This window comes from Streptomyces sp. NPDC000348 (genome assembly GCF_042898795.1).
Lineage (GTDB): Bacteria > Actinomycetota > Actinomycetes > Streptomycetales > Streptomycetaceae > Streptomyces.
In genome coordinates this window covers 110,261-165,563 of the sequence record NZ_JBIAZD010000014.1, presented here as the reverse complement: position 1 = coordinate 165,563, position 55,303 = coordinate 110,261, and the positions used below count along the sequence as shown (strand labels likewise).

55 protein-coding genes (1 of these 55 only partly in view) are annotated in these 55,303 nt (G+C 72.9%); 20 read left to right on the top strand and 35 right to left on the bottom strand.

The window, feature by feature from the left end:
- The first annotated feature begins 32 nt into the window (after positions 1-32).
- The 4 genes from ACFY3N_RS25980 to ACFY3N_RS25965 all read left to right on the top strand — a co-directional run bounded on the left by ACFY3N_RS25980 (position 33) and on the right by ACFY3N_RS25965 (position 4,794).
- Positions 33-713 (top strand): TetR/AcrR family transcriptional regulator, encoded by a 681-nt coding sequence (locus ACFY3N_RS25980; protein ID WP_390819131.1) that lies wholly within the window; start codon positions 33-35, stop codon positions 711-713.
- Positions 714-886: 173 nt separating this feature from the next.
- A complete protein-coding gene (locus ACFY3N_RS25975) occupies positions 887-2,461 on the top strand; it encodes an MDR family MFS transporter (protein WP_390819170.1) in 1,575 nt (524 codons plus the stop codon).
- Between the two features lie 182 nt (positions 2,462-2,643).
- Positions 2,644-3,711 carry a nitrous oxide reductase family maturation protein NosD gene (locus ACFY3N_RS25970; protein ID WP_390819130.1) on the top strand — a complete coding sequence of 356 codons (1,068 nt, stop codon included), beginning with the start codon at positions 2,644-2,646 and terminating at the stop codon, positions 3,709-3,711.
- A gap of 54 nt (positions 3,712-3,765) precedes the next feature.
- Complete coding sequence (locus tag ACFY3N_RS25965) at positions 3,766-4,794, top strand: methyltransferase (protein ID WP_390819129.1); 1,029 nt, start codon at positions 3,766-3,768, stop codon at positions 4,792-4,794.
- A gap of 83 nt (positions 4,795-4,877) precedes the next feature.
- Here the strand turns inward: ACFY3N_RS25965 and ACFY3N_RS25960 are convergent, their stop codons facing one another.
- The 7 genes from ACFY3N_RS25960 to ACFY3N_RS25930 form a co-directional block, all read right to left on the bottom strand.
- Positions 4,878-5,213: a TcmI family type II polyketide cyclase gene (locus ACFY3N_RS25960; protein ID WP_390819128.1), complete on the bottom strand. Its 336-nt coding sequence runs from the start codon at positions 5,211-5,213 to the stop codon at positions 4,878-4,880.
- Positions 5,214-5,238: 25 nt separating this feature from the next.
- Positions 5,239-5,721 (bottom strand): SRPBCC family protein, encoded by a 483-nt coding sequence (locus ACFY3N_RS25955; protein WP_390819127.1) that lies wholly within the window; start codon positions 5,719-5,721, stop codon positions 5,239-5,241.
- A gap of 2 nt (positions 5,722-5,723) precedes the next feature.
- Complete coding sequence (locus ACFY3N_RS25950; protein ID WP_390819126.1) at positions 5,724-5,984, bottom strand: acyl carrier protein; 261 nt, start codon at positions 5,982-5,984, stop codon at positions 5,724-5,726.
- 27 nt (positions 5,985-6,011) lie between these two features.
- The gene (locus ACFY3N_RS25945) at positions 6,012-7,256 is read right to left on the bottom strand and encodes a ketosynthase chain-length factor (protein ID WP_390819125.1); all 1,245 of its coding nucleotides are present in this window, start codon (positions 7,254-7,256) and stop codon (positions 6,012-6,014) included.
- Positions 7,253-8,521 (bottom strand): beta-ketoacyl-[acyl-carrier-protein] synthase family protein, encoded by a 1,269-nt coding sequence (locus tag ACFY3N_RS25940; RefSeq protein WP_390819124.1) that lies wholly within the window; start codon positions 8,519-8,521, stop codon positions 7,253-7,255. Before ACFY3N_RS25940 ends, ACFY3N_RS25945 begins: the two co-directional genes overlap by 4 nt.
- The gene (locus ACFY3N_RS25935) at positions 8,518-8,985 is read right to left on the bottom strand and encodes a cupin domain-containing protein (RefSeq protein WP_390819123.1); all 468 of its coding nucleotides are present in this window, start codon (positions 8,983-8,985) and stop codon (positions 8,518-8,520) included. Before ACFY3N_RS25935 ends, ACFY3N_RS25940 begins: the two co-directional genes overlap by 4 nt.
- 71 nt (positions 8,986-9,056) lie before the next feature.
- Positions 9,057-10,181, bottom strand: a complete 1,125-nt coding sequence (locus tag ACFY3N_RS25930) for a SchA/CurD-like domain-containing protein (RefSeq protein ID WP_390819122.1) — start codon at positions 10,179-10,181, stop codon at positions 9,057-9,059.
- Between the two features lie 233 nt (positions 10,182-10,414).
- On the opposite strand from ACFY3N_RS25930, the gene ACFY3N_RS25925 reads away from it, so the two are divergent.
- On the top strand, positions 10,415-12,163 hold the full coding sequence (locus ACFY3N_RS25925) for an FAD-dependent oxidoreductase (protein ID WP_390819121.1): 1,749 nt from the start codon (positions 10,415-10,417) through the stop codon (positions 12,161-12,163).
- A gap of 22 nt (positions 12,164-12,185) precedes the next feature.
- On the opposite strand, the gene ACFY3N_RS25920 is transcribed toward ACFY3N_RS25925, so the two are convergent.
- Both ACFY3N_RS25920 and ACFY3N_RS25915 read right to left on the bottom strand, forming a co-directional pair.
- Positions 12,186-13,154 carry a hypothetical protein gene (locus ACFY3N_RS25920; protein ID WP_390819120.1) on the bottom strand — a complete coding sequence of 323 codons (969 nt, stop codon included), beginning with the start codon at positions 13,152-13,154 and terminating at the stop codon, positions 12,186-12,188.
- A gap of 156 nt (positions 13,155-13,310) precedes the next feature.
- A complete protein-coding gene (locus tag ACFY3N_RS25915; protein WP_390819119.1) occupies positions 13,311-14,756 on the bottom strand; it encodes a glyceraldehyde-3-phosphate dehydrogenase in 1,446 nt (481 codons plus the stop codon).
- A 199-nt stretch (positions 14,757-14,955) separates the two neighbouring features.
- Here ACFY3N_RS25915 and ACFY3N_RS25910 point away from each other — a divergent pair, with 199 nt between their 5' ends.
- Positions 14,956-15,360, top strand: coding sequence for an SseB family protein (locus tag ACFY3N_RS25910; RefSeq protein WP_390819118.1), 405 nt, complete (start codon positions 14,956-14,958; stop codon positions 15,358-15,360).
- A gap of 16 nt (positions 15,361-15,376) precedes the next feature.
- Here the strand turns inward: ACFY3N_RS25910 and ACFY3N_RS25905 are convergent, their stop codons facing one another.
- From ACFY3N_RS25905 to ACFY3N_RS25880, 6 genes are all read right to left on the bottom strand, one after another.
- The gene (locus ACFY3N_RS25905; protein WP_390819117.1) at positions 15,377-15,766 is read right to left on the bottom strand and encodes a MarR family winged helix-turn-helix transcriptional regulator; all 390 of its coding nucleotides are present in this window, start codon (positions 15,764-15,766) and stop codon (positions 15,377-15,379) included.
- A 61-nt stretch (positions 15,767-15,827) separates the two neighbouring features.
- Positions 15,828-16,178 carry a VOC family protein gene (locus tag ACFY3N_RS25900; RefSeq protein ID WP_390819116.1) on the bottom strand — a complete coding sequence of 117 codons (351 nt, stop codon included), beginning with the start codon at positions 16,176-16,178 and terminating at the stop codon, positions 15,828-15,830.
- 113 nt (positions 16,179-16,291) lie between these two features.
- A complete protein-coding gene (locus ACFY3N_RS25895; protein WP_390819115.1) occupies positions 16,292-17,323 on the bottom strand; it encodes a LacI family DNA-binding transcriptional regulator in 1,032 nt (343 codons plus the stop codon).
- On the bottom strand, positions 17,320-18,213 hold the full coding sequence (locus ACFY3N_RS25890; protein ID WP_390819114.1) for a carbohydrate ABC transporter permease: 894 nt from the start codon (positions 18,211-18,213) through the stop codon (positions 17,320-17,322). Before ACFY3N_RS25890 ends, ACFY3N_RS25895 begins: the two co-directional genes overlap by 4 nt.
- Positions 18,210-19,187 (bottom strand): carbohydrate ABC transporter permease, encoded by a 978-nt coding sequence (locus ACFY3N_RS25885; RefSeq protein WP_390819113.1) that lies wholly within the window; start codon positions 19,185-19,187, stop codon positions 18,210-18,212. Before ACFY3N_RS25885 ends, ACFY3N_RS25890 begins: the two co-directional genes overlap by 4 nt.
- Positions 19,184-20,503 (bottom strand): ABC transporter substrate-binding protein, encoded by a 1,320-nt coding sequence (locus tag ACFY3N_RS25880; protein ID WP_390819112.1) that lies wholly within the window; start codon positions 20,501-20,503, stop codon positions 19,184-19,186. Before ACFY3N_RS25880 ends, ACFY3N_RS25885 begins: the two co-directional genes overlap by 4 nt.
- Positions 20,504-20,811: 308 nt before the next feature.
- Between ACFY3N_RS25880 and ACFY3N_RS25875 the strand changes: the two genes are divergently transcribed.
- The 8 genes from ACFY3N_RS25875 (at position 20,812) to ACFY3N_RS25840 (ending at position 27,976) form a co-directional block, all read left to right on the top strand.
- Complete coding sequence (locus ACFY3N_RS25875; RefSeq protein ID WP_390819111.1) at positions 20,812-22,833, top strand: beta-galactosidase; 2,022 nt, start codon at positions 20,812-20,814, stop codon at positions 22,831-22,833.
- A gap of 117 nt (positions 22,834-22,950) precedes the next feature.
- Entirely contained in the window at positions 22,951-24,510 is a 1,560-nt protein-coding gene (locus tag ACFY3N_RS25870; RefSeq protein ID WP_390819110.1) for an arabinogalactan endo-beta-1,4-galactanase, read from the top strand.
- A gap of 162 nt (positions 24,511-24,672) precedes the next feature.
- Positions 24,673-24,897 (top strand): ArsR family transcriptional regulator, encoded by a 225-nt coding sequence (locus tag ACFY3N_RS25865; protein ID WP_390819109.1) that lies wholly within the window; start codon positions 24,673-24,675, stop codon positions 24,895-24,897.
- 123 nt (positions 24,898-25,020) lie between these two features.
- Positions 25,021-25,464 (top strand): fluoride efflux transporter CrcB, encoded by a 444-nt coding sequence (gene crcB, locus ACFY3N_RS25860; RefSeq protein WP_390819107.1) that lies wholly within the window; start codon positions 25,021-25,023, stop codon positions 25,462-25,464.
- Positions 25,461-25,808 (top strand): DUF190 domain-containing protein, encoded by a 348-nt coding sequence (locus ACFY3N_RS25855; protein ID WP_390819106.1) that lies wholly within the window; start codon positions 25,461-25,463, stop codon positions 25,806-25,808. The genes crcB (ACFY3N_RS25860) and ACFY3N_RS25855 overlap by 4 nt, the downstream gene beginning before the upstream one ends.
- Positions 25,805-26,179, top strand: a complete 375-nt coding sequence (gene crcB / locus ACFY3N_RS25850) for a fluoride efflux transporter CrcB (protein WP_390819105.1) — start codon at positions 25,805-25,807, stop codon at positions 26,177-26,179. The genes ACFY3N_RS25855 and crcB (ACFY3N_RS25850) overlap by 4 nt, the downstream gene beginning before the upstream one ends.
- Before the next feature lie 52 nt (positions 26,180-26,231).
- A complete protein-coding gene (locus ACFY3N_RS25845) occupies positions 26,232-26,960 on the top strand; it encodes a FadR/GntR family transcriptional regulator (protein ID WP_390819104.1) in 729 nt (242 codons plus the stop codon).
- A complete protein-coding gene (locus ACFY3N_RS25840) occupies positions 26,960-27,976 on the top strand; it encodes an asparaginase (RefSeq protein ID WP_390819103.1) in 1,017 nt (338 codons plus the stop codon). The genes ACFY3N_RS25845 and ACFY3N_RS25840 overlap by 1 nt, the downstream gene beginning before the upstream one ends.
- A 45-nt stretch (positions 27,977-28,021) precedes the next feature.
- Here the strand turns inward: ACFY3N_RS25840 and ACFY3N_RS25835 are convergent, their stop codons facing one another.
- Together ACFY3N_RS25835 and rho are read right to left on the bottom strand one after the other, a co-directional pair.
- Entirely contained in the window at positions 28,022-29,179 is a 1,158-nt protein-coding gene (locus ACFY3N_RS25835) for a D-alanyl-D-alanine carboxypeptidase family protein (protein ID WP_390819102.1), read from the bottom strand.
- A 92-nt stretch (positions 29,180-29,271) separates the two neighbouring features.
- Positions 29,272-30,411 (bottom strand): transcription termination factor Rho, encoded by a 1,140-nt coding sequence (gene rho / locus ACFY3N_RS25830; protein ID WP_390819101.1) that lies wholly within the window; start codon positions 30,409-30,411, stop codon positions 29,272-29,274.
- A 319-nt stretch (positions 30,412-30,730) separates the two neighbouring features.
- On the opposite strand from rho, the gene ACFY3N_RS25825 reads away from it, so the two are divergent.
- Positions 30,731-31,459 (top strand): class I SAM-dependent methyltransferase, encoded by a 729-nt coding sequence (locus tag ACFY3N_RS25825; RefSeq protein WP_390819100.1) that lies wholly within the window; start codon positions 30,731-30,733, stop codon positions 31,457-31,459.
- A gap of 45 nt (positions 31,460-31,504) precedes the next feature.
- Here ACFY3N_RS25825 and ACFY3N_RS25820 read toward each other — a convergent pair whose 3' ends face one another.
- The 4 genes from ACFY3N_RS25820 to ACFY3N_RS25805 all read right to left on the bottom strand — a co-directional run bounded on the left by ACFY3N_RS25820 (position 31,505) and on the right by ACFY3N_RS25805 (position 35,020).
- Positions 31,505-31,930 (bottom strand): FtsX-like permease family protein, encoded by a 426-nt coding sequence (locus ACFY3N_RS25820; RefSeq protein WP_390819099.1) that lies wholly within the window; start codon positions 31,928-31,930, stop codon positions 31,505-31,507.
- 294 nt (positions 31,931-32,224) lie between these two features.
- Complete coding sequence (locus tag ACFY3N_RS25815) at positions 32,225-33,193, bottom strand: acetylxylan esterase (protein ID WP_390819098.1); 969 nt, start codon at positions 33,191-33,193, stop codon at positions 32,225-32,227.
- Positions 33,194-33,609: 416 nt separating this feature from the next.
- A complete protein-coding gene (locus ACFY3N_RS25810; RefSeq protein WP_390819097.1) occupies positions 33,610-34,401 on the bottom strand; it encodes a ferredoxin reductase in 792 nt (263 codons plus the stop codon).
- A 13-nt stretch (positions 34,402-34,414) separates the two neighbouring features.
- Positions 34,415-35,020 carry a sulfite oxidase-like oxidoreductase gene (locus ACFY3N_RS25805; protein ID WP_390819096.1) on the bottom strand — a complete coding sequence of 202 codons (606 nt, stop codon included), beginning with the start codon at positions 35,018-35,020 and terminating at the stop codon, positions 34,415-34,417.
- Positions 35,021-35,470: 450 nt separating this feature from the next.
- Here ACFY3N_RS25805 and ACFY3N_RS25800 point away from each other — a divergent pair, with 450 nt between their 5' ends.
- Positions 35,471-36,280 carry a putative protein N(5)-glutamine methyltransferase gene (locus ACFY3N_RS25800; RefSeq protein WP_390819095.1) on the top strand — a complete coding sequence of 270 codons (810 nt, stop codon included), beginning with the start codon at positions 35,471-35,473 and terminating at the stop codon, positions 36,278-36,280.
- 8 nt (positions 36,281-36,288) lie between these two features.
- On the opposite strand, the gene ACFY3N_RS25795 is transcribed toward ACFY3N_RS25800, so the two are convergent.
- Complete coding sequence (locus ACFY3N_RS25795; RefSeq protein ID WP_390819094.1) at positions 36,289-38,358, bottom strand: SpoIIE family protein phosphatase; 2,070 nt, start codon at positions 38,356-38,358, stop codon at positions 36,289-36,291.
- A 234-nt stretch (positions 38,359-38,592) separates the two neighbouring features.
- Between ACFY3N_RS25795 and ACFY3N_RS25790 the strand changes: the two genes are divergently transcribed.
- From ACFY3N_RS25790 to ACFY3N_RS25780, 3 genes are all read left to right on the top strand, one after another.
- Entirely contained in the window at positions 38,593-38,964 is a 372-nt protein-coding gene (locus tag ACFY3N_RS25790; protein WP_390819093.1) for a hypothetical protein, read from the top strand.
- Between the two features lie 102 nt (positions 38,965-39,066).
- A complete protein-coding gene (locus ACFY3N_RS25785) occupies positions 39,067-41,082 on the top strand; it encodes an FAD-dependent oxidoreductase (protein ID WP_390819092.1) in 2,016 nt (671 codons plus the stop codon).
- Between the two features lie 31 nt (positions 41,083-41,113).
- Positions 41,114-41,689: a PadR family transcriptional regulator gene (locus ACFY3N_RS25780; protein WP_390819091.1), complete on the top strand. Its 576-nt coding sequence runs from the start codon at positions 41,114-41,116 to the stop codon at positions 41,687-41,689.
- Positions 41,690-41,757: 68 nt separating this feature from the next.
- On the opposite strand, the gene ACFY3N_RS25775 is transcribed toward ACFY3N_RS25780, so the two are convergent.
- On the bottom strand, positions 41,758-42,288 hold the full coding sequence (locus tag ACFY3N_RS25775) for a hypothetical protein (RefSeq protein ID WP_390819090.1): 531 nt from the start codon (positions 42,286-42,288) through the stop codon (positions 41,758-41,760).
- 169 nt (positions 42,289-42,457) lie between these two features.
- Positions 42,458-43,456, bottom strand: a complete 999-nt coding sequence (locus tag ACFY3N_RS25770) for a fibronectin type III domain-containing protein (protein WP_390819089.1) — start codon at positions 43,454-43,456, stop codon at positions 42,458-42,460.
- Positions 43,457-43,842: 386 nt separating this feature from the next.
- Here ACFY3N_RS25770 and ACFY3N_RS25765 point away from each other — a divergent pair, with 386 nt between their 5' ends.
- A complete protein-coding gene (locus tag ACFY3N_RS25765; RefSeq protein WP_390819169.1) occupies positions 43,843-44,736 on the top strand; it encodes a glycoside hydrolase family 75 protein in 894 nt (297 codons plus the stop codon).
- Between the two features lie 24 nt (positions 44,737-44,760).
- On the opposite strand, the gene ACFY3N_RS25760 is transcribed toward ACFY3N_RS25765, so the two are convergent.
- The 11 genes from ACFY3N_RS25760 to ACFY3N_RS25710 all read right to left on the bottom strand — a co-directional run.
- Positions 44,761-45,171, bottom strand: coding sequence for a PTS fructose transporter subunit IIA (locus ACFY3N_RS25760; RefSeq protein WP_390819088.1), 411 nt, complete (start codon positions 45,169-45,171; stop codon positions 44,761-44,763).
- Positions 45,164-45,781 (bottom strand): dihydroxyacetone kinase subunit DhaL, encoded by a 618-nt coding sequence (dhaL, locus tag ACFY3N_RS25755; protein WP_390819087.1) that lies wholly within the window; start codon positions 45,779-45,781, stop codon positions 45,164-45,166. The genes ACFY3N_RS25760 and dhaL overlap by 8 nt, the downstream gene beginning before the upstream one ends.
- Before the next feature lie 49 nt (positions 45,782-45,830).
- Entirely contained in the window at positions 45,831-46,823 is a 993-nt protein-coding gene (gene dhaK / locus ACFY3N_RS25750) for a dihydroxyacetone kinase subunit DhaK (RefSeq protein WP_390819086.1), read from the bottom strand.
- Positions 46,824-48,049: 1,226 nt separating this feature from the next.
- A complete protein-coding gene (locus ACFY3N_RS25745) occupies positions 48,050-48,319 on the bottom strand; it encodes a hypothetical protein (RefSeq protein ID WP_390819085.1) in 270 nt (89 codons plus the stop codon).
- A gap of 160 nt (positions 48,320-48,479) precedes the next feature.
- Entirely contained in the window at positions 48,480-50,324 is a 1,845-nt protein-coding gene (locus tag ACFY3N_RS25740) for a thiamine pyrophosphate-requiring protein (protein WP_390819084.1), read from the bottom strand.
- Positions 50,325-50,550: 226 nt separating this feature from the next.
- On the bottom strand, positions 50,551-51,201 hold the full coding sequence (locus ACFY3N_RS25735; RefSeq protein ID WP_390819083.1) for a CoA transferase subunit B: 651 nt from the start codon (positions 51,199-51,201) through the stop codon (positions 50,551-50,553).
- Entirely contained in the window at positions 51,201-51,956 is a 756-nt protein-coding gene (locus ACFY3N_RS25730) for a CoA transferase subunit A (protein ID WP_390819082.1), read from the bottom strand. The genes ACFY3N_RS25735 and ACFY3N_RS25730 overlap by 1 nt, the downstream gene beginning before the upstream one ends.
- Before the next feature lie 115 nt (positions 51,957-52,071).
- Positions 52,072-52,824, bottom strand: a complete 753-nt coding sequence (locus tag ACFY3N_RS25725) for an SDR family NAD(P)-dependent oxidoreductase (protein WP_390819081.1) — start codon at positions 52,822-52,824, stop codon at positions 52,072-52,074.
- Positions 52,821-53,792: a fumarylacetoacetate hydrolase family protein gene (locus ACFY3N_RS25720; RefSeq protein ID WP_390819080.1), complete on the bottom strand. Its 972-nt coding sequence runs from the start codon at positions 53,790-53,792 to the stop codon at positions 52,821-52,823. Before ACFY3N_RS25720 ends, ACFY3N_RS25725 begins: the two co-directional genes overlap by 4 nt.
- Positions 53,793-53,862: 70 nt before the next feature.
- Positions 53,863-54,801, bottom strand: coding sequence for a VOC family protein (locus ACFY3N_RS25715; protein WP_390819079.1), 939 nt, complete (start codon positions 54,799-54,801; stop codon positions 53,863-53,865).
- A 10-nt stretch (positions 54,802-54,811) separates the two neighbouring features.
- Positions 54,812-55,303, bottom strand: the end of a protein-coding gene (locus ACFY3N_RS25710; protein WP_390819078.1) for an amidohydrolase family protein. 513 nt of this gene lie beyond the right edge of the window; only the last 492 of its 1,005 coding nucleotides appear in the window; its start codon lies off the right edge, out of view; it ends in the stop codon at positions 54,812-54,814.

Here is a 55,303-nt window from a genome sequence, read left to right as displayed (position 1 = left end):
ATAATTTTGCATGGCGTGCATCTTTGCATAGCATGCAAGGTATGTCGGAGAAGGGTGCCGCGCAGGGCGGGCTGCGGGAGCGGAAGAAGCGGGCGACGCGCGCCGCTCTCGCCGAGGCCGCCGTGCGGCTGGCCGCCGAACACGGCGCGGAGAAGGTCACCGCCGAGGCGATCAGCGCGGCGGCCGGGGTGTCCGTGCGGACCTTCTTCAACTACTTCGACACCCGCGACGACGCCTTCGTCGTGATCGACGCGGACGCCGGCGCGCGGATGCGGCAGGCCGTACTCGACGCACCGGCCGCGCTCTCCCCGCTGGAGGCACTGCGCGAGGCCATGGCGGCCGAACTCGCCGAGGCGGAACAGCAGCACGAGCTGTGGCGGCTGCACGCCCAGGTGCTGCGCGCCTCGCCGCACCTGCTGGTCCGCACGCTCGGCGCGCACATGGCGGACGAGACCGAACTGGCCGAGGTCCTCGCCGCGCGCATCCGGGCCGGCGGACCGACGGCCCCCGTGCCCCCGCCCGCCTCCGCGACCGACGAGGAACGGCGCGGCGCGCTCGACCTCTACCCGCGGCTGCTGGCCGCGGTGGCGGGCACCGCGGTGCGCATCAGCGTGGAGCACTGGTGCGCCCGGCAGGAGGAAGCCGCCTTCCTCGACGTCTTCCAGGAGGTGTTCGCCCTCCTCGCCGCCGGTCTCCCGGCACCTCCCGCGTAAGCCCTCGCCCGGCCGCCCGGCCTCCCGCCGCGGCCGCCGCCCCCGCTGTCCGTTCCGCGCCCACGGGCGTGCCGGCACCTGCCGGCGCCCACCCCGCGCGTGCCGTTCGACCATCGTCCGAAAGAGATCCCGTGAGTTCACCCCCGGCGCCCGCCGACGCGCCTCCCGCCTCCATGACCCAACGGCAGATACTCCAGGCCATGTCGGGCCTGATGGCCGGCATGTTCGTCGCCATCCTGGCCGGCACCGTCGTCTCCAACGCGCTGCCGACGATCATCGCCGACCTGGGGGCCAGCCAGTCCTCCTACACCTGGGTCGTCACCGCCGAACTGCTGGCCATGACCGCGACGGTGCCCCTGTGGGGCAAGCTGTCCGACCTGTTCAACAAGAAGCTGCTGCTCCAGCTCTCCCTGCTGATGTTCGTGGTCGGCTCGCTGCTGGCGGGCTTCTCCCACGACACCACGCTGCTGATCTTCAGCCGGGTCGTGCAGGGCATCGGCGCGGGCGGTCTGACCGCGCTCGCGCAGGTCGTCATGGCCGCCGTCATCCCGCCCCGGGAACTGGGCAGGTACTCCGGCATCTTCGGCGCCGTGTTCGCCGTCGGCACCGTGGCCGGACCGCTGATCGGCGGTGTGCTGGTGGACACCGACTGGCTGGGCTGGCGCTGGTGCTTCTTCATCGGCGTGCCGTTCGCCCTGCTGGCCATCGTCCTGTTGCAGCGCACGCTGAAGCTGCCCACCGTCAAGCGCCAGGTGAAGATCGACTGGCTCGGCGCCTTCCTGATCGTCGCCGGTGTCTGCGCGCTGCTCGTCTGGGTCTCGCTGGCCGGCAACCAGTTCGACTGGGCGTCCTGGCAGACCGCCGCGCTGGTGATCGGCGGCGTGCTGCTGCTGGCCCTGGCGGTCCTCGTCGAGGCCCGTACCGACGAGCCGGTCATCCCGCTCGACATCTTCAGGAACCGCACGGTCACCCTGACCACGGTGGCCAGCCTCCTGGTCGGTGTCGCCATGTTCGGCGGGACCGTCTTCCTCTCGCAGTACTTCCAGGTGTCCCTGGGCAAGTCGCCGACCGTCGCCGGTCTGATGAGCCTGCCGATGATCCTGGGCCTGCTGGTGTCGTCCACCGTCGCCGGGCAGCTGATCAGCCGGACCGGCAGGTGGAAGAACTACCTGGTGGCGGGCGCGGTCGTCATGACCGTCGGCCTCGCGCTGCTCTCCCTGATCGACGCGGACACGCACTTCGGACTGCTCAGCCTGTACATGGCCGTCCTCGGCGTCGGCGTCGGCATGCTGATGCAGAACCTGGTGCTCGCCGCGCAGAACGACGTCCCCGCGGCCGAACTGGGCGCCGCGACCTCGGTGCTGTCCTTCTTCCGCAGCATGGGCGGCACGATCGGCACCAGCGTCCTCGGCGCGATACTCGCCAACCGGGTCGCCGACGAGACGGCCAAGGGGCTGGAGAAGGCGGGCGTCGCCGCAGGGGCCGAGGGCGGCCCGGGCGGCGGGCACAGCGTCCCGGACATGAGCACGCTGCCCGCCCCGATGCGGGAGATCGTGGAGCACGCCTACGGTGTCGCCACCGCCGAACTGTTCCTCGTCGCCACGCCGTTCGCGCTGCTCGCCCTGGTCGCCGTCGTGTTCCTGAAGGAGAAGCCGCTGAAGACCACCAGCGGCATGGAACGCCTCGCCGAGGAGTCCGCCACCGCGGGCGCCGCGCCGGACAGGGACCCGGCGACCCCGGTCGCCTGAGCCGGAACCCGGCCGACGGGAGGCACGGAAACGGACGGGGCCGCCCACCGCACGACGGTGGGCGGCCCCGTCCGCCGTTCACGGCGGAGGAGCCGGACGGGTGATCACCCGTCGGGCGGGGGCCCGGCCCGCCTGGGTGATCACCGGTGGCGGGGCCCAACCCCCGCTCATAGCTTCGGCTCATGAACAAACGCCACATCGCCCTCCTCGCCTGTACCGCCGCCGCCGTGGCCGCGGGACTGGGCGCCGCTCCGTCGGTCCACCACCCGGCCGTGCACCGGGTACAGCCCGGCCAGTCGATCCAGAAGGCCGTGGACGCCGCGGAGCCGGGGGACGTCGTCCTCCTCGCGCCCGGCACCTACCGGCAGAGCGTCGACATCAAGGTGCCGGACCTGACCCTGCGCGGCCACGGCGCCGGCCGCACCGTACTGGTGCCCGCCGCGGACGCCGGCAAGAGCAAGAACGCCTGTGCCAAGGCCGGCCACGGCATCTGCGTCACCGGCACCGACAAGCGCCCGGTCGAGGACGTCACCGTACGGTCGCTGACGGTGCGGGGATTCGCCAAGAACGGGCTGTGGGCCACCGGCACCGACGGGCTGCAGGTCAAGCACGTGGTGGCGGAGAAGAACGGCCAGTGGGGCATCGCCGAGGAACGCTCCGTGCACAGCGTGCTCAGCGACAACCTCGTCCGGAGGAACGGCGACGCCGGGCTGTTCGTGGCCAACACCGTCGACACCGAGGAAGGCGCCCGGGACGCGGAGCGGACCGTCATCCGCCACAACCGGATGGCCGACAACCGGGTCGGCGTCACCGTGCGCCGGCTGCGGAACCTGACCGTCGACGGCAACGAGGCCACCGGCAACTGCGCCGCCGTGTTCGTGGTGGGCGACGAGTCCAGGCCGCGCGCCGGCGCCCTGCGCGTGACGCGCAACTACGTCCACGCCAACAACAAGTACTGCCCCAAGACGCCCCGGCTGCCCTTCCTGCAGGGCTCGGGCATCGTCCTCACCGGCACCGAGGAAACCCTGGTCGCCTACAACCGGGTCGAGGACAACAAGGGCACCTCCCCGCTGTCCGGCGGCATCGTGCTCTTCAAGAGCCTCGTCGGCACCCCCGGTGAGCGCAACGACATCCGCGACAACCTGGTGACCGGCAACAGCCCGGCCGACCTGGCCGACCGGGACACCGCCGGGAACAACACGTTCGGCCGCAACACCTGCACGCTCTCCGAGCCCGCGGGCATGTGCTGACCGGCCCTCACCACCGCCCCCACCCACTGCACGACAGCAGAAGCGAGGCAACGGATGACCACCGTTGATCCGGCTCCCCCGCCGCCCATGCGGCTGCGGGAGCTCGTTTTCGGGGCGGCGTGCGCCGCCGCCGTACGCGCGGCCGTCCGCCTGGGCGTGGCGGACGCGCTGGACGACACCCCCATGACCGTCGACGACCTGGCGACGGCGGTCAAGACCCAGCCGCACACCCTTCGGCGGCTGCTGCGCGCCCTGTCCTGCCAGGGCGTCTTCGCCGAGAACCCCGACGGCACCTTCGAGCACACCGAGATGTCCCGGCTGCTGCGCGAGGACGACCCGCACAGCCTGCGGTACATCGCCCTGTGGTGCACCGAGCCGTGGACCTGGAACGTCTGGCCGCTGCTCGACGAGGCGGTGCGCTCGGGCGGCAACGTCTTCGAGGACGTGTACGACCAGGAGTTCTTCACCTATCTCAACGAGTCGGCCCCCGAGTCCGCCCATGTGTTCAACCGGGCCATGACGACCTCCAGCGAGCAGTCCGCGCGTGACGTGGCCCGGCTGCTCGACCTGGACGACGCCTCCTCCGTCGTGGACATCGGGGGCGGCCAGGGACACGTCCTGGCCGCCCTCCTGGAGAAACATCCGCACCTCCACGGCACCCTGCTCGACCTGCCGGGGGTCGTCGAGAACGCCGACCCGCGGCTGCGCGGGGGCGGTTCCCTCGCCGACCGGGCCGAGGTGGTGGCCGGGGACTGCCGCGAGGACGTCCCCGTCCGGGCGGACGTGTACATCATCAAGAACGTCCTGGAGTGGGACGACGACAGCACCCGCCGGGTGCTCGCGGGCATCCGCCGGGCGGCGCGGCCCGGAGCCCGCGTCGTCGTCATCGAGAACCTCGTCGACGACACCCCGTCGATGCGGTTCACCACCGCCATGGACCTGCTGCTGCTCCTCAACGTCGGGGGCGCGAAGCACACCCGGCGGAGCATGGTCGACCGGCTGACCGACGCGGGCCTCGTCATCGGTGGCGTCAGCCCGGTCAACGCCTATCTCCACGCCTTCGAGTGCACCGTCCCCGGCTGACCGAAGGCGCGCCGAAACCCCGAGGCCGCCGGCTCCGCGACTGACGCGGGACCGGCGGCCTCGGGGTTTCGGCGGCCGCTCGCTCAGGAGCCGGCGCTCCGCTCCCAGCGGTAGAAGCACTGGGCCATGGCGTCCTTGGGACTGCGCCACGTGGCCGGGTCGTACGCGCTGACGTACGCCTCCAGCTGCTTGCTGACGCCGCGGAACTCGGGGTGCCCGGCGACCTTCGCGATCGCGGGTGCCGGGTCCTGCTCGGCCTCGATGAGGTGCAGGTACACGTCGTCGCCGAACTGGAAGAGGCTGCGCCGGCTGACACCGATCAGGTGGGGGAGTTCACCCCGGTCGGAGGCGGCGAACACCTCGGCGATGTCCGGCGCCGAACCGGGCTTCATCCGGGCGACGATGAGGGCGTGGTGCATCGGGTGTCCTTCCCTGGACGGGTGCTCAGCGCGAGGACGCGACGGACGCGCTCTCGCTGTCGCGGGCGACCTGCTCGATCCGGTCCCGGATGAGGGCCAGCTGCGTGACGGAGTTGCGGTTGATGTTGTCCGTCATCCAGTCGTCGTCGACCGGGGCGTCGGGCTTCATCGCGAAGTCCTGCGTCCAGCGCATCTGCACACCGCCCGGCAGCTCCGTGTACTCCCACACGATGTTCATGTGGGCGAACGGACCCGTCTCGACGCGGCGGGCGTGGACCGTGCGCTTCTCGCGGTCCGGGGTGCGCTCCGACACCCAGCTCCACACCTTCCCGTTCTCGTCGGGGTGCATGGTCAGCCGGAACCTCGTCGTCGCGCCCTCCCGGGCGAGGACCTCCACGGACGCGTACTCGCTGAACAGCCGCGGCCAGTTCTCCAGGTCGTTGGTCATCTCCCACACGAGGTCGAAGGGAGCGTCGATGGTGATGCTGTTCTCGGTGTGTCCGGCCACTTTCAGGCTCCAGCCGTGAGGGTGCTGTTGACGAGGTTCAGGAACTCCCGGGGCGTCCGGCAGCGCTCCGAGTCGGGCGGAAGCGACGCGCCGTACCGGTTCTCCAGCTCGCCGACGATGCCGAGCAGGCCGAGCGAGTCGAGGCCGAAGACGTCGAACGGGGACTCGGCCGACCGCTTCAGTTCCTGGGGGTCGACGGTGATGCCGGCCGCCTGCTTCATCAGCGTGGCCAGCTCGTCGAAGGTCACTTCGGAGGTGATCATGGGTGCCTGCTCCTTCCCCGCCCGGTCCTAACGGGCGGAATCGTCACCGCGGCGCACGACCAGCGCCGCGTTGGAGCCCATCAGTCCCCTGCTGAGGACCAGGGCGGTGCGCAGCTCGGCGGGACGAGCGCGCGACATCACCAGGTCGAGGTCGTGGCAGATGTCGAACACGTTGGGTGTCGGGGGCACCTGGCCGTGCTCCATGGCGAGCACCGCGGCCACCGTGTCCAGCACGGGCGCCGCGCAGTGGGCGCGCCCGATGCCCGTCTTGGGCGCCGTGACCGGGACGCGGGTGCCGTGCGCGCCCAGGGCGTCGGAGATCGCCAGCGCCTCGGCGCGGTCCGCCTCGGGGACCCCCATGGCGTCGGCGAACACGACGTCGATCTCCTCCGGCGCGCAGTCCGCCTCGTCGAGGGCGCCGCGGATGGCGCGGGCCAGGCCCTCCCGGGACTCCGCCCAGCGGGAGGCCCCGGTGAACGTGGCCGCGTGGCCGGCCACGGTGGCCCGTACGGGCACCCCGCGCGTCCGGGCGTGCTCCTCGTCCTCGACGACGAGCAGCGCGCCGCCCTCGGCGGGCACGAAACCGCACGCCTTCTCGGTGAACGGACGGTAGGCACGGGCGGGGTCGTCGAGGGTGCTGAGCTCGGGGTAGCCGAGCTGGCAGACCATCGAGTACGGCGCCAGCGGCGCCTCCGCGGCCCCCACGACCATGACGTCGGTGCCGCGCCGCACGGCCCGGGCGGCGTGCGCGAGGGAGTCCAGCCCGCCCGCCTCGTCGCTCGCCACCACCCCGCACGGCCCCTTGAGGCCGCTGCGGATGGAGATCTGGCCGGTGCTGGCGGCGTAGAACCAGGCGATGGACTGGTAGGGACCGACGAACCTGGAGCCCTGCCCCCAGAGTTTCTGCAGCTCGCGCTGGCCGAACTCACCGCCTCCGGACCCCGCGGCGGTGACCACGCCGATGGAGAACGGCTCGGCGGGATCGCCGCCGAGTCCGGCGTCGTCGAGGGCGAGGGCGGCGGCGGCCATCGCGAAGTGGCTGAACCGGTCGGTCTGCACCAGGAACCGGTCCTCGATGAGGGACGCGGGGTCGAAGCCCCGCACCTCGCCCGCCACCCGCAGCGGCAGATGGTCACAGCCCTCGCGGCTGATCGGATCCAGCACGCTGATGCCTTCGCGGACGGACTTCCAGTAGGCGTCGGTCCGCAGTCCGTTGGGCGCGACCACACCGATGCCGGTGACGGCCGCGCGCCCGGGGCGCCGATTGCTCATCGTGTCCTCCCGCCCGGCCCGGACAGCAGCACCGCGGACTGGAAACCGCCGAATCCGCTGCCGACGGAGAGCACATGGTTCAGCTTCCGCGGGCGGGCGGTGCGCGGCACGTAGTCCAGGTCGCACTCGGGGTCGGGGGTCTCGTAGTTCGCCGTGGGCGGCACCACCTGGTGCTTCAGCGCGAGGACGCAGGCGACCACCTCGATCGCGCCGATCGCGCCCAGCGAGTGCCCCACCATCGACTTGATGGAGCTCATGGGCGTCTCGTGGGCGTGCGCGCCCAGGGACCGCTTCACGGCGGCCGTCTCGTGCCGGTCGTTCTGCCGGGTGCCGGAGCCGTGCGCGTTGACGTAGTCGATCAGCGTGGGGTCGATACGGGCCTGGTCGAGCGTGGTGTCGATCGCCCGGGCCATCTCCAGCCCCTCACTGGTCAGACCGGTCATGTGGTAGGCGTTGCCGTAGGTGGCGTAGCCGCTGATCTCGCACAGGACCTCCGCGCCGCGGGCCCGCGCGTGCTCGTACTCCTCCAGGACGAGCACGGCCGCGCCCTCACCCATCACGAAGCCGTCGCGGCGGGCGTCGAAGGGCCGGGAGGCGTGCTCGGGGTCGTCGTTGTTGGGCGACGTCGCCTTGATGGCGTCGAAGCAGGCCATCGTGATCGGTGAGATCGGCGAGTCCGACGCCCCGGCGATGCAGACGTCGGCCCGGCCCTCGGCGATGGTGTGGAAGGCGTAGCCGACCGCGTCCAGCCCGGAGGTGCAGCCGGTGGAGACGGTCTGCACCGGGCCCCGGGCGTCGAACCGCTCGGCGACGACCGAGGCGAGCGTGCTCGGCGAGAAGGCCAGGTGCAGTTTCGGCTCGGCCCGCCGGTGGTCCACGTCCCAGCGCCGGCCGCCCTCGCTGACCAGCACGTAGTCGTGCTCCAGCCGGGTGGTGCCGCCGACCGCGCTGCCCAGCGAGACCGCGGTGCGCCAGGGGTCCATGGCCCCGGTGTCGAGGCCGGAGTCGCGCACCGCCTCGGCGGCGGCGACCACGGCGAACTGGATGTAACGGTCCGCGTGCTGGCACAGGTCCGGGTCCAGGCCGTGCTCGTACGGGTCGAAGTCGCACTCGGCCGCTATGCGCGAGCGCAGGCCCGCCGGATCGAACAGGGAGATGCCGCGGGTCGCGGTGCGGCCGGCTGCCAGAAGATCCCAGAACGCCGTCGCTCCGATGCCGCCGGGAGCGACCACACCTATACCGGTGACGGCCACCCGGCGGGTCATTTTATGGCCTCGCTCGGCTCGGCCGACCGACCGTGCTCAGGACCGCCGACCCGCAACTGCGGTCCGGCGACGGCACTTCCGGTCTCCTCGGTGTCGACGTGGCCGAGGCTCGGATGCGGGGCGAGCGGGCCCAGGTGGAACACCATGCGGGCCTCCTGGTCGCCGACGTTGCGGAAGCGGTGCCGCATGTCGATCGGGATCATCAGCCCCTGCTCGGCGCGGAGCGCGAACGGCTCGCCGTCCAGGTCCACTTCGAGCGCGCCGCTGACCACGTACACGAACTCCTCGGAGTACGGGTGGTAGTGCTCGCCGATGCGCTCGCCGGGCTTGATGATCGCCAGACCCATGAAGCCGCTGGTGGAGCCCACGGTGGCCGGGGTGAGCAGGGTTCTGAGGTCACCTCCGCGCCGTCGGTTGGGTTCCGTCTCGCTCAGGTCCACGATGCGTGGATGCTGCTTGGACATAAGGGTGTTACCTCCGGGTGTGCCGGTGACGTCCGGGCGGGCACGGCCGCGGACGGCACCGCGGTGGACCGTCAGGAATCCGCGGAGCGGCGGTCGGTGACGGGCATCATGTCGGCGTGCGCCAGGAGCCGGTTGAGGTTGCGTTCCGACTCCAGGGAGCCCTCGACGCCGATCGCGGCGCCGTCCAGGAGACGCTCCAGCTCGGCCGCCTTGCCCGGGCCCTTGACGCCGAGGGCGGAGAGCGGGTCGAGATCGAGTTCGCCCGTGACGTCGATCATGCGGGTCACGACGTCGTCGCGCTGGAAGACGGTGCTCGCGTACACCGGGCTGTCCGGGTCGCTCGCCGCGGCCTCGTCCTGGTGGGCGAGGAACCGGGCCAGCTCCAGGCCGCGGCCCGCCAGGGCCGGGTAGTACAGCATGTGCCGCCGCAGGCCGGCGGGTTCCGGGCGGCCGGCCTCCACGTGCTGCATGGCCGGGAGCGCGGCCCGGGTGAAGAACACCCGCGCGGAGTCGGAGTCGGACAGGTCCCGGTCCTGCTCCAGATGGGTGTTGATGGCATCTTCCACCGCCTGGACCTCGGGCTGGCTGGCCACGTGGCACAGGGTGGCCAGCAGGTCGCCCTCCACCTCCACGGCCCGTACGACGCGGTTGCCGTGCATGAAGAGCGAGGTGCGGTGCAGTCGCGTGATGCCGTTGATCCGCGTCTCGGGCGCGTCGTAGTTGGCCAGGATGTCCACGACCTTGGACTCGGAGCCCGGCTTGACGGTGAAGGTGAGGGCGTGGCGGGTCAGCCCGGCGCCCACCCGGGCCGCCGTCTGGAGGCCCGCCCGCGCCGCCTCGGGAGTGAGCGGCTGTTCCGGGTGGGTCTCGCGCAGGACGCTGTAGCGCATCGACCGGGTGTCCCGGACACAGCTGTGCATCGGCCGGACGATCGCGATGTGCTCCTCGCTGTTCACCCACGCGAGGAACGGCAGGGCGCTCTCCCATTCACTGGTGATGAGCCACTGCGAGGGGTTCTCGATCGACTGGCACAGTTGGTCGGTGATGTGACCGGGGACGGACGCGACCTTGTTGCGCATGTGTTCGTAGGCGTCGAGGAACTGCTCCTGGGCGCCCTCGTACAGGTCGAGCAGCAGGATCACCCGCAGCCTCGAACCGTCGAACGCCGACTGCGATACGCGTGCCGACATGGTCATCCGGCGCACCTCTCCTCTTCGTCGGAAGGTCAGGAACGACCGCCGTGTCCGAAGGGCCGCCGGTCGCCATGAGCCGATCATTGACGCGACTTTCCGGTGCGCGCGAGCGACGCGGGGCAGGTGGGTGAACCGCGTGTCATCCGGGTGCCGCCGGGACGCGAACCGGCCCGCACCGGGCATGAAAGGTGCGTCCTGTCCCACAGCCCGTCGAGGGCGACGCTGGAGGCGTTTCAATGAATCGATCGGATACGGCCGGCCGGGCGGATCACCGCACGCCGGTCCTCATCGTCGGCGGCTCCCTGGTGGGCCTGTCCATGTCCCTGTTCCTGGGGCGCCTCGGCGTGCCGCACACGCTCGTCGAACGCCACGCGGACACGTCGATCCACCCGCGCGGGCGGGGGAACAACGTACGCACCATGGAGCTGTTCCGGACGGCCGGACTCGAGCAGCGCATCGGCCGGGCCGCGTCGGTCCTGGCGGAGAACCACGGCATCTGGCAGACCCCGAGCCTGGCGGGCGACGAGGGCGAGTGGCTGCTCCAGGAGATCGACCCCGGAGGCGGGCTGGCCCGCTTCAGCCCCAGCGGGTGGTGCCTGTGCAGCCAGAACGACCTGGAGCCGGTGCTCCTCGAGGGGGCCCGAGAGCTCGGCGGGGACCTGCGCTTCGGGACCGAGATGATGTCCTTCGACCAGGACGCCGAGGGCGTGACGGTGCTGGTCAAGAGCCGGGAGACCGGCGAGCACACCAGGATCCGGGCGGACTACCTCGTCGCCGCCGACGGCCCGCGCAGCCCCGTCCGCGAGTCGCTGGGCATCGGGCAGAACGGCCCGGGCGACCTGTTCCACAACGTGAGCCTCACGTTCACCTCCCGTGACCTCGCCGACGTCGTCGGGGACCGGCGGTTCATCGTCTGCTACCTGACCAACCCGGAGGCCGACGGGGCCCTGCTGCCGGTCGACAACCGGGAGCACTGGGTGTTCCACGCCCCCTGGCACCCCGAACACGGCGAAACCCTCGAGGAGTTCACCGACGAGCGGTGCGTCGCCCACATCCGGAAGGCCGTCGGTGTGCCGGACCTCGACGTGGAGATCACCGGCCGGGCCGCCTGGCACGCCGCCGAGCGGGTCGCCGAACGGTACGCGGAAGGCCGGGTGTTCCTGGCCGGCGACTCCGCCCACGAGATGTCGCCCACCGGGGCGTTCGGCTCCAACACCGGCATCCAGGACGCCCACAACCTCGCCTGGAAGCTGGCCGCCGTGCTCGGCGGCTGGGCCGCGCCCGGCCTGCTGGAGTCCTACGACGCCGAGCGCCGGCCCGTCGCGGAGGCGACCAGCGCCCGTGCCTCCTCCCGTTCCAGCGAGCACAGCCACCCGGGGTACACGCCCGCCCCCGGCGCCCCCGCCCTCGGAGCCCCCGCCGGTCCCGGTGGTCCTGGTGGTCCTGGCGGTCCCGGTGGTCCTGGTGGTCCTGGTGGTCCCGGCGGCCCCGGTGGTCCCGGGATGAAGCCGGGCGGCATCCTCAACGTGGCGCTCTGCTACCGCTATCCGCGCGGCGCGGTCCTGGGCGCCGACCCGGCGACGCCGGTCATCCCCGACGGGGTGATGCTGACCGGTGAGCCCGGCAGCCGCGCCCCGCACGTGTGGCTGGACCGCTCCGGCACCCGGGTCTCCACGCTCGACCTGTACGAGCGGTCGTGCGTGCTGCTGAGTTCCGCGAACGGCGCCTGCGACTGGCACACCGCGGCGGCCGAGGTCGCGAAGGACCTCTCGGTACCGCTCGACGCGTACCGGGTGGGCGACGGCCCCGACGCGGAACTGACCCCCGAGGACGGTGCCGACTGGGCCCGGGCGCACGGGATCACCCCGGACGGCGCGGTACTGGTCCGCCCCGACGGCTTCGTCGCCTGGCGCTCCGAAGGGCCCGTACCGGACCCGGCGGCGGTGTTGCGGGAAGCCGTCGCCACCGTCCTGGCGCGGAACTGACGCGGGCGGCGGCCGGCGGACGTCACGCTCCGCCGACGCCGCCCTGCCGTCCCCGTTCCGCCTTGGCCTGGTGCTGCTCGAACCGCTGGACGGCGGGCCCGTCGGCGTTCCACGGCCAGGGCGTGACCATGCCCTGCAACGTCTGGAACACGGGATGCGCGTCGACGGCGCGGCCGGCCGCGCACAGCGCGTACGCCAGCACGTTCAGGTCGGCCTGCGCCGCCGCGTGCTGGAAGAAGCCCGGCTTCGCCCACAGCGCGGCGGCCTGCTCCAGCGCGGCGGCGATCTGCCCGCCCTCCCAGAGCTGACCGGCCGTCATGGCCCGCACCCCGCCCTGCGCCAGCAGCCCCTGGTACTGCCGCACGGCCGCAGTCAGCTCGACCGCGGCACACGGCGCGTTGGCCGGGATACGGGTGCGCACCACGTCGACGAAGTCGAGGACGGCCGCGCTGGACCCCCCCTCCTCCGGCGACAGGTACGCGAGCATCTGCAGATACGCCTCACGGTGCCAGCGGTCGCGTCCGGTGGCCTCCCGCCAGACGGCGTTGACGTCGTTCTGGCCGTAGCGCTCGATCCGCGACACACCGAGCAGGACCACCCACGGCAGCGGATCCTCCGGTCTTCGCTCGGCGGCCTGGTGGCACCGGGAGACCAGCTGCCCGGCGTCCTCCAGGCGCCCGTCCCGCAGTCCGCGCGCCAGTTCGGTCCAGGAGTGGAACAGCAGGGCGTCCGCGCTCTGCGGCTCCCTGTCCAGCCACGCCGCCGCGACCCCCGCGTCGGCCGTCGCCTCGGCCAGGACCGACACCCGGTGGCCCCGCCGGTCCCAGTCGTCCCCCGTCTCCTCCAGCAAGGAGGACACGAGGGTCACGTCCGCGGCCCTGCCGCCCCCGTTCCGCTTGCTCAACCGCCCCAGCACGCGCGCCAGGCCGGCGTCGTCGAGGGCGGGCACGATACGGGGGCGTCTGCTGGTGCGACTGCTGAAGAGGGCCATGCCGGAAGACTAGGAACTCTGCGTGCACCGGCAACCCGCAGGGGGTGATCGTTACCGATCTGCCCCCTACCGCCGGTACAGCGGGCACACCGGGGCGGGGCCGGACATCTCGCAGGACCCGCCCCCTCGTTCCGTTCCGCTTGCCGGCCCTCCGGGTCAGACCGCCGGGGCCGGGTACGTCGGGTACTCCACCCCGGAAACGTACTGGACGACCCGGACGACCTGGCAGGAGTAGCCGAACTCGTTGTCGTACCAGAGGTAGAGGATCGCGTTGTCGCCCTCGACCTTCAGCGCGCCGGCGTCGACGATCGAGGCGTGGCGCGAACCGATGAAGTCGCTGGAGACCGCGTCGGGCGCGCTGATGAAGTCGATCTGACGCTTGAGCGGCGAGGTCAGCGACACGTTGCGCAGGTGGTCCAGGACCTCCTGGCGGTCGGTCGCACGGCCCAGCTGGAGGTTGAGGATCGCGATCGAGACGTCCGGCACGGGGACCCGGATCGAGCTGCCGGTGATGGTCGCGTCGAGGTCGGGCAGCGCCTTGGCGACGGCCGAGGCGGCACCCGTCTCGGTGATCACCATGTTCAGCGGCGCCGAACGGCCGCGGCGCTCCGACTTGTGGTAATTGTCCAGCAGGTTCTGGTCGTTGGTGAACGAGTGCACGGTCTCCACGTGCCCGCGCAGCACACCGTACTCGTCCGCCATCGCCTTCAGCGGCGGCACGATCGCATTGGTGGTGCAGGACGCGCAGGACAGGATCCGCTCGTCCGGCTTGAGGGTGTCGTGGTTGACGCCGTGCACGATGTTGGGCACGTCGCCCTTGCCGGGGGCGGTCAGCACCACCTTGTCGATGCCGGGACGCAGGTGCTGCGAAAGCCCCTCGCGGTCGCGCCACTTGCCGGTGTTGTCGATGAGGATGGCGTTCTTGATGCCGTACGCCGTGTAGTCGATCTCCGTCGGGTCGCCCGCGTAGATCACCTTGACGGTGTTGCCGTTGGCGACGATCGTGCTGTTCGCCTCGTCGACGGTGATGGTGCCCTGGAACTGCCCGTGCACGGAGTCGCGGCGCAGCAGCGAGGCCCGCTTGACGATGTCCTGCTCACCGCCCCGGCGGACCACGATCGCGCGCAGGCGCAGCCCGTTGCCGGATCCCGACTTCTCGATGAGCAGCCGGGCCAGCAGCCGGCCGATGCGGCCGAAGCCGTAGAGGACGACGTCGCGCGGTTCGCGGCGGTCGATCCTGTCGGCGCCGGTCGCGCCGGCGACGGCCTCGGCGGTGAACTCGGCCACCGACCGACCCCGGTCGTCGGCGCGGTAGGCCTCGGCGAGCAGACCGATGTCGATCTGGGAGGGGCCGAGGTCGAGCGTGGTGAGCGCCCGCAGGAAGGGCAGCGTCTCGGTGACCGAGAGCTCCTCGCCGGCGATCTGCCGGGCGAAGCGGTGGGTCTTGAGGATGCTGACCACCGACTTGTTCACCAAGGAGCGGCTGTGCAGCAGGACGGTCACGTCCCGCTCCCGGTGCAGCTTCCCGATGATCGGGATCATCGACTCCGCGATCTCCTCGCGGTGCTTCCAAGCGGTGAACGAGTCTTCGTTGACAGTCACAGGATCATCTTTCGAGCTAGAGGGTGCTCATATGATAGCCATGTGGGCCGTCGGCTCCGGAGGGGGTGCCGGAAGGGGTGCGGGCGCGCCGGGACCCGCAGGGTTGCGCGGGACGCGAACGGGTACGCGGGCAGGACTGCGCCCGGGCCGGATCCCGTCCCGGGCGGGCCGCACGACCGCCGCTACCAGGGAATCTGCCATGGAGACACCCGCGCACGAGAACAACGCCCCCACGCCCGCGCAGCGGGCCCTGGACACCCTGTCGGAGAACACCGAGGACGCGAGGGCGCTGGACGCCCTCGCCAACAGCGACGTGCTGATCCCGGTGCCGGACGACGCGGGCGACGAGGAGGCCGCCGACCCCGGTGCGGTCGCCCTGCCGGTGCTGGAGCAGCCGGGCGGCACCCAGGTGGTGCCCGTGTTCACGTCCGAACTGGAGATGGCCGGGCTGCTGCCGTTCGTCTCCCGCTACCGGCTCGTCCCGCTCGGCGCGCTCGCCGCGCAGTGGCCGGCCGAGGACCTGTCGCTCACCATCGACGGCAGCTCCGAGCACCGGCTGACGCTCACCTCGGAGGGGGTGCGCACGCTGCTGGCCCGGCCATGAGCCGGCCGGACCCGCGCTACTCGCCCAGCGCGCGGGCCAGGGCGGCGCGCTGCACCGGCAGCGCCTCGGCGTGCAGCCCGCGCCCCTTCGGCGTGAGCTGCACGTACACCCCGCGCCGGTCCTCCGGGCAGACGCTGCGCTCCACCAGGCCGTCCTTCTCCAGACGGGCGATGAGCCGGGACAGCGCGCTCTGACTGAGGTGGACCCGGCCCACCAGGTTCTGCACCCGGCACTGCTCGCCGCCCGGGGGCGTCGCGGCCGCGAGCAGGTCGAGCACCTCGAAGTCGGAGGCGCCCAGGCCGTACGGGTGCAGCGCGCGGTCGATCTCGCCCAGGGTGCGGGCGTGCACCGCGAGGAGGTCACGCCACCGTTCCTCGAGCCGCGCGCCGGCCGTCTTCGCTGCCATATCCGAACGGTAACACTCGTTCGATATTCAATGAACGCGCGACGACGGCCCTTCCGGCAGGTCAGGCGGGCGGGTTCTGGAACAGACCGAGGAGGTTGCCGTCCTGGTCCTGCACGGAGGCGGTCAGCGCGCCGCCACCGACGTCCCGCACGTCCTGGACGGGCTTCGCCCCCGCCTCCAGCAGGGCGGCGAGGGTCTCCCGGATGTCGGCCACCCTCCAGTAGGGCACCGGGCCGGTCATGCCCTTGTCGTGGCCCTTGGGGTCCAGGCCGATCTCGTGCGTGCCGGTCCGGAAACCGACGTAGTACGGCTCGTCCGTGTACGGCTCCACCCCGAGCAGGGCGTGGAACAGCGCCTTCGCCGGGCCGAGCTCGTTGACGGGGTAGACGATCGTCTTCAGGCCGTCGATCATGAGGAACTCCTCGTCGCAGCGGGACCGGCGCCCGATCGCGCCGGTTCCCCCACGCTAGGCGGGGGAGGCGGGGCGCGGCTTCTCCGATCCTGACCGACCGGCCCGTCCGGGGCCTACGTCGAGTCCCGCTTCACCAGCTCCGTCGGCAGGATCACCGCCGCCGGGTCCTCGCCGCCGATCTGGGCCAGCAGCACCCGCACCATCTCGGTGCTGATGCGGTCCCACGGCTGGCGGATCGTGGTGAGCTCCGGGCTCGCCGCGACGGCCGCGGGGGAGTCGTCGAACCCGCCGACCGCGACGTCCTCGGGCACCCGGCGCCCCGCCCGGTGCAGCACGGTGAGCACGCCCTGCGCCATCAGGTCGGAGGCGACGAACACCGCGTCCACGTCCGGGGCCTGCGCCAGCAGCCGCTCGGCGCCCGCCTCACCGCTGGCCCGGCTGTAGTCGCCGGAGACGACGAGCCGCTCGTCGGCCTCGACGCCCGCCTCGGCGAGCACCTCCCGGTAACCGGCGAGGCGCTCCACACCGCCCGGGGTGTCGAGCGGACCGGTCACCACGCCGATCCGGCGCCGGCCCAGCGCCAGCAGGTGCCGCACCATGTCCCGCGCGCCGTCCCGGTCGTCGGCGGCCACGTAACCGACCTTCGAGCCCAGCCCGATCGGCTTGCCGCACGCGACCAGCGGCACGCCCGCCGCCCGCAGTTCCTCCGCCACCGGGTCGCCCGAGTGGCTGGACACCAGCAGCACCCCGTCGACGTGCCCGGCGGTGATGTACCGCGTGATGCGCCGCCGCTCGTCGTCCGTGCCGGCCAGCATCAGCAGCAGCGGGACGTCGTGCGCGGCCAGCGCCTGCGTGCAACCGCGCAGCAGCACGTTGAAGTTGGGGTCCTCGAAGAACCGCTCCTGGGGCTCCGTGAGCAGGAAACCCACCGAGTCGGACCGCCCGGTGATCAGCGAGCGGGCGTGCCGGTTGACGACGTACCCCGTCCTGCGGATCGCGGCGTTCACCGCCTCCGCCGCGGCGGGGCTGACGTAGTGGCCGCCGTTGAGCACCCGTGAGACGGTGCCGCGCGAGACACCGGCCTCGCGCGCCACGTCGTGGATCGTCGGCGGCTTGCGCCTGCCCCCCGTGTTGCCCATGGTCATGACTTTACGGCTCCGGAGAGCAGATCCAGGCTCCAGAACCGCTGGACGACCAGGAACAGCGCGACCAGCGGGAACACGGCGAGGAACGCGCCCGTGATCACCAGGGTGTACAGCGCCGGGGTGTTGGCGCCCTGTTCGAGCAGGGTGTGCAGACCGAGGGTGATCGGGAACTTTTCGTCGTCGCTGAGCATGATGTACGGCAGCAGGAAGTTGTTCCAGACCGCCACGAACTGGAACAGGAAGACCGTCACCAGGCCGGGCGCCATCATCGGCAGCGCGACCCGGGAGAAGATCCGCCACTCGCCCGCGCCGTCCATCCGCCCGGCCTCCACCACATCCGCCGGCACCGCGGCCGCGGCGTAGATCCGCGCGAGGTAGACGCCGTACGGGGAGAGGATCTGCGGCAGCAGCACGGACAGGTGGGAGTCGGTGAGGTCCACCTTCGCCAGCAGCAGGTACTGGGGGATGGCGAGGATCACCGGCGGCATCAGCACACCGGCGAGCAGCACGTTGAACAGCGTCTCGCGGCCCCGGAAGCGGTAGACCGCCAGCGCGTAGCCGCTGAACGCCGACACGCACGTCGACAGCAGCGCGCCCAGCCCGGCGTACAGGGCGGAGTTGCCCATCCACCGCCAGTAGACGCCGTCGCGGTAGGCGCTGAGGTCGGAGAGGTTCCCGGCGAAGCCGGTGCCCGGCCAGAAGGTGAAGGTGGAGAACAGCTCCGAGCCGGACTTGGTGGACGCGATGACCACCCAGGCGACCGGCAGCAGGCAGTACAGCGCGCCGAGCAGCAGCGTCACGGTCGGGACCAGCGCGGTCCGGCGGGGGCGCGCCGGGCCGCGGGCGGTGCCGGCCGCGGGCTCGGCCTTGGGCAGGGCCAGAGAGCTCATCGGGCCGCCTCCTGCTCGTTGCGTCGGTTCGTCGCCCGCAGGAAGCCGAAGGACAGCACCAGGGTGGCGAGCGCGATGAGGGTCGCCTGGGCGGCGGCCGCATGGAGGTCGCCGTTGCCGAAGGCGTCCTGGTACACCTTCATCAGCGGACTCCAGGTGGTGGAAACGGAATTGGTGAGCGGCTTGAGGGTGGTCGGCTCGCTGAACACCTGGAGCGTGGCGATGATCGAGAAGAAGAAGGTCAGCACCAGCGAGGGCGCCACCATCGGGATCTTGATCCGCAGCGCGATCTGCAGCGGCGTGGCGCCGTCCAGCCTGGCCGCCTCGTACACCTCGGCGGGGATGGCCCGCAGCGCGGTGTAGATGACGATCATGTTGAAGCCGGTGCCGCCCCAGACCGCGATGTTCGACAGCGCCAGGTACAGCGGCCCGCCGTCCAGCAGGTCCGGCTGCGGCAGACCGAGCCGGTCGAGCACGAAGTGGAACGGGCTCACGTCCGGCAGGTACAGGAAGCCCCACAGCAGGGCCGCCACCACACCGGGAATGGCGTACGGCAGGAAGATCGCGAGCCGGGTGAAGGGGGCGAGCCGCACCTTCTCGGAGTCGAGCATCAGCGCGAACAGCAGGGCGAGACCCAGCATGACCGGCACCACGATGCAGCCGTAACCGAGCACGCGCAGCGCGCCGCCGAGCAGCTCGCTGTCGGACAGGGCGTCGGCGTAGTTCTCCGGACCGGCCCAGACCTCCTCGCGGGCGCCGGCCCCCAGCCCGAGGCCGGACACCTGCACCTTGCGGAAGCTGAGCCAGACGGCGTACCCGATGGGCAGCGCGAAGAACAGGGCGAACAGGAGGGCCGCGGGGATCAGGAAGAAGTAGGGGGCGCTCCGCGCTCGTCTGAGGGCGGCGGGGGGAGACGGGTGGTCGTACGGGGCCCCCTCGGCCCCGTACGACGTCCGACGGGCCGGGGAGCTCACTCCGCGACCCCGAAGCCCTGCTTCTTCAGGTCGGCGACCGTGTCCCGCTGCATGGCGTCCAGGGCGGCGGTGAAGTCCGACTTGTTCTTCGCGGCGGCGCCGAAGGCGTCCTTGAACGTCGTGTAGGCGACGTTGACGTTCGGTCCCCAGGCGGACGGCGCGGTGGTCTTCGCGATCTCGGCGGCCTTCTCGTAGAAGTCGGGCTGGTTGGAGAAGTACTCCGGCGGGCCGGCGAAGGCACCGCTGAGCTGGGCCGAGGTGGAGGCCGGGTAGATGCCGCTCTCCTTCGCCAGCGCGTTCAGCGCGTCGGCGTCGGTGTTCAGCCAGGCGGCGAACTTCGCGGCGGCCTCCTTGTTCCCGGAGTCCGTGGTCACGGCGGTGGAGGAGCCGCCCCAGCTGCCGGTGCGGCTCTCGCCCTCGTTCCACTGGGGGAGCGGGGCCATCGCCCACTTGCCCTTGGTGTCGGGCGCGGCCGTGGTCAGCGTGCCCGGCGCCCACACCGCGCTCACCCACGCGATCTGCTTGCCGGTGTTGAGCGCCTTGTTCCAGGCCGGGGTGTACATCGGCTGGTTGTCGACGGCGCCCTCCTTCACCAGGCCGCCCCAGAACTCGGCGACCTTCCTGGTCGCGGCGTCGTCGATGCCGACCTTCCACTTGTCGCCGGAGGTGGTCCACCACTGGGCGCCGGCCTGCTGGGCGAGGCCCGCGAACAGGCCGGAGTCGTTGGCGGAGAAGGTGGTCAGGTCCTTGTCGGGGGCCGCCTTCTTCAGCTTGCGGGCGGTCTCGGCGAACTCCTCCCAGGTGGCCGGGACGGAGAGCCCGTACTCCTTGAACAGGTCCTCGCGGTAGTAGAACATCATCGGCCCGATGTCCTGCGGGACCGCGTAGACGGCGTCCGTGCCGAGCGTGGTCTGCTGCCAGACGCCCTCGGCGAACTCGCCCTTCGCGTCCTCCACGCCGTCCGCGATGTCGGCGAGCGCGTCGTTGCTGACCAGCGTGGGCAGCGCCTGGTACTCGGCCTGCACCAGGTCGGGCGCCTTGCCGGCCTTGTGCGCGGTGAGGATCTTGGTGACCAGTGTGTCGCCGGACGCCTGCTTCTTCACCGTGACGGTGATCCGCTCCTTCTTGCCCGGCCCCTCGTTCCACAGGTCCACGACCTTGTCCATGCCGGGGGCCCAGGTCCAGTACGTCAGTGAGACCGGGCCCGACTGCGCCTCGCCGTCGTCGGACGACGAGCCGCAGGCGGCGAGTGCGGTGGCGCCGAGCGCGACGGCGACGGCGGAACTCACGAGGCGACGGCGCTTCGTGTACGGCATGGAACTCTCCCCTGACCTGGGCCCCCGCCTGGTGCGAAGGCCTGCTGCACTCTCTGCGCGGCTCGCCTCCGGGGCACTGCAGCCGGTGTCGAAGACACGACCGTGCTCGACCCTTCGGGCCTCCGCGCGCTCGCGCCCTCGACACCGGCGCGCCCCTTCGGCTCGCTCGCGCTGCTTCTGTGAGCGTTCACAGTAGAGAAACATCCCGGACACTTGTCAATGGTTGTTGCTGTGCGGTTATGTTGGCCTCGCACCGCCAAAAATGTGTGTGCACGTTCCCAAAAGATCGACACATCGGGAGAGAATCCATGCCGGAGACCACCCCCAGGGGCCTCACCGGGCTCGCCTTCGGCGGGGACTACAACCCCGAGCAGTGGCCGGAAAGCGTCTGGGACGAGGACGTCCGGCTGATGCGGGAGGCCGGCGTCACCATGGTGAGCGTCGGGATCTTCTCCTGGGCCCTGCTGGAACCCTCGCCCGGCGTCTACGACTTCGGCTGGCTCGACCGCAACCTGGACCTGCTGCACGCGGGCGGCATCCGCGTCGACCTCGGTACGCCCACCGTGGTGCCGCCCGCGTGGTTCTACCGCGCCCACCCCGACGCGCTGCCCGTCACCGAGGACGGCGTGCGCCTGGAGTTCGGCTCCCGCGGCGCCATCTGCCACAGCAACGCCGACTACCGCAGAGCCGCCGCCGGCATCACCACGAAGCTCGCCGAGCGCTACGGCGACCACCCCGCCCTCGCCATGTGGCACGTCCACAACGAGTACGGCGTCCCCGTCTCCGCCTGCTACTGCGACTCCTGCGCCGCCCACTTCCGCCGCTGGCTGGAGCGGGAGTACGGCACGGTCGACGCCGTCAACGAGGCCTGGGGGACCGCGTTCTGGGGCCAGCGCTACGCCGGCCTCGACGAGATCGAGCCGCCGCGCCGGACCCCGACGGTCGGCAATCCGGCCCAGGCACTGGACTACCGCCGGTTCGCCGACGCCACCATGCGCGAGAACTTCACGGCCGAGCGGGACATCCTGCACCGCCTCGCCCCCGGCGTCCCGGTCACCACCAACTTCATGACCGCCCTCAGCCAGTGCGACTCCGTCGACTACTGGGCCTGGGGCCGCGAGGCGGACCTCGTCACCAACGACCACTATCTGATCACCGACGGCCGCCGCACCCACGTCAACCTCGCCATGGCCGCCGACCTCACCCGCTCCGTCGCCGGCGGCGCCCCCTGGCTGCTGCTCGAACACTCCACCTCGGGCGTCAACTGGCAGCCCCGCAACCCCGCCAAGGCCCCCGGCCAGATGGCCCGCAACTCCCTCGCGCACGTGGCCCGCGGCTCCGAGGGCGCGATGTTCTTCCAGTGGCGCCAGTCCCGGCGCGGCGCCGAGAAGTTCCACTCCGCGATGCTGCCGCACGGCGGCACGGAGACCCGCGTCTTCCGCGAGGTGACCGAACTCGGCGCGGCAATGGACTCGTTGACCTCGATCCGGGGCACCCGCACCGAGGCCGACGTCGCCGTCCTGTGGGACTGGCAGTCCTGGTGGGCGCAGAACCTCGACTGGCGTCCCAGCGAGGACCACGACGCCCGCGAACGCGCCGACGCCTACTACGAGGCCCTCTACGACCACCACCTCACCGTCGACTTCGCCCACCCCGAAGCCGACCTGTCGAGGTACCCCCTCGTCGTCGTACCGGCCCTGTACCTGATGACGGAGACGGCGGGGAGGAACCTCAGGGAGTACGTCGAGGACGGCGGCACCCTCGTGGTGTCCTACTTCTCCGGCATCGTCGACGAACACGACGCCGTGCACGACGGCCCCTACCCGGGCGCCCTGCGCGACGTCCTCGGCCTGACCGTCGAGGAGTTCTCCCCCCTGCTCCAGGGCGAGCGGGTACGGCTGACCGGCCCCGACGGCTCCGAACTCGGCGCCGACGTGTGGACGGAGTTCGTGGTGCCGCGGGGCGCCGAGACGGTGTGGACGTACGCCGACGGCCCGACCGGGGGGCGCCCGGCCGTCACCCGGCACCGCCTCGGCGGGGGCACCGCCTGGTACGTCTCCACCCGGCTCGGCGCCGAGGGCCTCGCCGCCCTGCTCGGCCGGGTCGTCGAGGACACCCCGATCACCCCGCGCACCGGCCTGCCCCGCGACGTCGAAGTGGTGTGCCGCGCGGGCGAGTCGGGCACCTTCCTGTTCGCCATCAACCACACCGCCGCCGACGCCAAGGTGCCGCTGGACACCCCCGGCACCGAGCTGCTGACCGGTGAACGCGCCGCGGGCCGCCTCGCGGTCCCGGCCGGAGCCGTCCGGGTCGTACGGCTCGACGGCTGAGCCGCGACTCCCCTCCGCCCGCGTGAGCGCACAGGCCGCGGGCGGAGGGGGCTGCCGCCCCCGCCCTCCGGGCACGGGGCATCCCCCCTCCCCACGTCGAAGGGACGACGAACGACCATGTTCCATCCCAGACGCACGCTCCGGGCCCTGCTGCCGCCGCTCGTGGCCGGGCTCGCCCTCACCGCCCTGCCCGCCCAGACCGCGACCGCCGCGAGCACCCTCGCCAACGGCGGCTTCGAGACCGGCGGTTCCGGCGCCGCCACCCCGGCCGGCTGGTCCGAGTACGGCGACACGGCCGCCTCGTACACGGAGTCCGGCGGCCGGGGCGGCGGTCACCGCCTGTCCCACTGGTCGTCCTCGGCCTACAAGGTCGAGACGTACCAGTACCTGTCCGGTCTGGCCAACGGCGACTACAGGCTCACCGCCTGGGTCCGCTCCGGCGGCGGCCAGAACGCCGCGTACCTCGCCCTGAAGAACTGCGGCGGCGCCGAGCAGCGCACCGACCTGCCGGTGTCCGACTCCGGCTGGATACGGATCGTCGTGCCGGTCCGGGTGACGAACAGCCGGTGCACGATCAGCGTCACCAGCGACGGACACGCCGGCGACTGGATCAACGTCGACGACCTGACCTTCGCCCGGGGCACCGCGGGCCTGCCGGTCAAGGGCGCCGACATCTCCTCCCTGCCCAAGAGCGAGGCCAGGGGCGGCGTCTACCGGACCGCGTCCGGCACCGCCGGCGACCCGGTCGCGATCCTGAGGTCCGCCGGCATGAACTACGCCCGCCTGAAGGTCTGGGTGAACCCGGCCGACGGCTACAACGACAAGGCGCACGTCCTGGCCCTGGCCAAGCGGATCAAGGCGCAGGGCATGAAGCTGCTGGTCGACTTCCACTACTCGGACGCCTGGGCCGACCCGGGCAAGCAGAACAAGCCCGCCGCCTGGGCCGGACACGGCTACGGGCAGCTGAAGAAGGACGTCTACGACCACACGTACGACGTGCTCGACGCCCTCCAGAAACAGGGCACCACCGCCGACATGGTGCAGGTCGGCAACGAGATCAACGGCGGCATGCTGTGGAACGAGGGCTCCACCGACAACTGGGCCCAGCTCGCCGGACTGCTCAACTCCGGCTACGACGCGGTCAAGGCGGTCAGCCCGTCCACGGTCGCCGCGCTGCACCTCGCCGAGGGCGGTGACCTCGACGGCACCCGCTGGTGGTTCGACAACGCGGTCTCCCACGGCGTGAGGTTCGACGCCATCGGCCTGTCGTACTACGGCTACTGGCACGGCACGCTGCACGACTTCCAGACGACCCTGGACGACGCGGCCGGCCGCTACGGAAAGCCCGTCTTCGTCGCCGAGACGGCCTACCCCTTCCGTCTCGACAGCGACGACGGCCTCGAGAACATCATCGACCTCGACGGTGAACTCGTCCCCGGCTACCCGGCCTCCACCAGCGGCCAGACCCGCTGGATGAACGACGTGGCGAGCATCGTGGAGGCCGTCCCGAACGGCCGCGGCCTCGGCGTCTTCTACTGGGAGGCCACCTGGACCGCCCGAGACGGCAACGGCTGGGACCCCGCCGACCCGTCCTCCGGCAACGGCTGGGAGAACCAGGCGCTGTTCGGCTACGACGACCGCGCGCTGCCCGCGACGGCCTGGTTCCGCCACCGGTGAGCCCGCCGGCCCCGCCCCGCACACCGGGGCGGGGCCGAACGGCCTTTTTCCGCAGGCCCGTTGGGTCCCGGACAAGGTGCCGTCGGACCGGGACACGGAGCCTTTGCCCACGGCAGAGTGGAAGGGCTCCGGAGCGCGAGGCCCGGCGCGGAGGTGCACGAGATGCCGAGGACTCCCGTCGACGGGACACGGCTGCGCGTCCTGACGCTGCTGCGGGAACAGGACGCGCCGGCCGGCGGCCTGACCGCGGAGACCGTCGCCGCACGGCTCGGTCTGCCCCACCCGGCCGCCCTCACCCACCCGCGGCTGCTCACGGCCCCCGGCCTGCTGCGCACCGGTTGCTCCGCCGGCCGTGTGCGCCACCGGCCGTGTGCGCCACCGGCGTGACGAAGCGCGGATCGCCGAGGTGACGCAACTGTTCGACAAGGGCTGGTAGCACCCACGGCGCGAGGTGACCCGCCGCGTCCCGGGGCGTTACGCTGATCCGGAGCGAGTGGGAGACGTACGACGGTGACAGCCCCGGAAACCGAGGCCCTCCGGGCCCGCCCCGCCCTCCGTGCCCAGGCCCCCGTCGTCGCCGCGGTCGCCGTCGGCGGGGGAGCGGGGGCCGCGGCCCGGTACGCGGCGTCCCTGTGGTGGCCGGCACCGGCGCACGGGTTCCCCTGGACGATCCTCTGGGTCAATGCCGCCGGCTGCGCCGTCATCGGGGTGTTCATGGTGGTCGTCACCGAGGTCCGCGCCGCCCACCCCCTCGTCCGTCCCTTCTTCGGCACCGGCGTCCTCGGCGGTTTCACCACCTTCTCGACGTACGCCGTCGACGTCCGCGCCCTGCTCGACGGCGGCAGGCCGGGCGCCGGACTCGTGTACCTCGCGGTGACCCCGCTCGCGGCGCTCGCCGCCGTGTGGACGGCCGCCTCGGCGACCCGCCGCGTTCTGACCAGGAGGCAGCCATGACCCGGCCGACCGGCACCGTCCTCCGGCTGACCGTGTACGTCGGCGAGAACGACACCTGGCACCACCGGCCCCTCTACTCGGAGATCGTCCACCGGGCCCGTGCGGCCGGACTCGCGGGGGCGAGCGTCTTCCGCGGCATCGAGGGCTTCGGCGCCTCGTCCCTCGTCCACACCTCCCGGCTGCTGTCCCTGAGCGAGGACCTCCCGGTGGCGGTCGTCGTGGTCGACACCGAGGAGCGCGTACGGGCCTTCCTGCCGGAACTCGACACGCTCGTCACCGAGGGCCTGGTCCTCCTCGACCGCTGCGAGGCCGTCCGGCACGTGCGCCGCGAGGGGCCGCGGTGAACTGGCTGTACGTGGTGCTGGGCGCCATGGCCGGCGCCCCGCTGCGCTATCTCACCGACCGCGCGGTGCAGTCCCGGCACGACTCGGTGTTCCCCTGGGGAACCTTCACGGTCAACGTCACCGGCAGTCTGGTCCTCGGCCTGCTCACCGGCGCGGCGGCCGCGGGCGCGGCGGACTCCCGCCTCCAGCTCCTCCTCGGAACGGGCCTATGCGGCGCCCTGACCACCTACTCCACCTTCTCCTACGAGACCCTCCGGCTGGCCGAGACCGGCGCCCGCGGCTACGCCGCGCTGAACGTGGCGGCGAGCGTGGCCGCCGGCCTGGGAGCGGCCGTCACGGGCGCGGCCCTGGCCGACGCGGTGTGGGGCTAGCGGCCCTCCCTCCGCTTGACAGCGCCCGTGCCTCACCCGCACCATCGGCACCGTGAACCTGTCAGACAGCCAGACAGGTGGTGCGGGTCCGCGGCGCGTGAGCGCGATGGAAGCGGTGCTCTCCCACCTCCGCGACGCCATCGAGCGCGGCACGTACGCGATCGGCGACAAGCTGCCCTCCGAGGCGGAGCTGTGCCGCACCCTGGAGGTCTCCCGGCCCGTACTGCGCGAGGCGCTCCGGGCCCTGCAGACCATGGGCCTGACCGTGTCCAGGACCGGCAGGGGCACCTTCGTCGTCGCCGACGCCGTCGAGGACCCCACCTTCGGCGACTACGCGGCCAGCGACCTCCTCGAGGTGCGCCGGCACATAGAGATCCCGGTCGCCGGGTACGCCGCCAGGCGCCGCACCCCGGAGGACCTGGACCGGCTGACCCGTCTGCTGGACCGGATGGAGCGGGAGACCGACACCACGGCGTGGGTCGCCATGGACACCCTCTTCCACCTCACCGTGGCCGAGGCCGCCCAGAACCCGGTGTTCCGCCGGGTCATCGAGGAGATCCGGGACGCGCTGGCCCGCCAGTCCGCCTTCCTCAACGAACTCGGCGGCCGCCGCGAACAGTCCGACCACGAGCACCGGGCGATCGTCGAGGCGCTCACCGACGGCTCCGAGCGCGACGCGGTCGACGCCATGACCCAGCACCTCGACCGCGTCGAGACGACCCTCACCGCCCTCGTGCGCTCCGCGCGCACGCCGGCCCCCGACTCCCCCCAGGCAGTGTGATGTACAACGGTCTCCCCGCGGACGCACCCCCGATCCGCGAACCCCTCCACGCCCCCGTCGCCCACCTGGTGCGCGGCGGAGTCGTCGAAGGCGTCCACTACGGCTCCGTCGTCGTCCTCGGCCCCGACGGCGAGGTCGGCTTCCGGCTCGGCGACGTCGAGGCCGCCTGCTATCCGCGCTCCGCGCTCAAGCCGGTCCAGGCGGTGGCGATGGTCCGCGCGGGGCTCCCGCTCGACGGCGAACTGCTGTCGCTCGCCGCGGCCAGCCACTCCGGCGAGGAACGCCACCTCACCGGCGTCCGGCGCGTCCTCGAACTCGCCGGGCTGACGGAGGACGACCTCCGCAACGTTCCCGACCTGCCGTTCGACCCGGTCGTCCGGGACACCTGGGTGCGCGAGGGCCGCCCGCCGTCCCGGCTCGCCCAGAACTGCTCCGGCAAGCACGCCGCCATGCTGTACACGGCCAGACTGAACGGCTGGTCCCTCGACGACTACCTCGATCCCGCCCACCCCCTCCAGCAGGCGATCGCCGAGATCGTCGAGGACCTCACCGGGCAGCGCGTCGCCACGGTCACCGTCGACGGCTGCGGCGCGCCCCTGTTCGCCGTCTCCCTGCGCGGTCTCGCCCGTGCCGCCGCGCGGATCACCACCGCCGCGCCGGGCACGCCGGAGGCGCGCGTCGCCGACGCGATGCGCGAGCACGCGGAGATGGCCTCCGGGTCCGGGCGGGACGTGGCCGCGCTGATGCGGGCGGTTCCCGGGCTGCTCGCCAAGGACGGATTCGAGGGCGTGCAGGTCGCCGCGCTGCCGGACGGGCGCGCGGTCGCCGTGAAGATCGCCGACGGGGCGGGGCGGGCGCGTGTTCCCGTGGCCGCGGGGGCGCTCGCGCGGGCGGGGGTGGATCCGTCGCTGCTCGCGGAGTTCGGGGGAGAGGCGCTGCTCGGGGGCGGGCGGCCGGTCGGGGAGGTGCGGCCGGTGCGGGCGCTGGAGTGGGTGGGCGCACCGGCCCCGGCGTGACGCGCGCGGGTTCCCCGCGTCCCTTTCGTGGTGCCGTCCGTGCCGTCAGTCCGTCGGCACGGGGCCCCATCTGAGGCGCAGGTACAGCGACACGCCCGCGGCGCCCAGGAGGGCGGCCGCGGCGACGGGCCAGGCCGGCGGGTGGGCCGGGGTGCCGCCCCGCCGGGGCGTCGGGACGGTGGCGGGATCCGCCTCCGCGCCGTGCGGCGGGCCGGGGCGCAGGGCGTCCAGGGAGCCCACCGGAGTGACGTGCCCGGTCGCCTCGAAGCCCCAGTCCAGCAGGGCGCGGGCCTCCTCGTACACCGCGTGGCCGCCGCCCGACCGGGGGTTCATGACCGTCACCACGAGGGTGCGGCCGTTCCGGCGTGCGGCCGCCACGAGTGTGTGACCGGCGTTGCTGGTGTAGCCGTTCTTGATCCCGATCAGGCCTTCGTAGGGTTCGACCCCGTCCGCTCCGGTGAGCAGCCGGTTGGTGTTCACGATCCCGTAGGAGCCGCCGTCGCGGGCCGGGAACCGCGCCTCGTGTCTGGCGCAGTACCGCGCGAACTCGTGGTTGCGCAGCCCGGCGCGGCCGAACACCGCCAGGTCGTACGCCGAGGACACCTGGCCGGGCGCGTCGTAGCCGTCGGGTGACTCGACCCGGGTGTCATGGGCGCCCAGGGCGCGTGCCGTGGTCTGCATCCGTTCGGCCGTGTCCCGCCAGCCGCCGCTGAGCGCGGCCAGGACCCGCACGGCGTCGTTGCCGGAGCTGAGGAAGACCCCGTTCCACAGGTCGGACACCCGGTACGTACGGGCCTCGGCGACCCCGACGAGGCTGCTGCCGGGGCCGATGCCCGCCAGCTCCTTCCCCCTGACCTGGTGCCGGATGCCGGCCGGCAGGGCCGGCAGCACGGTGAGCGCGAACAGCGTCTTGAGCGTGCTGGCCGGCGGCAGCCGGCGGTGTGCGTCGTGCGCCGCCAGTACGTCGCCGGTGCGGGCGTCGGCGACCAGCCACGACAGGGCGGACGGATCCGGGACCTCGGGTGCCCCCGGGCGCGGGCGGACGTGCGTGCCGGGCCGGTACAGCAGTGACGCGGCCGCGGCCGTCGCCCGCGGCCCGGGATCCACGGCGGCGGCCGCCGCGGCGGGTCCGGACACCAGCAGGCCCGCCGTGCAGAGCACACAGGTCGACACGGCACCCCGCGAAGTAAATCCGATAGTCATACCGCAAACGTAGGAATGGACTCCCCGGAACACCGCGCTGCCCCGGCCGGGAACCGCGGGCGAGCACCCGGATGCCGCACGCCGGCGCCGTGTCAGCCGCCCGGCAGGGTCGGCCGGACGCGCCGCAGGAACGTCGCGTTGTCGGGGGTCTCGCGCATCCGGCCCAGCAGGGTCTCCAGATCGGCCAGCCCGTCCCGCGACCGCAGCACGCGCCGCAGTCCCCGCGCGGCGGTCAACTCGGCCGGAGTGAGCAGCAGTTCCTCACGGCGGGTGCCCGAACCGGTGATGTCGACGGCGGGGAACAGCCGGCGCGCGGCGGCCTCGCGGCTCAGCCTGAGCTCCATGTTGCCGGTGCTCTTGAGCTCCTCGAAGGAGAACTCGTCGGCCCGGGAGCCGGTCTCCACCAGGGCCGAGGCGAGAATCGTGAGCGAGCCGCCCTCCTCGGCCGGGCGGGCGGCGCCGAAGAACCGCTTGGGCCCGAGCAGCGCGGAGGCGTCGACACCGCCGCTGAGGGTGCGGCCGCCGGGCGCGGCCGCGTTGTTGTACGCCCGGCACAGCCGGGTCAGCGAGTCGAGCAGCACGACGACGTCCTCGCCCGCCTCGACCAGCCGCTTGGCCCGCTCGATCACCAGCTCGGCGAGCGCGATGTGCTCCTTGGCGGGCCGGTCGAAGGTCGAGGCGTACACCTCGCCGCGCACCGAGCGCCGCATGTCGGTGACCTCCTCGGGGCGTTCGTCGAGCAGCACCACCATCAGCCGGCACTCGGGGTGGTTGCCGGCGACGGCCGCCGCGAGCTGCTGGAGGAGGACGGTCTTCCCGGTTTTGGGCGGCGCCACGAGCAGCCCGCGCTGCCCCTTGCCGACCGGCGCGAGCAGATCGACGAGCCGCCCGGCCGGCCCGGACGCCGGATGCTCCAGGCGCAGCCGCTGATGCGGGTGAAGCGGCGTCAGGTCGCGGAAGTGCCGCCGGCCGCGCAGCGCGTCGGGCGCACGGCCGTCGACGCGGGCGACCTCGGTCAGGGCGCGCCCGTCGCCCCGCACCCCCTCGACGAGGTCGCCCTTGCGCAGGCCGTGGCGGCGCAGCAGCGCGGGGGAGACGGGCGGGTCGAAGGGGGAGGGCAGGCAGCTCCCGGCACGCAGATGCCCCTTCCCGGCCGCGTCGATGTCGAGGACACCGGTGACGAGCCGGGACTGCTGCCGTACGGGAGGGTGTGCGAGTGCGGTGGTGGTCATGGAGGCCGGTCCTTTCGCGGACGACGGGCGGGAACGTGCGAGGGGAGGGGGGAACCGCGCGAGAAGGGCGGACACGCGCCTTCGGACGGCGGAGAACAGCACCCGGTCACGGCGGGAGGAGATCCTGCCGACGAGGTGGTGCGGGAAAGCCGCGCGCCGGTCGATCACGACGGGCGGATCGGCGAACCGAAGAAGGGAGAAGGGCACCGAGGTCCGAACAGGACGTTCTGAAGATGCCGCTTTCACTGTACCATGGGACACGGTGATGTATGGGTGAGGGAGGCAGCTGTGTGCCCGGATGCTCCTCCAGGCTGATCCGATGTTCAGCCCCGAAGGCCCCCGCCTGCGTGAACTCGCCGTTCAGGCGCTGTCGTCCGTCGAGCGCGGATACGACCTCCTCGCGCCGAAGTTCGACCACACCCCCTTCCGCACGCCCGACTCGGTGCTGGACGCCACCGCCTCGGCTCTGCTGCGGACGGGCCCCTTCGACGCCGGTCTCGATCTGTGCTGCGGCACCGGCGCGGGCATGGAGGTGCTGAGCCAGGTGTGCCGCAAGAGCGTCACGGGCGTGGACTTCAGCGCCGGCATGCTGTCCGTCGCGCGGGAGCGCACCCGGCCGCCGGGGCCGCCGGCCGGCTGGGTGCGGGCGGACGCGCGGGCACTGCCGTTCGGGCCGGTGTTCGACCTCGTGGTCAGCTTCGGCGCGTTCGGGCACTTCCTGCCCCGTGAGCTGCCGGGGCTGTTCGCGCAGGTCCACTCGGTGCTGCGGCCGGGCGGGCGCTTCGTCTTCCCCGTGGTCGCGCCGCCCCGGCCGGGCTCCCTCACCCACGGGATGCTGCTGGGATTCGACGCCGTGATGCGGGTGCGCAACGCCGTCCGGCGCCCGCCGTTCGTCATGTACTACCGCACCTTCCGCTTCGGCGACGTGCGCCGCGAACTGAGCCGCGCCGGATTCCGGGTGGAGCACCGGGCCCTGCCCGAGTTCGGACGCCGCCGGGACGGCAGCCCGAAGGTCCGGCTGGTCGTCGCCGCGCGGGCGGAGGCGTGACGGGCCGCGGGACGGCCGGTCGACGGCCGCTCCCCGGCCCGCGGCCTATTCGGTGCGCAGGGCCGTGGCGGTGCGGGCCCGGGCGGCCCAGCCGGCCGGCAGGAGCGCACCCGGCGCGGCGATGAGGAGGCCGCCGAGGGCGAGCGACAGCAGTTCGGCCGGGTGGTGGACGGCGAGGACGGAATCGGGGAGGCGGAGCCCCACGCTGTCGCCCATCGCGGGAAGGACCCGGCCGTGCAGGGCCACGCCGAGCGGCACACCCGCGGCGCCCGCGACCAGTCCGGTCACGACGGCCGGGGTCAGGACCATCGCGACGGTCTGACGCGGCGTCATGCCGAGCGCCTTGTGGACACCGAGCTCCCGGACGCGCTCGCGGGTGTCGAGCAGGACGCCGTTGAACACGCCGAGCCCCGCGACGGCGACGAGCATCGACGTGAGGAGCACGGACAGCGCGTTGAGCGTGACGACCATGTCACCGCCGTCCGCGGTTCCCGCCCGTCGGCCGACGCGGACCAGTGGCGGTGCACCGGTGCCGGCCGGGCCGGGGCGACTCCCGGCATCTCGGCGTGCCCGGGCGGCGGGGCCTCCCGGGCGACGGTGGCCCTGGCCACCGCGCCCCGGCCGGCGCACCGTGCGCCGAGCGGGAGACCGGACGACGCCGGCGTCCCCACCGGCGGGCCGGGCAGCGTGGCGCGGCTGCCCCGCCGGCCGGTGGCGACCAGTCCGTCACGGCGTGGCATCCGCAGCGCCCGACGTACGGTCCCCTCAGATGTACGAGTTCATCCAGCGCAGCTTGGCCGCCTCCTGGAAGGCGCCGCCGCCCTCGTGGTCGTTGAAGTCGTACACCTCGATCGTCTTGTCGTCGTGCGCCCAGGCGTTGAAGGCCCCGAACACCGTCGAGGGCGGGCAGGTCTGGTCCTCCAGGGCCGCCGAGAACAGGGCGGGCGCGCTGCCGCGGGCGGCGAAGTGCACGCCGTCGAAGTAGGACAGCGTGCGCAGGGCGTCCTCGGAGCGGCCGCGGTGCGTCTTGAGGTAGAGGCCGATCTCCCGGTACGGGTGCCGGTCGGTGAGCGTCGTCGCGCGCGGGAAGTCGCAGAGGAACGGCACGTCCGGCGCGATGCCGGCCAGGTCCGGGACCAGCCCGCCCACCGCGATGGTGATGCCCCCGCCCTGGCTGCCGCCCACGGCGACCGTGCGGCTCGCGTCGGTCAGCGGGTGCGACCGCGCCGCCTCCACCGCGCGCACGGCGTCCGTGAACACCCGGCGGTAGTAGTAGTTCTCGGGCGCGTCGATGCCGCGCGTCATGAAACCGGGGTACGCCGGAGCGCCGCCCACCGGGTCCGCCGTACCGCCGCCGGCGCCCCAGGCGCTGCCCTGGCCCCGGGTGTCCATCACGAAGTGGGCCCGGCCCGTGGACGCCCACAGCAGGTGCTCGTGCGGCAGTCCGCGGCCGCCGCCGTAGCCGATGAACTCCACCACCAGCGGCAGCGGGGCGTCGGTGTCGGCGGGCAGCGTCAGCCAGCCCTTGACGGGGTGGCCGCCGAACCCGGCGAACGTCACGTCGAGGACCCGCACCGTGGACAGTCCCGTGTCGACCGGCTCGAAACGGGCGTCCAGGTCGTACGCGCGCGCCTCCTCGAGCGTCTTGGACCAGAACGCGTCGAAATCCTCGGGCGCGGTGGACGCGCTGCGGTACTCGCGCAGTTCGTCGAGGGGGAGGTCGAACAGGGCCATCAGGGACCGCCTTCGTGAAGAGACAGTGCGAAGCGATGACACCGTACGCGGATCATCGGCGCCATCGCCAGAGGTTTCGGGGAAAGTCCCAGGTGGCGGGCATGGAAAGCGATTGCTGTCGGAGGTGCCGGCGGGAGGTGGCCGCCGGGTCGGGCGCCGCGGTGCGTCCACTCCGGTCCGGTGCGGGCCCAGACCCGTTTCCACTCCGCCGGCCTGCGCCGGCGCCGGCGCAGGCACAGCACCCGCGTTCGCATCCCGGACCTCCCTGCCGTCACCGCGGCCGGGGGTGTGGACGGGGCCGTACGCGACGGCGGCCCCCGGCGTCCCGCCGCGGCGCGCGGCACCCACGGAACAGCCCCGGCCGGGCACCCGGCCGGGGCGGTGCGAAACGGCGGGTGCCCCGAGGGACCTCCCGGTCAGCCGAAGCGCTCGATACGGATGCGCTCCACGGGCTGGCCGGCCGCCACGAGCAGCCTGGAGGCGTGCTCGGCAAAGGAGTTGGAGCCGCACACATATGCCTCCCACCCACCAGGAGGCTGTTTGGCCAGGAAAGGCGCCACATGTGCGGCCGCCATACGTCCCACGGGCACCCCCTCGGGGGCGCTCCGCGTGAACACCCGAGTCGTCTCCGCGCCGAACTCCCGCGCGTAGATCAGCTCCTCGGGGCTGCGGGCCGACACCACCAGGCGCAGCGGCAGCCTCATGTCCCGGGCCCGGTGGTGCCGCACCATCGACATCAGCGGGACCACACCGGAGCCGGCGCCCACCAGCAGCGCGGGCCGGTCGCCCGGCCAGGCGAAGAAGCCGCTGAGCGGGCCGCGCACCTCGATCCGGTCACCGGGGCGGGCCACCGTGTGGAACCAGCCCGAGACCTCGCCGCCCTCGACCCGGTCCAGGGTCAGCTCGATGTGCCCGGAGTCGTCCGGCGCCGACGCGATCGAGTAGTGGCGCTGGGCCGTATAGCCGTCCTCGGCGGTCAACCGCAGCAGCAGGTGCTGACCGGGCACATGCCCCGGCCAGCCGGGCACGGCGAACCGGAAGGTCGTCGCCCGCGGGGTCTCGCGGCGGATGCCGGTCAGCGTCGCCGTCCGCCACACGGACGCGGTCTGCTCGTTCACGCCGATCCGCCCGGGCACCGCGAACCGCGTCGGCGGTGCGAAGCGCTCCGGTGCGGCCTGCGGCGTCCGTGTCGTCGGTGCCGTCGTCATCGGTGTCGTCCGCTCAGTCACCGGAGTACCGCTGCTCCTCCCAGGGATTGCCGCGCGCATGGTAGCCGTTGCCCTCCCAGAAGCCCGGCTCGTCGTGGTCGAGCAGCCGCAGCCCCGCGATCCACTTGGCGCTCTTCCAGAAGTACAGATGCGGCACGATCAGCCGCGCCGGACCGCCGTGCTCCGGAGGCAGCGGCCGCCCGTCGTACTCCCAGGCGATCCAGGCCCGGCCGCCGGTCACATCCGCGAGCGGCAGACTGGTGGTGTAGCCGGTGTGCGCATACGCGACCACATGTGTCGCCGACTCATAGGGCCGGACCACATGGAGAAACGCGTCCAGCGAGACGCCGCCGAACCTCACCCCGAACTTCGACCAGCTCGTCACACAGTGGATGGCCCCCTCGTACGCCGAGGCCGGGAGCGCGTGCGCCTGCTCCCAGTCCCAGGTGCGGGGCTCCGCCACCAGCCCGTCGATCCGGAAGGTCCAGTCGGCGGGCGCGAGGTCGGGCGTGACCTCGGCGGACAGGACGGGCCATTCGTCGCCCGCGTCGTACTGCCCCGGCGGCAGGCCGGGACGGTGCACGCGGGGGCGGCCGGTGAAGCCTCGGGTGATGTTCACGTGATCGGCGATTCCGTTGCGGCTGGTGCTCAAGTGTTTCCGTGTTCAACCGTACGTGGTGTCCGCGACCGATGTGGTGCCAGGCCGGTCACGGCCCCGCGGGCCCGGTCCGCGAGACGCTCCGCGAGGGGCGCGCCGGCCGGTCTCCACGGCCTCGGCCGCGTCCACCCGCGCACCTCTCCCACCGCGCACCTCTCTCCCACCGCGGCTCCGGGTCCCGGGTCCCGGGTTCCGGGTTCCGGGTTCCGGAAGCACCGTACAGCGGCGGTGATCGTCGGGTACTGTGGCCGTCCGGCTGCGGACCGCCCCAGCCGCAGATCGCCGAGGAGGTGGGACCCATCACCGCTGTGTCAGGTCGGGTGCTCTCACCTCGAAGCGACGCGGACCACCGGCAGTAGGTGACCGCGAGAGCGCCCTTCGGCTCCCGAAAGGCTCAGGCTCTTGCCGCACATGCCGTCCCCGTCACCCTCTTCCTCCGCCGTACCGCCGTCCTCGTCCCGGGACGCCGTCGTGGCCGCCCTTCGCGCCGCCGGGTGCGTCTTCGCCGAGGACGAGGCCGAGTTGATCCTCGCCGCCGCGCCCACCCCCCAGGACATCGCCCCGATGGTCGAGCGCCGGGCGGCCGGAATGCCCCTCGAACTCGTCGTCGGCTGGGCCGAGTTCCACGGCCGGCGCATCATCGTGGAACCCGGTGTCTTCGTGCCCCGCCGCCGCACCGAGTTCCTCGTCGAACAGGCGCTCGCCCAGGCTCCGGACGCGTCCGTCGTCGTGGACCTGTGCTGCGGCTCGGGCGCCGTCGGCGCCGCCCTGGCCGCCGGACTCGGCGCGGTCGAACTGCACGCCGCCGACATCGACCCGGCCGCCGTGCGCTGTGCCCGCCGCAACGTCGCCGGGTTCGGCGGACGGGTGCACACCGGTGACCTGTTCGCGGCGCTCCCCGGCGAGCTGCGGGGCCGCGTCGGCATCCTCGCGGCCAACGTGCCCTACGTGCCCAGTGACGAGATCGGCCTGCTGCCCCCGGAGGCCCGCGACCACGAGCCGCTGGTCGCGCTCGACGGCGGCGCGGACGGCCTCGACGTGCTGCGCAGGGTCGCCGCCGGAGCACCCGGGTGGCTCGCGCCGGGCGGCTGCCTCCTGGTGGAGACCGGCAGCCGGCAGGCCCCCGCCGCCGTCGGCGCCTTCACCGCCGCCGGCCTGCGGACCCGCCTGGCCGCCTCCGACGAGCGGTACGCCCATGTCGTGATCGGCGTGAGGCCGTAGGGCCCCGCTCACGGGGCCGGTGCCGTCGCGCGGGCGATGAGCAGGGCCACGTCGTCGAAGTTGTCGGGTTCGTGCAGGGTGCGCAGGAGGAGGTCGCAGACCTCCTCCAGGGAGTCGCCGGGGTGGTCGAGCAGGGCCAGCAGCCGGTCCAGGCGTTCGTCCAGCGGATCCCGGCGCGTCTCGACGAGACCGTCGGTGTAGAGCACCAGCAGGTCGCCCGGTGCCAGCTCGACGGTGGTCGCGGAGAAGGGGACCCCGCCCACCCCCAGCGGCACCCCGGTGGGCAGGTCGAGCAGTTCGGGGGCGCGCCCGGCCCGCACCCGGGCCGGCGGCAGGTGCCCGGCGTTGGCGATCGTGCACCGCCGCTCGCGGGGGTCGTGGACGGCGTAGACACAGGTGGCGATCGCCTGGTCCAGGCCGCCGCTGATCCGGTCCAGGTGCTCCAGGAGGACGGCCGGATCGAGACCGAGGGAGGCGAGGGTGTGGGTCGCCGTGCGCAGCCGGCCCATGGTGGCCGCCGCGGGGATGCCGCTGCCCATCACGTCCCCCACGACGAGGGCCGTCTTGCCGTCCTCCAGCGGGATCACGTCGAACCAGTCACCGCCGACCTCGCTGGTGGCGCCCGCCGGCTGGTAGCGGGAGGCGACCTCCAGGCCGCCCGTCACGGGCGGATGGCTCGGCAGCAGACTGCGCTGCAGGGTGAGGGCGGTGTCGCGGGCGTTCTGGTACCAGCGGGCGTTGTCGATCTGCACGGCCGCGCGGGAGGCCAGCTCCCGCGCGAGCAGCAGATCGTCCTCGTCGAACGGGCGGGGGTCGCGCGTGCGGACGAGGTCGAGGGCGCCCAGCACCTCCCCGCGCGCGATCAGCGGCACGGCCAGGTACGAGTGGGCGCCCGCCCGCGCCAGCCGCGCGGCCGCCTCCGGGGAACGGGCGATCCGCGCCAGGTCCTCGTCCTTCACCTGCGGCACCATCACCGGCAGCCCGGTGCGCACGCACTCGGTGACCAGCCGGTCCGGCGCGTACCGGGTCACCCGGCCCGGCGGGTCGGCCGCCGCCAGGACCTCGGCCGCGTCCGCCCCGCGCACCGCCAGGGCCCGGATCACCGCGGGCTCGGCGGGGCCGAGGGTGCTGCGGCGGCCCCGCACCACCGCGTCCAACAGACCCACCGCCGCCGCGTCGGCCAGCTCCGGCACGGCCACGTCGGCGAGCTCTCCGGCCGTGCGGTCCAGGTCGAGGGTGGTGCCGATCCGGGCGGTGGCGTCGGCGATCACGGCGAGCCGCCGCCGCGCGGTCTCGGCCTCGGCGTTCGCCCGGTACTGCTCGGTGATGTCCACCACCGACACGGCCACGCCCAGCACCGTGCCGAGCGCGTTCTCCAGGCGGTACAGCGAGACCGACCAGGCGCGGTCCTCGTCCGGATCGGCCGGGGTGCGGCCGGTCGTGAACCGGTCGACGACGGGCCGGCCGGTCTCCAGGACCCGCCGCGCGGCCGTCTCGAGCGCCTCGGCGTCCAGCAGCGGCAGCACCTCCCGGACCGTGCGGCCCAGGTGCTCCCCGGCCGGCACGCCGTTGATCTGCTCCAGCGCCGGATTCACCGAGACGTAGCGCAGTCCGGTGTCCAGCACGGCCAGCCCGATGGGGGACTGGGCGACGATCCGGGTGGACAGGGCCACGTCCTGCTCCAGCCGGCGCACGGTCGACTGGTCCACCGCGAGGCCGAGGGCGTACACGTCCCCCCGGTCGTCCAGCAGCCGCATGTTGCGGAACTCCACCAGCCGGGTCTCGCCGTCCTTGCGCCGGATCGGGAAGGCCCCGGCCCAGCTCCGTCCGGTCCGCATGACGTCGGCGAACAGTTTCACCACCAGGTCCAGGTGCTGTTCGTGCACCATGATCCGGGCGGCGTACCGGCCCAGCGCCTCCCGCGCGCCGTACCCGAACAGCTCCTCGGCCTGGGGGCTCCACAGCACGATCCGCCCCTCGGCGTCCAGCACCACCGAGGCCACCCGCAGCACGTCGAGCAGTCCGCTGGGACGCACCGGCCCGTCGCCGCCGGCCGGGGGTGATCCCGCTGCACTCATCGCACGCCCCGCCTCCACCGGTTCCCACGGCACGCCGTCACGGTGCCGACACCCCCGTTCCGTCCTACCGCGCGCGGGGCCGGCTCTCCGCCGCTCCCGCCGTCCGGTTCCAGCTTCTCCCACCATCAGGGCGGGCGCCCCGCGGCGAGGGCGCGCGGGTAGTGCTCTTCGCCGGGTGGTGCTTTCCTGAGTGAGGGGGTGGGGACGGCGTGGGCCACGAGAGGAGCGATCACGATGGGCAGCGAGCGACCGCACCCGGAATCCGTCTCGGTCGAGATCAGCGGATGCAGCAAGGACGACGCCCGGATCGTGTTCGACACGCTGTGCGCGTGCTTCACGTCCGACCGGTGCTCCGACGACGTGCCGGAGGAGTTCTCCGAGACCCGCCCGACGGTCTGGCTCGGCACCTTCGACGTCGCCGACGTGCACGAGGGCGCCCGTCCGCGGCCCCGGCTGGCCGCGTCGGTCGACGCCGACGCGCACGGCGGCTACTGGGCGATCGACCGGTTCCGCACCACCCTGGGCTCCCTGTTCACGGTGCACGAGCTGAGCACGGTCCCCGGCGACCAGGAGGAGGAGCTGCACGTACGTCTCGAAAACCGGTGACGCTCCCGGCCCCGTGTGCCCTCCGTCTCTTATGCAACTAGTTGCATAAGGTGGCGCGCGTGCCTTACAACTACAGGCACGACACCGCGCACGGAGGGCCCGATGAGCCGTTACCCCCACCTGCTGACCCCCCTCGACCTGGGCTTCACCACCCTGCCCAACCGGGTCCTCATGGGCTCCATGCACGTGGGCCTGGAGGAGGCCGAGGGCGGCTTCTCCCGCATGGCCGAGTTCTACGCCGCCCGCGCCCGCGGCGGGGTCGGTCTCATCGTCACCGGCGGCATCGCCCCCAACGACGAGGGGCGGCCCCACGAGGGCGGCGCGAAGCTCACCACCGGGGCCGAGGCGCGGCAGCACCGGACCGTCACCGACGCGGTGCACCGCGAGGGCGGACGCATCGCGATGCAGATCCTGCACTTCGGCCGGTACGCCTACCACCGGGACCTGGTCGCCCCCAGCCCCGTACAGGCGCCGATCAGCCCCTTCCCGCCCCGCGAGCTCACCGACGCCGAGGTGGAACGCACCGTCGACGACTACGCCCGCGCCGCCCGCCTCGCCCGGCAGGCCGGCTACGACGGTGTCGAGATCATGGGCTCCGAGGGCTACCTGATCAACGAGTTCATCGCCGCGCAGACCAACCACCGCACCGACCGCTGGGGCGGCTCCTACGAGAACCGCATGCGCTTCCCCGTCGAGATCGTCCGCCGGGTGCGCGAGGCGGTCGGCGAGGACTTCATCGTCGTCTACCGGCTCTCCATGCTCGACCTGGTGCCCGGCGGCTCCACCCTGGACGAGGTGATCACGCTGGCCAAGGCCGTCGAGGAGGCCGGTGCCACGATCATCAACACCGGCATCGGCTGGCACGAGGCCCGCATCCCCACCATCGCCACCTCCGTGCCCCGCGGCGCGTACACCTGGGTGACCAAGCGCCTCATGGGCGAGGTGTCGGTGCCGCTGGTCACCACCAACCGCATCAACACCCCGGAACTCGCCGAGCAGTTGCTCGCCGAGGGCTGCGCGGACATGGTGTCCCTGGCCCGCCCGATGCTCGCCGACCCCGACTTCGTCGCCAAGGCCGCCGACGGCCGCCCCGAGGCGATCAACACCTGCATCGGCTGCAACCAGGCCTGCCTCGACCACACCTTCAGCGGGCAGATCACCTCCTGCCTGGTCAACCCGCGCGCCTGCCACGAGACCGAGCTCGTGCTGTCCCCGACCCGCCGCCGCAAGCGCGTCGCCGTCGTCGGCGCCGGGCCGGCCGGCCTCGCCTGCGCGGTGAGCGCCGCCGAACGCGGCCACCACGTCACCCTGTTCGACGCCGCGAGCGAGATCGGCGGCCAGCTCAACGTGGCCCGCAAGGTCCCCGGCAAGCAGGAGTTCGACGAGACCCTGCGCTACTTCCGCACCCGCCTCGCCGAACTGGCCGTCGACGTACGCCTCGACACGCGCGTCACCGCCGAGGACGTGGCCGGCCACGACGAGGTCGTCGTCGCCACCGGCGTCACCCCGCGCGTCCCCGACATCCCCGGCGTCGACCACGGAAGCGTCCTCGGCTACCTCGACGTGCTCCGCGACGGCGCCCCCGTCGGCGACCGGGTCGCGATCCTCGGCGCGGGCGGCATCGGCTTCGACGTCGCCGAGTTCCTCACCGACGGCGGCGACAAGGCGCACGAGGACCCCGGGACGTACTTCCGGCAGTGGGGCGTGGACCTCGACTACCGCGGCCCCGGCGGCCTCACGGTGCCCGAGCGGTCCGTCCCGCCGCGCACCGTCCACCTGCTCCAGCGCAAGACGTCCAAGGTCGGCGCCGGACTCGGCAGGACCACCGGCTGGATCCACCGCACCGAACTCAGGCACCGCGGCGTCACCATGGTCCCGGGCGTGCGCTACGACCGGATCGACGACGCCGGACTGCACGTCACCGTCGACGGCGAGAGCACCGTCCTGGAGGTCGACACGGTCGTCCTGTGCACCGGTCAGGAGCCGCGCCGCGACCTGTACGAGGAGCTGGTCGCCGCCGGGCGGGCCGTCCACCTGATCGGCGGCGCCGACGTGGCCGCCGAACTGGACGCCAAGCGCGCCATCAAGCAGGGCACCGAGCTGGCGGCGGCGCTGTAGGCCGGGCGCGGCCCGTCCCTAGGATGAGTCCATGTCACTCCCGCACGCGATCCTCACCGCCCTGCTCGAGAAGCCGTCGTCGGGGCTGGAGCTGACCCGCCGGTTCGACCGGTCGATCGGCTACTTCTGGTCCGCGACGCACCAGCAGATCTACCGCGAGCTGGGAAAACTGGAGGCCGGGGGCCTGATCCGGGCCCTCCCCGCCGCGCAGCCGGCCCGGGGGCAGAAGAAGGCGTACGAGGTCCTGCCGGCGGGGCGCGCGGAACTGGCCCGCTGGACCTCCGCGGCCCAGGACCCCAAGCCGCACCGCGACGCGCTGCTGCTGCGGCTGAGGGCGGCGGCCGTGGTCGGCACCGCGGGCCTGGCGGCCGATCTGCGGCGCCACCGGGAGATGCACGAGCGCCAGCTGGCGGAGTACCGGGAGATCGAACAGCGCGACTTCCCGCCCGGCAGGGACGGACCGGAGGACCGGCTGCGGCATCTGGTGCTGCGGGCCGGCATCGACCTGGAGACCTTCTGGACCCAGTGGCTCGACCACGCGCTGGCGGAGTTCGCCCGGCTGCCGGACGCCGGCGGACCCGGGAGCCCGGGCGCGCGGGAGGCGTGACACCACGACGGGTCGGCGCCGGCCGCCCGCCGGGAGCGCGTCGGACACGAAGGCGGCCGGCGCCGGACCTAGAAGTGGCGCGGGGTGCTGCGGCGGCGCAGGTACCAGGCCGTGGCGGCGATCCCGGTGCCGACCAGCGCGCCGCCCGCCACCAGCGTGACCGTGCCGTAGTCCGTCGAACTGCCGCCGATGCCGCCCATCACCCCGCGGGACGGCGAGGCGGTCGGTGAGACCGACGGACCGGGGGCCGTGGAGACGACGACGGACTGCGTGCCCGCGGTGTTGCCGTTCGAGCACATCACGATCACCGTGTACGTGCCCGGAGCGACGTCGGACCAGGCGGCGGACTGTCCCGAACCGCTCCCCGACAGCGCCACCTGACGGCCCTGCGAGAAGCTCGTCTGGCTGCTGCTGAGCAGCGAGGCGGTGCCCCAGTGGCCGTTGATCTGGGTGCACGCGCCGGTGCTCACCGAGACCGTCGACCCGGTGGTGCTGACGGAGATCCCGGCCGCGGCGGCCGGCCCGGCCGGGATCAGCGCGAGCGCGACGGCGGCAGCCGCGGTCGGACCGGAGCGGAGCAGTGGCTTCGAGTTGCGCATGTCGACTGCCTTCCGGCGGCACGGCCGGCGGTACATCCCTTGTGCCGCCGAGGTCGGGGAGCGCCCGTGCTGCCACGAGGCAAGCCAACGGGCCGCCGGACCGGCGCGCACTCCGGCGGCATCCGGGCAGGTGACGGCTTCCTCCGGGCGGCCGACCCCGGAGGCCGGGTCAGCGTCCGGCCCCCGTCGTCACCGTGCGCTCCGCAGAGAAGCCGCCCCAGGTCCCGTCCGGCAGCATCGCCCGGATCCGCACCCGGTGGGCGACCCCGGCCTCCCGGCCGGCGTAGAAGCGGTACGTCGCCCGGTCGCGCGGTGCGTCACCGCCGTGGACCAGCGAGGTGGCGACCCGGCCGTCCAGGTGCACCTCGTACTCGGTGATCACCCCGTCGACGCGCGGCGGCACCCAGTGCAGGACGAGGTAGTACGCGCCGTCGGACCGCTCGCTCGTGGCCCGGAAACCGGTGGGGGCGCCGGCCGGGCCGTCCGCGCCGCCCGCGGTGGTGAGGCGGACGGCTGCGCCGGCCGGGGAGAGGTTGTCGGCCGCGTCCCGGGCCCGGACCGTGAAGGAGTAGCGGGTGCCCGGCCGCAGCCCCGTCACCACGGCGGCCGTCTGGTTTCCGCCCACACTGTGGACCTTCGTTCCGCCCTGGTAGACGTCGTACGACACCACACCCCGGTCGTCCTCCGAGGCGGACCACGACAACTGGGCCGCCCGGCTGCCGGCGGTCCGGCCGCGCAGCTCCGCCGGACGGGTGGGAGCGGTGGTGTCGGCCGTGGTCGCCCGGGGTGTCGTCGCCCGGACCTCCCGGCTGCGCGGCCCGAACCGCCCGTCCGCGTCCCGGGCCCGCACCGTGAACGCATAGGTGGTCGCGGGCCGGAGCCTGGTGACGTCCACCATGTGTGCGGTACCGGGCACTTCCTTCACCTTTGTGGTGCCCCGATATACCTCGTAGTGGCTCACCTCGGCGTCGGCGGCGGCGACCGCGTTCCACATGACGTGCACGCTGGTGGCGCTGCCCGCCTCGGCCGTGACACCGGTCGGTGCTCCGGGCGGCCGTTCACCACCGCCGTCGTCCGTTCCTCCCCACCGGCAGGAGGTGAGCAGCAGGAGGACCCCGCCGAGCGCGAGAAGGCGACGCGGGGACACGGCTGGGGGAACGCCACGCATGACTCTGCCTCCCGGGGCGGTGCACGGGAACGCCCGAACAATGGTCCGTACCAATATGGCCGGGTTGGCGCGATCACATCAAGAGGGTGGAGGTGGGGGAGTGCGCGCGTTACGTATGCTGAAGTCCGGACGAGCCGAACTCCCTTTCGAAGAAGGGGAGTTCGGGTCCGTGGCGCGGACCGCTGTCGTCGCAGATCCCGCGCCGGTGCGGGTGGCCGGACGGCCCGGGTCGACCCGGATCCGGGCCCCGGCCCCTCGCCGTGGTCGCTGGTGCGATCGTGGGCCGTCCGGCCCTGTCGGGGTCGTCACGCCGTCATATCGGGGCGAAATGGTGCAAAGTGCCCGTGAGTGTGCGCCCGTGACCCCGACGAGAGGCCCCCTTGATCGTGTCCCGTGTCCAGTCGCTCACCCTGGCCATGGCCGGTGTCGCCCTGCTGGCCCCTTCGGCTCCCCCCACCCCCGCACCCCAGCCCCGCAGCGAACCGGCCGTACGGCGCGCGGCCCCGGTCGCCGCCGACGGCGTGCCGGCCGGGCCTCGCATCGACCCGGCCGTACGGCGCGCGGCCCCGGTCGCCGCCGACGGCGTGCCGGCCGGGCCTCGCATCGACCCGGCCGTACGGCGCGCGGCCCCGGTCGACGTCGACGACGACGTGCCGGCCGGGCCCGGCAGCGACCCGGCCGTACGGCGCACCGACCCCGTCTCCGCCGCCGACCTGCTGGCCAAGGTGCGCACCTGCGCCCCCGTCTCCCGGGGCCGCTACCGCGAGGACCACGGCGGCGAGGCCACCGTCCCGGTGTGCGGCACCCGCGACGCCGTGTTCTGGAAGGCCGACATGGACATCGACTGCGACGGCCGCCCCGGTCTCCGCTGCAACGCCGGCACCGACCCGTACTTCTCCGCCTCGACGGCCTTCGCCCAGTCCGACGGCCGCCCGCTGAGCTCCGAGGAGACCCCCTACGTGGTGGTGCCCGCGCCCAGCGCCGTGTGGGACTACCGGTCCCACGGCGTGCGCGGCGGATCGGTCGTGGCGCTGGTGTACGGCGACCGCGTGCGGTACGCGGTCGTCGGCGACACCGGCCCCGCCGACATCATCGGCGAGGCGTCCTACGCCGCGGCGGAGTCGCTCGGCATCGACCCCGACCCGCGCGGCGGCGGCACACCCGCCGGCGTCACCTACATCGTGTTCAAGGACAGCCGGGTGACCCCCATCGAGGACCACGAGGGCGCGGTGACGGCGGGGGAGCGGCTGGCCCGGCGGTTCGTGGACGCCGACGGCTGAACCGGCCGGGCGCCGCCGCCCTCCTCACACCTTCCGGTACGTGTACGCCTCCTCCGCCGCCGCCTCCACCGCCGCCAGGTCCGCCCCCGTGGCGGCCGTGACCACCGCGGCCACCGCGCCCTCCACGAACGGCGCGTCCACCAGCCTGGTCCGTTCGGGGAGTTCGTCGCCCTCGGCGAGCAGTGCCTTCACGGTGAGCACCGCGCTGCCCAGGTCGGCCAGCACGGCCACCCCCGCCCCGCGGTCGACGGACGCGGCCGCCGCGGCGATCAGCTCGGCGCTCGTGCCCAGCCCGCCGCCCTCGGTGCCGCCCGCCGGCGCCACGGGAACCGCCCCGCCGGCGCCCGCCAGCCCTTTCGCCAGCTCCGCCACCGCCGCGGCCACCGCCGCGCTGTGCGACACCAGCACGATCCCCACCGGCTTCTCGTCACTCACCGCCGGCCTCCGTGTCCGCCCCGGCCGCCAGGAGCCCGGCGATCAGCAGCGCCGCCGACGTGGCCCCCGGGTCCTGGTGTCCGATGCTGCGCTCACCCAGGTAACTGGCCCTGCCCTTGCGCGCCTGCAACGGCGTCGTCGCCACGGCACCCGCCTCGGCGGCGTCGCGCGCGGCCGCGAAGGAGTCACCGAGGGCGTCCACCGCGGGAACCAGCGCGTCGACCATCGTCTTGTCGCCCGGTGCGGCGCCACCGAGCTGCCGCACCGCGTCCACTCCGGCGCGCAGTGCCTCGGCCAGCCGGTGCTCGTCCACCTCGGCGGCGTCCCCGAGGGCCTTGCCGGTGCGGCGCAGCAGCGTCCCGTACAGCGGACCGGACGCGCCGCCCACCGTCGAGATGAGCAGCCGCCCGGCCTGCACCAGCACCGCCCCGGGAGTGGCGGGCGGCTCCTTGTCCAGCGCGTCCCTCACCGCCCGGAACCCGCGCTGGAGGTTGCTGCCGTGATCGGCGTCCCCGATCGGCGAGTCGAGCGCGGTGAGCCGCTCCGCCTCGCGGTCCACGGACGCGGCGGTGGCCGTCATCCAACGGCGGAAGAAGTCGGCGTCGAGCACGGGAACTCCTTGCGTGGTAGGTACTCCTGAACCATGGCCCCAGCGTCCCTCACATGCCCCAGCGCAGCCCCGGGGTCCGCACCGGCGCGTCCCACAGCCGCAGCAGCTCCTCGTCGACCTGGCACAGGGTGACCGAGGCGCCCGCCATGTCGAGGGAGGTGACGTAGTTGCCGACCAGCACACGGGCGACGGGGACCCCGCGTTCGCCGAGCAGCCGCTGCACCTCGGCGTTGAAGCCGTACAGCTCCAGCAGCGGGGTGGCGCCCATGCCGTTGACCAGGACCAGGACGGGGTTGCGCGGCGTGAGGTCCTCCAGGATCGCGTCGAGGGCGACCTCGGCGATCTCGCCGGACGTCATCATCGGCCGCCGCTCCCGGCCCGGCTCGCCGTGGATGCCGATGCCCAGCTCCAGCTCGCCGGAGGGCAGCTCGAAGGTGGGAGTGCCCTTGGCCGGTGTGGTGCAGGCGCTCAGCGCCACACCGAAGCTGCGGGAGTTCTCGTTCACCTGCCGGGCGACGGCCTCCACCCGCTCCAGCGGCTGCCCCTCGTCCGCCGCCGCGCCCGCGATCTTCTCCACGAACAGGGTCGCGCCCGTGCCCCGCCGGCCGGCCGTGTACAGGCTGTCGGTCACCGCCACGTCATCGTCGACCAGCACCTTCGCGACCTGGATGCCCTCGTCCTCGGCCAGTTCGGCGGCCATGTCGAAGTTGAGCACGTCACCGGTGTAGTTCTTCACGATGAACAGCACCCCGGCCCCGCTGTCCACGGCTGCCGCGGCCCGCACCATCTGGTCGGGCACCGGGGAGGTGAACACCTCGCCGGGACAGGCCGCCGACAGCATCCCCGGGCCCACGAACCCGCCGTGCAGCGGCTCGTGCCCCGACCCCCCGCCGGACACCAGGCCCACCTTCCCGGCCACGGGTGCGTCCCTGCGCACGATCACCCGGTTCTCCACGTCCACCGCCAGCTCGGGATGGGCCGCCGCCATCCCCCGCAACGCGTCCGCGACCACGGTCTCCGGGACGTTGATCAGCATCTTCATGGGTGCCTCCTAGGGAGCTCGGCAGGCAGGTCGTCAGCCTGCGTTCCTGCTGGTCGGAGTTGGTATGGACAGTTCTTGACCCTGGCGATCCGCAGCGGCCGGAAGCAGGCTGCGACGGTACTGACACCGGCTCGGTGCCGACTTCGGTGACGGGTCGTCGGGCAGGGCGCGCGCTCGGGCGGGATCCGGGTGGAGTGCCGCTGTCGGCAGTATCGCGCCTTGCGGCGGCGAAGGTCACCCGCGAGGACGTCCGTGGGTGTGCCCCGGCGCCGAGCGGGGTGCGTCCGGTCGCGCCCGGACGCCGGCATCCGCACACAGGGGGGACACTCCGGTCGGTATATGCGGATGCCCTGTGCTGTCCGAGGTTGCGAACTCGCCTTCCGCCGTGATGACGAACTCGGTGTGCCGGCGCCCGACACGTCGTTGAACCGCAGGGACGAAGTACGGACGCCGGGAGCGGAGAAGGCACCGGCGCGGTGCTGGGCCGCGCAGCCGAGTGGGACGACCCGTATCGCGCCCTGGCCACCGGGACGACCTCGTCATGCATCGGGGTCGGTGGTGCCGGTGCGACCCGGAGCGGAACCGGGGTCGCGTGCGGCGACCGGCCCGCCCGGTGGGACGAGGCCGACGGGCTGGTCGGTCATGACCGCGTGAACCTGTCGAACCACCTGGTCCTCCTCCGGCGACGAACGTGTCACCAGCGGATACCACCGACATGCGCCGCCCATACGCCCAACGGGGATCTTCGCCCTCACAGACGCCTGCCATGGGCCTCGGGGCGTGAGCGCGCCCACTGCGCTCGGACCTCTCCCGTGCCACCTGTACGGGGGCCGCTCGCCACGTGAACGCGTGCCCGGCTTCGGCCTCCGGTGTCGTGGGTCCGTTCCGCGAGGAAGACGAGGGCGGACGGTCAGTGCGAGACCGTCGTCGACGCCGCTTTCGGTGTGGAGCAGTTGCCGCGGTCGGGCAGGGACCTCGTCATGGCCCACGATGGCCGAGGCGACCGCAGGGCCGGAGAGCGGCGCATGCCCCGGTCCGGCACGATAGCACGTGCCCCGTCGTAGGTCCCGAAGCACATGACCGGTCGAGCCGGCGGGCCGGACCACGAGGCAGGCCGTGTTCCCCCGGCGGCGGGCACGGGGCCGGAAGGCGTTCGAGGCTCAACCGGACGACGCCGAGGCAGTCACCGGCCCACAGACGTCCACCGGCCGGGTACCGAGCCCGTCTCACCGGTCGGGGCCGCCGGGGTGGGTCGCGTAGGTGCGAGGGCGCTCGTGGCGGCGATGGACCGCTGAGCTCACCACCGCGCTCAGGCCCGCGCAGAAGAGGAGCGCGAGGGCCAGGCCGGAGCAGAAGACGGCCAGCGTGTTCATGGTGGCGATGTCCTGGCCGAGTACGGACACGGTGTACTCGGGGCCACCGGAGAGGTTGTCGGCGATCACCAGGCCGGTGAAGGCTCCTGCGGCCGCGAGGAGGAGCAGTCCGAGTACGATCATCCGGATCATCCCCTCGAACGGAGTGTTCCACTGGTACGGGATGCGGGCCGACCGGGTACCCGCGGTCCTGCGCGGAACACGCGGCGGGCGCGTAAAAGGGCACGGGGCGTCGTGCCTTCCCGGCCGGACCCGGGCCTGCGGGCCGGTGGCGCCGAGGGGATCACGTGTCCCCTTCGGCGCTGTCGTGCGGTCCGGCGCCGGGCCGGTCCCCGCGGTGACGGCTGCCGGGCAGCATCTCCTGCACCTTGGCCTTCAGACCCTGCCTCACCATGGAACCGCGGTCACTGTCCCCCTTGAGGATCGCGGTGGCCGCGGCCTCGATCTGGTCCAGCGAGGCGTGCGGCGGGACCGGCGGTACGGCCGGGTCGGTGCGGAAGTCGATGACGAACGGCCGGTCGGCGGCGAGCGCCCGGTCCCAGGCCGCCTCGACGTGCCCGGGCTTCTCCACCCGGACCCCGTCCAGGCCCATGCGCTGCGCGAACTCCGCGTACGGCAGATCGGGAATGGCCTGCGACTCCTCGAACTGCGGGGCGCCGGACATGGCCCGCATCTCCCAGGTGACCTGGTTCAGGTCGCCGTTGTTGAGCACCGCCACGATCAGCCGCGGGTCGGACCACTCGCGGTAGTACTTCGCGGCGGTGACCAGCTCCATCATGCCGTTCATCTGCATGGCGCCGTCACCGACCAGGGCGATGGCGGGACGGCCGGGGTGGGCGAACTTCGCACCGATGGCGTACGGCACGCCGGGGCCCATCGTCGCCAGGGTGCCGGACAGGGAGCCGCGCATCCGGCCGCGCAGCCGCAGGTGCCGGGCGTACCAGTTGGCGGCGGAACCGGAGTCGGCGGTGAGGATCACGTCCTCCGGCAGCCTGCCGTCCAGGGCGTGCACGACGTACTCGGGATTGACCGGGTCGGCGTCCACGGCGGCGCGCCGCTGCATGACCTCCCACCAGCGGGCGACGTCCTTCTCGATCTTCTCCCGCCAGGCCCGGTCCTCCTTGCGGTGCAGCCGCGGCAGCAGCCGCCGGAGCGTCTCGCGGGAGTCGCCGACGAGGTTGACCTCGAAGGGGTAGCGCAGACCGATCATGTGCGGGTCGATGTCGATCTGGACCGCCCGGGCCTGGTCCAGCTCCGGCATGAACTGTGTGTAGGGGAAGCTGGAGCCGATCATCAGCAGGGTGTCGCACTCCGTCATCAGCTCGTAGGAGGGGCGGGTGCCCAGCAGGCCGATGGAGCCGGTCACGTACGGCAGGTCGTCCGGCAGGACGTCCTTGCCCAGCAGGGCCTTGGCCACCCCGGCACCCAGCACGTCCGCCAGCCGCTCCACCTCGTCGCGGGCTCCGCGCGCACCCTGTCCGATCAGCACGGCGACCTTCTCGCCCGCGTTCAGCACGTCCGCGGCCCGCTGGAGGTCCTCGTCGGACGGGACCGGCGCGTACCGCCCCAGCCCGAGGCTGGACGGAACCATCTTGAACGCGTGGGTGGGCGGGCTGTAGTCCAGTTCCTGCACGTCGCCGGGGATGATGATCGCGGTGACGGTCCGCTCGGCGTACGCGGTGCGGAAGGCCCGGTCGATGAGGTTCGGAAGCTGTTCGGGCACCGTCGCCGTCTCGCAGAAGTCCGAGGCGACGTCCTTGTACAGGCCGGCCAGGTCCACTTCCTGCTGGTAGGAGCCGCCCATGGCGCTGCGGTTGGTCTGCCCGACCAGCGCCACGACCGGAACGTGGTCGAGCTTCGCGTCGTACAGTCCGTTGAGCAGGTGGATCGCTCCCGGCCCGGAGGTGGCCGCGCACACCCCGACCCTGCCGGAGAACTTCGCGTAGCCGACGGCTTGGAAGGCCGCCATCTCCTCGTGCCGGGCCTGGACGAACTTCGGCTTGTTGTCCGCCCGCCCCCAGGCCGCCAGCAGGCCGTTGATGCCGTCGCCCGCATAGGCGAAGACATGGTCGACCTCCCAGTCGCGCAGCCGCTGGAGGACGTAGTCGGACACCTTCGTGCTGGCCATACGAACTCCGTTCCCGATTCCGTCGGCGAGCGGCCGTCCCGGCGCCCCGGCCCGGGTCGTGCACGGGGGTGCGGGGGCAGGCCCCGTGACGGGTAACCGTGCGGGCGAGCGGAAAACCCGTCCTCGCGAGGGCGACCCGGTGGCCCGGACGCCGGCCCGGGAAGTCGATCGGGATCCGTGCTCTTGCCGATCGGGGTGAGTCCGGGCGATGCCCGATCCCCGGCGGTCAGCAGGCGGCGGAGAGGCTGTCCACGAGCAGAGGGGCGTCGGTGCGGGCGGTGACGTCCTCGACGGTGACACCGGGAGCGGTCTCGACGAGGGCGAGGCCGTCCTCGGTGACGTCGAGGACGCCGAGGTCGGTGATGACCCGGTGGACGCACCGCTCGCCGGTGAGGGGGAGGGCGCATTCCCGGAGGATCTTCGGGGAGCCGTCCTTGGCGGTGTGCTCCATCAGGACGATGACGCGGCGGGCGCCGTGGACGAGGTCCATCGCGCCGCCCATGCCCTTGACCATCTTGCCGGGGATCATCCAGTTGGCCAGGTCACCGCGTTCCGACACCTGCATGGCGCCGAGGACGGCGGTGTCGATGTGGCCGCCGCGGATCATGCCGAAGGAGAGCGCCGAGTCGAAGAAGCTCGCGCCGGGCAGCACCGTGACGGTCTCCTTGCCGGCGTTGATCAGGTCGGGGTCGACCTCGTCCTCGGTGGGGTAGGGGCCGGTGCCGAGGATGCCGTTCTCGGAGTGCAGGACGACGTGCACGCCGGGCGGGAGGTGGCCGGGTATGAGGGTGGGCAGGCCGATGCCGAGGTTGACGTAGGAGCCGTCGGTGAGTTCGGCGGCGGCGCGGGCGGCCATCTGGTCGCGGGTCCAGGCCATCAGTTGCTTACCGTCCTCTTCTCAATGGGTTTGTCGGCGGCCTGCTCAGGGCTGAGCGGTACGACCCGCTGGACATAAATGCCGGGCAGGTGGATTTCGTCCGGGGTCAGTTCGCCGGGTTCGACGAGTTCCTCGACCTCGGCGATCGTGACGCGGCCCGCCATGGCGGCCAGGGGGTTGAAGTTGGCGGCGGCCTTGCGGAACACCAGGTTGCCGTGGCGGTCGCCGCGCCAGGCCCGTACGAGCGCGTAGTCGGTGGTGATGCCGTGCTCCAGGACGTGCGGGCGGCCCGCGAAGTCACGGGTCTCCTTGGGCGGGGAGGCGACGGCGACCGTTCCGTCGGCCGCGTACCGCCAGGGCAGTCCGCCCGTGGCGACCTGGGTGCCCACGCCGGCCGGGGTGTAGAAGGCGGGGATGCCCGCGCCGCCGGCCCGCAGCCGTTCGGCGAGGGTGCCCTGCGGGGTCAGTTCCACCTCCAGCTCCCCGCTGAGGTACTGCCGGGCGAACTCCTTGTTCTCACCGACGTAGGAGCCGGTGACCCGGGCGATGCGGCCGGCGGCGAGCAGCACGCCCAGGCCGCGGCCGTCCACGCCGCAGTTGTTGGAGACGACCTCCAGACCGGACGCGCCCTGCGCGTACAGGGCGCGGATCAGCGCCTCGGGCACGCCGCTGAGCCCGAAGCCGCCGACGGCGAGCGAGGCGCCGTCGGGGATGTCGGCGACCGCCTCGGCGGCACCGTCGCGGACCTTGTCCATGTGCGGGTTTCCTTTCAGCAGGGAGGGCCGGGCAGGACGGCGGACCGCGGTGCGGCGGCCCGGCCCCGGCCGCGCGCGGTCCCGGAGAGCAGCGCCGCCTCGCCTTCCGGCCGCTTCACGGTGTCCCCTCGCGCAGGGCGTCGGAGACGGACTTGACGCCGCCGTGCGCGGTGAGCCCGCCGTCCACCGGGATCTCCGCGCCGCTGATGAACGACGCGTCGTCGGAGAGCAGGAAGACGACCAGGGGCGCCACCTCGTTGACGGTGCCGGTGCGGCCGAGCGGCGTCTCGCGGACGTTGGCCTCGCGGAACGCCGGCGCGGCGGAGGCGGTCATCTCCGTCTCGATGTAACCGGGGTGGATCGTGTTGACGCGGATGCCGCGCGGGCCCAGTTCCAGGGCGGCGGTCCTCGACAGGCCGCGCAGCGCCCACTTGCTGGTCGTGTAGGCGACCGGGTAGTGGGCGGTGAGGGCCGCCGAGGAGCCGACGTTGACGACGCAGGAGCCGGGCGGCATGAGCGGGGCGAGGTGCTGGATGCCGAGGAGGGGGCCGGTGACGTTGACCGCGTGGACGCGGGCCATGTCCTCGGGGCGCACGTCGCCGAGGCGGGCCCGCCAGGTGATGCCGGCGTTGTTCACCAGGCCGTGCACCTGCCCGTACGACTCCCGGAGCTCGGCGGCCAGTTCGGCCCAGTCCCGCTCGCTGGTGACGTCGAGCCGGCGGCAGCCGGGCGCCTCGGTGACGTCGGTGGCGACGACCCGCGCGCCTTCCCGGGTGAGCGCCTCGGCCTCGGCGGCGCCCTGCCCGCGGGCGGCGCCGGTGACGACGACGACCCTGCCCAGGAGCCGCTTGGGGTGCAGGTCGTTCACGGCCGCTCCCGGGTACGGCGCCGGCCGGCCGGCAGGGGAACGGGCTCCATGCCGGGGACGACGGTGTTGGTGAGGGCGCCGAGGCCCTCGACGGTGAGCGTGACGGTGTCGCCGGGCTTCAGCGGCGGCGGGGTCTGCTCGCCGCGTCGGCCCCAGAGTTCGGCGAGGCAGCCGCCGTTGCCGCAGGTTCCGGAGCCGAGGACGTCGCCGGGGACGACGCGGGTGCCGCGGGAGGCGTAGGCGGTCATCTCCTCGAAGGTCCAGCTCATGTGGGACAGCAGGTCCTCGCCGACCACCTGCCCGTTGACCTCGGCGGTCAGGGCGAGCCGCAGGAAGCCGTCGGCGTCCCGGTACGGCTCCAGTTCGTCGGCGGTGACCAGGTACGGGCCGAGCGTGGTGGCGGTGTCCTTGCCCTTGCAGGGGCCGAGGCCGACCTTCATCTCGGCGGACTGCAGGTCGCGGGCGGACCAGTCGTTGAAGACGGTGTAGCCGACGATGTGGTCGCGGGCCCGCTCGGGCGTGAGGTCACGCCCCTCACGGCCGATCACCGCGCCGACCTCCAGCTCGAAGTCGAGGACCGCCGAACCGGGCGGCACCGGGATGTCGTCGTGCGGGCCGTACACGGCGTGCGGGTTGGTGAAGTAGAAGGTCGGGGCCGCGTACCACTGTTCGGGTACCCCGGCGGCTCCGTCCACGGACCGCCGTACGCCTTCCACGTGCTCCTCGAAGGTGACGAAGTCCCGGATGGAGGCGGGTTGCAGCGGTGGCAGCAGACGGACCTGGGAGACGTGCGGGCCCGGCGGTACGTCGAGGGTGGCGGCGCCGGCGTCGAGCAGGGCCGGGAGTCCCCCTCCCCGGCCGAGGAACTCGGTGAGGGAGCGGACGCCGGGAACGGGGAAGAGCACGCCCTCGTCGTCGACGACCGCGAGGCGGGACGTGTGCTGGTGGGCGTAGGTGGCGAAGCGCATGCGGGGGCTCCTGGCGAGGGGCCCGGGGGCGCGGCGGACAGGCCGCCACGCCCCCGGAGGCGGTGGCGGATCAGACCGGCGGGGCGACGAAGACGCCGCGGTCGGGGTCGTTGAACGACTCCTTGGCGACGAGTTCGTTCATGGGGTTGGCGGTGCCCCACTGGTCGGTGACCTCCGGCTGGGAGAAGTCGTAGACGTGGGGGTGCCAGGTGTCCTCGTCCAGGCACTCCAGCTCGGTGGTGTACTCGACGGTGTTGCCGTGGGGGTCGAGGAAGTAGGTGAAGGTGTTGTCCCCGGCCATGTGGCGGCCGGGACCCCAGATCTTCCTGAAGCCCGCGCGGGTGACGCGGCCGGAGCCGCGCATGTACTCGTCGATGCCGCGCATCTCGAAGGAGATGTGGTGCAGCGACGTGTGCGGGCCCTTCGCGAGCGCCATCGAGTGGTGCTGGTTGCTGATCCGCATGAAGTGCATGACCTCGCCCATGTGCGGCGAGCTGAGCGTGTCGGAGAGCGCGAAACCGAGGTGGCGCTCGTACCACTCCCGGGTGCGGTTCAGGTCCGGGGAGTTGAGCACGACGTGGCTCAGCTTGACCGGGATGGACTCCCTCTCCTCGATCCTGCGGTGCCGGCGCACCTCGACGTCGGAGGAGACCTCGATGGTGCGGCCGTCGACGTCGAAGAAGCGGAAGCCGTAGCCGCCGCCGGGGGTGTCGACCTTCCCCGGCCGGGAGATCAACTGCACGCCGCCGGCCAGCAGTCGCTCGGCGAGGGTGTCGACGTCGGCCGCGTTCGCGGCGCCGTAGGAGACGAGGTCGAGGCGCTTCTCGTCGGCCTTGCGCAGCCGTACGACGTACTGCTCCGGGGAGCCTTCGGCGGCGAGGAAGGAGATGCCGGAGTCCTCGGCGACCTTGGTCAGGCCCCAGACGCCGGCGTAGAAGTCGAGTTGCTTGTCGTAGTCGGGCACGGCGAGGTCGACGTGCCGCAGATGGGTGAGCAGACGTGCGCTCATGGATTCCTCCTCAGGCGAGTGCGAGATGGAGCAGGGCGGCGGCGTTCCGGCCGCGTACGGCGTCGAAGTCGGCCTCGGACAGCCGGGCGGCGCGCAGCGCGGCGACCGGGTCCTCGGTGCCCATGTCGAAGGGGAAGTCGGAGCCGAGCAGGACGCGGTCGGCGCCGGCGACCCGGACCAGCTCCCGCAGCACGTGCGGGTCGTGGACGAGCGAGTCGAACCAGAGCCGCTTCAGGTAGCTGCTGGGCGGGTGCGCGCAGCCGGCGCCCGCGTCGGAGCGGGCCGACCAGGCGTGGTCGCTGCGGCCGACGTGGGTGGGCAGGTAGCCGCCGCCGTGGGCGGCGACCAGGTTCAGCCCGGGATGGCGGTCCAGTACCCCGGAGAAGATCAGGTGCGAGAGCGCGACGGCGTTCTCGGTGGGCTGGCCGACTGTGTTGGACAGGTACCACTGGTCAAGGCGCTCGTCGAGCGTGCACCCGAAGGGGTGCAGGAAGACGATCGC

Coding starts and splice junctions, on each gene's coding strand:
- ACFY3N_RS25980 (WP_390819131.1), top strand. CDS start 33: ATGCAAGGTATGTCGGAGAAGGGTGCCGCGCAGGGCGGGCTGCGGGAG.
- ACFY3N_RS25975 (WP_390819170.1), top strand. CDS start 887: ATGACCCAACGGCAGATACTCCAGGCCATGTCGGGCCTGATGGCCGGC.
- ACFY3N_RS25970 (WP_390819130.1), top strand. CDS start 2,644: ATGAACAAACGCCACATCGCCCTCCTCGCCTGTACCGCCGCCGCCGTG.
- ACFY3N_RS25965 (WP_390819129.1), top strand. CDS start 3,766: ATGACCACCGTTGATCCGGCTCCCCCGCCGCCCATGCGGCTGCGGGAG.
- ACFY3N_RS25960 (WP_390819128.1), bottom strand. CDS start 5,213: ATGCACCACGCCCTCATCGTCGCCCGGATGAAGCCCGGTTCGGCGCCG.
- ACFY3N_RS25950 (WP_390819126.1), bottom strand. CDS start 5,984: ATGATCACCTCCGAAGTGACCTTCGACGAGCTGGCCACGCTGATGAAG.
- ACFY3N_RS25945 (WP_390819125.1), bottom strand. CDS start 7,256: ATGAGCAATCGGCGCCCCGGGCGCGCGGCCGTCACCGGCATCGGTGTG.
- ACFY3N_RS25940 (WP_390819124.1), bottom strand. CDS start 8,521: ATGACCCGCCGGGTGGCCGTCACCGGTATAGGTGTGGTCGCTCCCGGC.
- ACFY3N_RS25935 (WP_390819123.1), bottom strand. CDS start 8,985: ATGTCCAAGCAGCATCCACGCATCGTGGACCTGAGCGAGACGGAACCC.
- ACFY3N_RS25930 (WP_390819122.1), bottom strand. CDS start 10,181: ATGACCATGTCGGCACGCGTATCGCAGTCGGCGTTCGACGGTTCGAGG.
- ACFY3N_RS25925 (WP_390819121.1), top strand. CDS start 10,415: ATGAATCGATCGGATACGGCCGGCCGGGCGGATCACCGCACGCCGGTC.
- ACFY3N_RS25920 (WP_390819120.1), bottom strand. CDS start 13,154: ATGGCCCTCTTCAGCAGTCGCACCAGCAGACGCCCCCGTATCGTGCCC.
- ACFY3N_RS25910 (WP_390819118.1), top strand. CDS start 14,956: ATGGAGACACCCGCGCACGAGAACAACGCCCCCACGCCCGCGCAGCGG.
- ACFY3N_RS25905 (WP_390819117.1), bottom strand. CDS start 15,766: ATGGCAGCGAAGACGGCCGGCGCGCGGCTCGAGGAACGGTGGCGTGAC.
- ACFY3N_RS25900 (WP_390819116.1), bottom strand. CDS start 16,178: ATGATCGACGGCCTGAAGACGATCGTCTACCCCGTCAACGAGCTCGGC.
- ACFY3N_RS25895 (WP_390819115.1), bottom strand. CDS start 17,323: ATGACCATGGGCAACACGGGGGGCAGGCGCAAGCCGCCGACGATCCAC.
- ACFY3N_RS25890 (WP_390819114.1), bottom strand. CDS start 18,213: ATGAGCTCTCTGGCCCTGCCCAAGGCCGAGCCCGCGGCCGGCACCGCC.
- ACFY3N_RS25880 (WP_390819112.1), bottom strand. CDS start 20,503: ATGCCGTACACGAAGCGCCGTCGCCTCGTGAGTTCCGCCGTCGCCGTC.
- ACFY3N_RS25875 (WP_390819111.1), top strand. CDS start 20,812: ATGCCGGAGACCACCCCCAGGGGCCTCACCGGGCTCGCCTTCGGCGGG.
- ACFY3N_RS25870 (WP_390819110.1), top strand. CDS start 22,951: ATGTTCCATCCCAGACGCACGCTCCGGGCCCTGCTGCCGCCGCTCGTG.
- ACFY3N_RS25865 (WP_390819109.1), top strand. CDS start 24,673: ATGCCGAGGACTCCCGTCGACGGGACACGGCTGCGCGTCCTGACGCTG.
- ACFY3N_RS25855 (WP_390819106.1), top strand. CDS start 25,461: ATGACCCGGCCGACCGGCACCGTCCTCCGGCTGACCGTGTACGTCGGC.
- ACFY3N_RS25840 (WP_390819103.1), top strand. CDS start 26,960: ATGTACAACGGTCTCCCCGCGGACGCACCCCCGATCCGCGAACCCCTC.
- ACFY3N_RS25835 (WP_390819102.1), bottom strand. CDS start 29,179: ATGACTATCGGATTTACTTCGCGGGGTGCCGTGTCGACCTGTGTGCTC.
- rho (WP_390819101.1), bottom strand. CDS start 30,411: ATGACCACCACCGCACTCGCACACCCTCCCGTACGGCAGCAGTCCCGG.
- ACFY3N_RS25825 (WP_390819100.1), top strand. CDS start 30,731: ATGTTCAGCCCCGAAGGCCCCCGCCTGCGTGAACTCGCCGTTCAGGCG.
- ACFY3N_RS25820 (WP_390819099.1), bottom strand. CDS start 31,930: ATGGTCGTCACGCTCAACGCGCTGTCCGTGCTCCTCACGTCGATGCTC.
- ACFY3N_RS25815 (WP_390819098.1), bottom strand. CDS start 33,193: ATGGCCCTGTTCGACCTCCCCCTCGACGAACTGCGCGAGTACCGCAGC.
- ACFY3N_RS25810 (WP_390819097.1), bottom strand. CDS start 34,401: ATGACGACGGCACCGACGACACGGACGCCGCAGGCCGCACCGGAGCGC.
- ACFY3N_RS25800 (WP_390819095.1), top strand. CDS start 35,471: ATGCCGTCCCCGTCACCCTCTTCCTCCGCCGTACCGCCGTCCTCGTCC.
- ACFY3N_RS25795 (WP_390819094.1), bottom strand. CDS start 38,358: ATGAGTGCAGCGGGATCACCCCCGGCCGGCGGCGACGGGCCGGTGCGT.
- ACFY3N_RS25790 (WP_390819093.1), top strand. CDS start 38,593: ATGGGCAGCGAGCGACCGCACCCGGAATCCGTCTCGGTCGAGATCAGC.
- ACFY3N_RS25785 (WP_390819092.1), top strand. CDS start 39,067: ATGAGCCGTTACCCCCACCTGCTGACCCCCCTCGACCTGGGCTTCACC.
- ACFY3N_RS25780 (WP_390819091.1), top strand. CDS start 41,114: ATGTCACTCCCGCACGCGATCCTCACCGCCCTGCTCGAGAAGCCGTCG.
- ACFY3N_RS25775 (WP_390819090.1), bottom strand. CDS start 42,288: ATGCGCAACTCGAAGCCACTGCTCCGCTCCGGTCCGACCGCGGCTGCC.
- ACFY3N_RS25770 (WP_390819089.1), bottom strand. CDS start 43,456: ATGCGTGGCGTTCCCCCAGCCGTGTCCCCGCGTCGCCTTCTCGCGCTC.
- dhaK (WP_390819086.1), bottom strand. CDS start 46,823: ATGAAGATGCTGATCAACGTCCCGGAGACCGTGGTCGCGGACGCGTTG.
- ACFY3N_RS25745 (WP_390819085.1), bottom strand. CDS start 48,319: ATGATCGTACTCGGACTGCTCCTCCTCGCGGCCGCAGGAGCCTTCACC.
- ACFY3N_RS25740 (WP_390819084.1), bottom strand. CDS start 50,324: ATGGCCAGCACGAAGGTGTCCGACTACGTCCTCCAGCGGCTGCGCGAC.
- ACFY3N_RS25735 (WP_390819083.1), bottom strand. CDS start 51,201: ATGGCCTGGACCCGCGACCAGATGGCCGCCCGCGCCGCCGCCGAACTC.
- ACFY3N_RS25730 (WP_390819082.1), bottom strand. CDS start 51,956: ATGGACAAGGTCCGCGACGGTGCCGCCGAGGCGGTCGCCGACATCCCC.
- ACFY3N_RS25720 (WP_390819080.1), bottom strand. CDS start 53,792: ATGCGCTTCGCCACCTACGCCCACCAGCACACGTCCCGCCTCGCGGTC.
- ACFY3N_RS25715 (WP_390819079.1), bottom strand. CDS start 54,801: ATGAGCGCACGTCTGCTCACCCATCTGCGGCACGTCGACCTCGCCGTG.